Genomic DNA, 44,403 nt, shown 5'->3' on the forward strand with positions numbered 1-44,403 from the left:
TGAAAACAAAATACCGGGTGGTACTGCCGGATTTTCTCATGATGGTGGATTTAAAACGAAAGAATGGGGTGATCCTCCGCCAGGGCCAGGAAATTTCCGTAAGGGTCACAAAGGCGGATCCGTGGGAGGACAGCCTTACGCTTGAATACATTGAAGATGCTTGAAGATTGAAATCGCAGGTTGCCGGATACTGGACGCCTGGCGGCGCTATTCCGAACGGCTCAACAACTCCACAGGTTCACAGCGTACATTCTGCACTCGGCGCTTGCGCCCTCCTCGCCACCCAATCATAGTGTCTCGTCTATGGCGAAGGCCTCGTCCAGGATCAGATTTCCGGTGGTGTCGTACGCCAGGATGCTCAAAAGAGGGGGGGACTCGGTTCCCGAACCAATCAAGAGGCTCCGCTGTATGATCCTGTAGTTCCTTACCTTGAAGGTTTGTCCGAGGGTATGGTCGACCGGGACGCCGTCCTTGAGATCCACCTTGGGGTAGGTCCAGAACCGATGCGGATGAGATGCAGTATTGGCAGCAATGATAAAGAGATGCCCACAGAGTTGACTCCCGTCGGGCGTTGTCCTGGTTAGCCTGAAATTCACAGAAAATCTCTCGCCGTTTCTTTTCACCCTCAGTCGCTGAATACTGACAAGAGGCTCAGGAGATGCTTCTCCTTCGGGGCTGTTCCGGACCTTTTCCTCGGATACGGATACGGTTGAGGCCCCATGTGAGTCTTCTGTGTTTGGGGCGCCAACCTCTTTCTTCTCCTTACCCTGCAGCGTGTAGAGGGTATCTTCCAGAAGCTTCAACCGCTGTCTGGCCTGATAAAGTTCCCGCCGGGTCTCCTCGGTTTCATTCGCCAGTTGCTTTACCCGCTCGGACTGATCCATATCATCTCTGAGGCCACTAAAATAGAGGGAAGTCCCCATGGCCGACCCGATGATGTAAAGGACAAAAATAACGGACCCCCACAACAGAAAACGAGAGGAAAAGCTGAAACTCCGGACCTTTCCCAGACCTCGCGAGATCATCACCGTAAAGACGGACAGCTCGGGACTTTTTTTATTCGGTTGCTGCTTAATCTGCATAGATGGCATCCTGCAATAATAACGTCTCGGAGATCCTATCCCCTTTTGGGGTGATCCGGCATCCCCTTTGTGAACAAAATGCAGCGACTACATCAGGCTCCCTGAATATATCCTCCCAGGATTATGCCGACAGCAAGAAGGAGCCCATGGGCGATCAGGGTCTGAATGGTCAGGGCCTGAGCAGGTATGATCCCTGTATACAGGAGGTATTCACGCCACAGAATCCGCATGGCCTTGAATGCCAGGGGAAACGCAATAAAAGAGATCAGAATCAACCGGGTAACGCCCATCACCGGAATCAGAAACAAGACACAGACAAAACCCATCAGCATAATCGCGCAATATAGATATCTGGAGAGAGCCGGCCCCAATCTCACCACCAGGTTTTTCTTGTTTGTCCTGCGATCCGCCTCGTAGTCGGGGAATTGATTGATCCAGATGACGGCGGTGATGAAGAAGCCCTGAGGCGCGCCGATGAAAAAGGCAGGCCAGCTCAGGGATTCGGTCATGACATAATAGGTCCCCAGGGTGACCAGGGGCCCGAAGGCAAAAAAGATCGCCACCTCCCCCCACCCCCGGGACATGAGCTGCAGGGGAGGCGTGGAATAGGCCCATGCGGCCCCCAGACCCAGAAGCCCGAAGAGAATGACCAGAGGACGCCCCCACCAGACCAGCCAAACGCCCACCCCGAGACCGACGGCAAAACAGAAGAGGGCCATGGCGAGGACGACCCGGGGGGAGAGGTTGTCATCTTGAATCACCCGGCTGCCGCCGCTGAAAGGGGTGATGTGCACATTGACCGGATCGCTCCCCCGGTTGTCAAAATAATCGTTAAGCAGGTTAGCGCCCAGGTGGAGACCGGCAATTCCCGCGGCGCATATGACAAACAGTAGGATAGAAAAGCTGTTTATCGTGAGGGCCAGTGCAGCGCCCAGGATGACCGGAATAATGGAACCTGCAAGAAAGGGCAATCGAAGGGCCTTCAAATATGCATTCATGGTTGCAAAAAGCTCGCTTTTATAGTTTATAGGCACAAGGCGTTAGGCACAAGGCATTAGGCGCAAGGCGTTCAACGCCTAATGGGGAGTCAATATCAAAAAAACCAGAGTGTTTCAAGCGGCTCGTGAGTTGCATTGGCATTTCACTGAAAAAGTGTCAGCCTTGAACCCTGGAACCCCTGGTCCAGACCTGGAGAATCATGGTGCATGCCTCGAATCATACTGCACCGGAACAAACTGGATTACAGGTCCAAATTCGGTCAGTCGCGCCAGGGCGGGTTCTGAACCCGTAAACGGTTACAACATATGTAAACAAAGGCACATTGATCAGATCATGGATCGAACTCGCAAAAATGGTGACAGACCGGCCTCCCGTGGTGACGAGGATGTCCCTTTTGTCTCACAACTGGCCCCCATTCTCTTTCTGACGACCATTTTCTTTTTGAATTTCATCGGAAGGATCGTGTTTGCGCCCCTGTTGTCGAGTATTGAAACCGATCTGGGCCTTGTCCATGCAGAGGCCGCTTCCTTCTTCTTCCTGACTTCCGTCGGATATTTCATCTCACTTCTTTGCTCGGGATTTCTTTCCTCCCGTCTTAATCACCGCAAGACCATCCTCCTGTCCGCCCTCTCGGTCGGAATGGCCCTGCTGGGCCTCTCCATATGCAACAGCTTATGGACCGTCCGCGTCACCCTATTCCTTCTCGGATTGTCGGCAGGGATCTATCTCCCCTCAGGCATCGCCACCCTCACCTCCCTGGTCGGCCCCAGGCACTGGGGCAAGGCAATTGCGGTTCACGAGCTGGCCCCCAATCTCGGGTTCGTTGCGGCCCCGCTCCTGGCCGAAGCCTTCATGTACTGGTTTCCATGGCGGGGCGTGATCGTCTTCCTGGGCATCGGTTCCATTATGGCCGCTGCGGCCTTTTATCTCTTCGGAAAGGGAGGCGAGTTTCCCGGACAGGCGCCGAATTTCGGATCCCTGAAAAACCTCTTCGCAGAACCTTCCTTCTGGATAATGGCGCTCCTTTTCTCTTTCGGCATCTGTGGGACCCTGGGCATTTACACCATGCTGCCCCTCTATCTGGTGGCCGATCAGGGACTTCACCGCAACTGGGCCAACATGCTGGTGGCCCTCTCGCGGATTCCCAGTGTATTTATGGCATTTGTGGCCGGCTGGCTGAGTGACCGCATCGGGCCGAAGTTGACCATCAGCGGCGTATTTCTGATCACAGGCCTGCTGACCATACTCCTTGGCACGGTCTCGGACGCTTGGATCGTGGCCCTCGTTTTTCTCCAGCCGGTTATTGCCGGATGTTTTTTTCCGCCCGGATTTGCCGCCCTCTCCGCCATCGGTCCCCCCGATGCACGGAACGTGGCTGTCTCGCTCACTGTCCCTGCGGCCTTTGTTTTTGGAGGCGGGGCCATCCCCATCGGAATCGGGATGATGGCTGATACCGGGTTTTTTGATTTGGGGATCGCCCTGACCGGCGGGCTCATCCTTACCGGATCCGTCCTTGCCCTCTTTCTGAAATCCCCCCGTCCCTGATAGTCGCTCGGCAATCCTTATTGTGAAGGGGTCTCGACGCAATACCGCTGTGTGAGCGGCATCTTGCCACGACGTTTGCGGCTGGTCGCAGATCCCGTCTTTGGCGGGGAAAGCCGCTCTCACAAAGTCATCTTTGCAAATTGAGAATTGCCGTGTCCGGTTTTTGCGCTTGACCCCGACTCGCTTTTTTTCTATATTTCAAAATCTTGACTTTAACCAATTTGTGCATTTCAGCTCACTTTAGACACTTTAAATTTCAGCTCATTTTAGTCACATTCAACTTATAGTCTGGAGGGTATTATGGCGAAAGTAGGAATTATCGGCGTGGGTCAGTCCGCCTTTGTGCGGGGATATCCCGGCTCTATTCGGGAACTGGCCTTTGAGGGATTCAGGGACGCCATGCAGGATGCGCAGATATCCGCAAAAGATATTGATGCATCCATCATCTGTTCGGCCCCGGAATATGACAAGCAGCGATCGCCGGCCGGGGTCTTTGCCGAGTATTTGGGGCTCGTTCCCCAACCGACCTGTTACCTGGAGAGCCTCTGCTCATCCAGCAGTATGGGGCTGCGGGTGGCTTATTCACTCGTGAAGTCAGGCCTGCACGATGTGGTGGCCGTAATCGGATTTCAGAAGATGTCGGAGATCTCATCCGCGGAATCCCAGGAGAGGATGGGGCGGGGCGCCGACATCCAGTGGGAGAGCCCCTTCGGGACCATGATGCCCGCATATTATGCCATGTATGCCAGGGCCCACATGGAACGCTACGGGACCACTCCCGAGGACCTGGCCCGGATTCGGGTAAAAGCGGCAACTTACGGCCAGATCAATGAAAAGGCCGTCTATCGAAAGCCCGTCACCTTCGAGATGTTTTCAGACCCGGAGAGCCCCATGTCCAACCCGGTGGCCAGCCCGCTCAGGGTCGGGGACTGCTGTGCCAATGCGGATGGCAGCTCCTGCGTGATCGTTGCCAGCGAGGAAAAGGCCAGGGCGTTCTCCAAAAAGCCGGTATGGGTCCTGGGCCTGGGAGCCGCATCCACGGCCGTGAATCTGGCGGGGAGAGATCTCTTTACCGGGTTGACCGTGGCCCAGCAGGCCGGGGAGCAGGCCTACAAGATGGCCGGCATTACGGCCAAGGATATCGATGTGGCCGAGGTCCATGACTGCTTCACCATTGCCGAGATGATGGCCTACGAAAACTTGGGCTTTGCCAAACCCGGAGAAGGTAAGGAGCTGATCAAGGCGAAGGAAACCTACAAAGAAGGGAGCATCCCGGTGAATGTGGACGGGGGGCTTCTTTCAAAGGGCCACCCCATCGGCGCAACCGGTGGGTCCCAGATCCGGACCATTGTGTTACAGCTCCGCGGCGAGGCGGGAGATATGCAGGTGAAGGATCCGGAGATCGGTCTGATTCATAACATCGGCGGCGTGGGCCTTTATGGAAACGTCAGCATTTTGGGGAGGTAAGAGATGGCCAAACAGAAAAAAGAGATAGATGATCGCTTCAAGAGATTCGGAACCGTAAGCTTTACCTCCATCACCAAGGTCAATGACTTTATCGACTATCTGGATCAGGGCAAGGTCATGGGGACGCGGTGCAAGGTGTGCGGCCGGGTCTTTTTCCCACCCAGGGCCGACTGCTATGCCTGCCTCTCCAGCGATATGGAATGGTTCGACGTCTCCGGCAAAGGCAGACTCGTGAGCTACAGCAAACTGGAGTTCGCCCCCATCGGATTCGGCGACGACCTCCCCTATGCCATCGCGCTGTTGGATTACGGAAATTACAAGGTGTTCGGCCGTATCGCCGATGATGTGCCGGAGGACGAGATCCAGGTGGGTATGGAGATGACCACCCGGGTGAACCAGCTCCCCAACGGCCAGTTAAACTATGTATTTCAAAAGGCCTGAGCCTGTTTGGGCCCCTGCCCATCCGGCGGGGGCCTGGACCGGGAAAAAGCCATGGCCCGTTCGAGCAATACCCAACCCACATCATGGCTGGAGATTTCCATTCAGGCAGACCCTGTCCTGCAGGACCCGCTGAGTTCCTTTCTCTTTGATATGGGCTGCACCGGCGTGGTATCGGAAGACTTCCAGGACCGCACATTGAAGGCCTATCTCCCCTTCCAGCCGGACCTGGAGGAGATCAGTGCCCGAATCGGGCTGTACGTCCACGATCTGAAAGAGATACTCCCCGACGTGCCCTCCCCGGTGATCCAACTCAAAGAGGTGCAAAACCAGGACTGGGGCCTCACCTGGCGCCGGTTTTTCCGTCCAACCCGGGTGACGCCCGGGCTCCTCATCCTCCCTGCCTGGGAACCTCTCCCGGAGACGACGGATGTTGTGCATATCATCCGCATGGACCCCGGCCCTGCCTTCGGGACCGGCCAGCACCCCACCACCCGGATGTGCCTCGAGGCCATGGAGCGGGTGCCGCTCAGGAGACCCTGGTCCCTCCTTGACGTGGGCACCGGGAGCGGCATCCTGGCCATATACGGGGTACAGTTGGGCGCAGAAAATGTCCTGGCCCTGGATACGGACCCGGAGGCCATCCGCTGGGCCGGGCGGAATATCCGGCTGAATAAGGCCTCCGAACTCATCGAGCTTTCTCCCCTTCCTGTTGAAGAATTAAAAAAGGAATTCTCTCTTGTCTGCGCCAATCTGATCTTGGGAGAGATCCTGAGGCTGATGCCCTTTTTTCCGGGTCTCATGGGCCCCGGGGGAAGGCTGATCCTTTCCGGGATTCTAAAGGACCAGGTCCGGGAGGTCGTTGTTTCACTCTCAGAAAATAGCCTACAGGCGCACGAGCCGCTGCACCAGGGCGAGTGGGCCTGCATCATCGCTGCAAGAACGGATGAGAAGGACGCATGTTGAGGCGCTTTTTTGTGGAAGCATCCATTGAACCGGACCGACCATGTGTTATCACAGGATCCGAGGCTCGCCACATGGTGAAGGTGCTGAGGATGGCGCCGGGAGATCGATTGATGCTCATGGACGGTGGCGGCGCCCGCTTTGAGGCCGTCATTCAGTCGGCAACTCGAAGAGAGGTGACGGTCAGACCGGAAAAGCCCCTCCCCTCCCTTCCCCCGTCGCCTGTCGAAATCATCCTCTGCCAGGCCCTGCTGAAATCCGACCCGATGGATTATCTGATTCAGAAGACATCCGAACTGGGTGTGGATGCCATCTTTCCATTCTTTTCTCAACGGACCATTGTCCGGCTTGAAGAGGAGAGATTCGCCCACCGGTTAAGGCACTGGAATGAAGTCGGTAGGAGCGCTGCAAAGCAGTCAGGAAGGATAGCCCCGCCCCTGATCGCCGCCCCGTCCGGCCTTGAAGCACTGACAGCAAAATGGCGGACGGAAAGCGGTCTGAAAGCAATTCTGTGGGAAGGCGAAGGAAAACGGGATCTGAAAGCGCTGCTGAGGGATTCTTCCCGAACAGACAGATTCATAGGGATCATCGGACCTGAAGGCGGTTTTGCGAGGGAAGAGGTTATAACGGCTGAGGAGGCCGGCTTTATTTCGGTCTCCCTTGGAAGCAGGATCCTGAGGGCAGAGACCGCTGCCATGGCCATGGTGGCCGTTGTTCAGTATGAATGGGGGGACTTGGCTTTTCAGTAATAGCTTCTGTAGAAGACCCTTGACGAAAATATGATTAAAAGATATATTATTGCTGATTTCATCATCCCAGCGTTGCAAAAGTCGAGGATCCTGCAGACACAAGGCGTCCGTGTAAAGCTGTAGTAACGCACCGCAAAGCTCGAAGACCCGATAGATGCGGTATCCTCGACTTTCCCCTCGGGTAAATAATAATGGCTGCTTTTTCCTAATTATGGGGATGTCACAGTGGTGCTTTTCACGAAAGCATTACGGATGGAGATGTCACCGTTATTTGCAGTTTATTTATGCAACCCAGGGAGTTTACTCAGACACGGAAAGGGGGTGGGTACATATTCCAACGGTTTTGAAGATTCATTCGAACAATTGAACTAATTCCTAAAGGAGGTTTTTTTGATGAAAAGACTAGTTGTACTGGCGCTTGCCATCGTTTTTGTCATCGGTACCGCGGGCTTTGCCCTTTCACAAGATTTGGGTGCTAATGAAAAGGCATTTAACAACGAAATTGGAAGCCTGGTTCCCAAGGATCGCATCGTCAATGCCGAGCAGTTCCATAAGGTCTGGGAAGACGTCATGGCCGGGAAAAGCAATGCCTGGCTCATCGATGTGAGGACCGATACGGAATTTGAGGCCTTTCATATCGAGGGAACGAACCATGTTCAGGCCGGACACTGGTATACGATTCCCAAGAAGATCACCGACCCGAACGCGGAGATATATATCTGGTGCCGCACCAAGCATCGGGCAAAGTATATCGCCGGCTTCCTGACCAAGATCGGCTATAAGAACGTCTACCTGTTTGACGGCGGTGTAGTCGGCTGGGCCGCGGCAGGATATCCCTTTGTCAATGCCGTTACCGGCGAATTCACGATCAACAAATATAGAAAGAGCCCCTCCGACGCGGAAAAATCATTTAAGTGGCGTTTCTGGAACGCTTTTAAATAAAGCCTGATATGCTGCCGCACCCCCCGGACACCCTTTGCTGGTGTCCGGGGGGTGCGTGTTTAGGGCCTATGCATCCAGTTAATACCCGATATTTCTGTATCCCGCACGCCGCCTCCCAAACATCTTGGCCAGCATAGGGAAATTCAGGTCGGCATAGGGCCCGCTTCGGCATCCGGGCGAAGCGGGCATTGACCGGGTCTTTAAGCAAATGGGCGTAAGCTGACCCATATTGAAATGGAGGGATCATGCTCCTGAACGGCTATCGAAAAGAGATTTTTCGACCCAAATGCAATCCGGGATTCGAGTCGGTTCACTGCATCGCCCATCTGGACCAGGATATCGGGGAGGCCTTTCCCTATCAGAACGAGGAACTGGGGGGCTTACAAGGACAAGAAGATGACACTTAGTGTTTCGATATCTGAAACCATTTGTTACTGCTTCGGTTATACCACCGAAGACATCCGGAACGATCTCCTGCAACATGGCCGCTCCACCATCCTGGAGCGGATTGAAAAGGAAAAGAAGGCCAACGGATGCAATTGCGCCGCCAATAACCCCAAGGGGAGGTGATGCCTTCCGGATGTTCACCGGGTGGTGAACGAAATCAGGGGTGACCGACAACCTATTGCCGGGAGGGTGTCGTGAACAGGAAAAACCGATGCCAAAGGGTCGGCAACTCTACGGAGACAGGGTGATGAAGCTTGTACAGTCCTTTTGCATGGCGATGCTTCGCAGCAAGTGCTTCGCAGGGGTGTGTTGCCTCGCATTCTTCGGTATCGTCTTATTGATGAACTCCCCTCTGGGCGCCTCGGATAACCAGGCCCAATCCTTGAAAGAACTGCTTACATGGTACGATACCTCTCGGTGCAAAGAGTGCCACGAAGAAATCTATGCCCAGTGGGAGAAATCCCACCATGCCAGGTCCATCATGGATATTTTTATGGATGGGTATCTCAAGAAAGGGGTCCTTGCCGTCAAGAACCCGAATGAGGCTACGCGAAAGAACTTCCCCTGCTTTAAGTGCCATTTTCCTCATCTCGACCATGCCTCTGACAAAGTGGCCTCCGAAATCGCTGCAGCAATCCTAAACCAGGATCAGGCAACCATGAAGAAGCTGAACATCAACTGTCTGGTCTGTCACCGGGACATGGGTATTGTCCACGGATTTCCGAAAGCGGACGTCCTTTATGGCAAGACGGATGTGGAGGACCATCCTGACGACGGTTTTAAGGAGGTGCACAAGAGCCCTGTCATGACCCAATCGGCCATGTGCGGTCAGTGTCATGGACTGGGCCCGGTTTTCGATTTCGAGTATCCGGTTCAGTGCGCCACGCTGTATGGAAGCTACCTCCACGCCTACGTCCCTGCAGGAGGGACACAGACCTGCCAGGAATGTCACATGGAAAAGGCCGACCATACCTGCCCGCCCAACTTCAAGGATCGCACGGACACGTCCAGACGGCTGGCCGAGGCCCTCCCCATGGACGTGACGGCCATGTTCTACCGGCCCCAGATCGACCCCGGCAAACTGGTTCCCACCGTGCTTGTGGAGACCCGAATTACCAGCAGGGCCGGCCATCGCATTCCGGACGGGTGACCGTCCAAAAACCGCCTGGTCCTGGATGTGACCATCAAAGACGATACAGACCGGACGCTCTATGCAAAGCGCAAGGTCTACATGCCCCAGTCCACCGATTCCCTGAATAACGCCATGGTCTATGGCCCCACGCATAAGCTCGGAATTATTCGAGACACGAGCATCCAGCCCTTTGCCCCGAAGACAGAGACCTTCGAGGCCTCCATACCCGAGGGCATCGGCCAGGTGCGGGTCATTGTGGAGTTGAGTTATCAGCCCCGCCCGGGCGACGTGTATCCCATCCATCACCAAACCATGGAACTTGAGTCAGGCAAGGAGAGCACACCATGAAGACAGAACGACTCGACGGAAACATATGGCGGGCCGTCTGGCAGTCCGGAGCAATGGTTGCCCTGGCCATCTTCATCCCTTTGACCCTGGCCCCGCATCATCGCATCGAATAGTCATTTGGCATCAGCTTTAAAGAAAATGCCTTGGGGTGATGAGGTGGATATTGCACAGTCCAAAATTTTCATAATGTATTGCTTTTCCAGGGCGTGTCAATGCGGGCGCTGCGCGGCGCGGCAAAAGACTTCCGGCCTGAAACCGATGGGCTTAGTGAGAGGCGAGAAAATCGAGGATTTCGGCTGCGAATTTTCTCAGATCATTAACGTCGTGGCCAAGAATGCCAATGACGATTTCCGGGTCAATCCGGGCATAGTCGTGAACCACGATATTCCGGAACTGGGCCATCTTCTTCATAGCCGCCCCCACTGGACCCGAAATGATACGGTTTTCATGCAGGACGCTAAAGAGATCCTTGTTGTCTTTCGGGACTCGCAACGCCTTGCGTGAGACGAGATGGGCAGCGATATCAATGCAACACTCGCAAGCCAGGTGAAGCGTGCGTTCGACGAAGCGCTGGTCTTTCTTGCTGGCCGTGTAGTTCGACAGCGTGATGTCGCGGTATTCGGCAAGATCTTGGAGATACTCCTGAAGATGGCGCAACTTCGATTGGATCACGTCCTTGTCAATCATGGGCGGTTGCTCCGAAATAGCACTTCATCTGATCGAAATCTCTTTCAAGGTAATGCCTAAAATCAAAATATTCTTTCTGTTTCAGCAACTTGAAGTTATCTTCGTCTTCGATGTCCCGGATAAATACGGGTATACCATAGGAAAATATCTGATTAAGCATAATGAGTGCGACATCGTTAATCAAAACAACGTCCACGGCACGATCAACCAGTTTCTCGATTCGGTCAATCAGTTCAAGCCGTATCTGAAAGCGCTTTTCTGCGGAGAGGTCCGGGACAAGCCGCACGGCAATGTCCATGTCGCTCCCCTTACGGGCGTGGCCGGTGACCGTCGAGCCGAACAGGTAGCCCGAGAGGACCTCAGGATAGGACTCGATGACTCGGGCCAGCTTTGAAAGCAGGGGCGCTGTCAGGGTTATGTTTTTGTTATCAAGTGTCATGCTTGTCATCCGACAACATCATGGATGCGTGAACCAACAGGATGTGGTAAGAATACCACGATTTGGGTTTAAGATAAACTTTAAAAATGCTTTGAAAAGGGAGCGGATGAATGGCCATGAAAGATTTCATTAAGGTCATGAAGGCATTGCGGGACCCCAACCGGGTCAAGATCGTCAAGATGCTCCAGCATGGCGAGCTATGCGTCTGTGAGATTCAGGAGGCCCTGGGGGTTGCCCAGCCCACGGTATCCAAGCACCTCAAGATACTGGAGACGGCGGGGCTTTTGAGGTGCCGAAAAGAGGGGCTGTGGGCCTATTATCGGCTGGATGATGGGAATAACAGCCCTTATGCCGCGACAGTGCTGGGAAATCTCAAACACTGGCTGGAAGACACGCCGGAGATCAGGGAAATGGTGGAGAAGCTCCCTGCCATTCAACAGGCGGACCTGTGCAGGACATCTGTGAGAAGATGCTCCTGTACAAGTGAAACAAGCAAATAGGGGGGAAAAATGGAAATCCACGCTGCACAAATCATTGCCCTGCTGATCACAGGGGTGGGCGTAGGATTCGCCTCGGGGATGTTGGGGGTGGGAGGATGTTTTATCATGGTCCCGGTCCAGTTCTGGGCCTTGACATCCATTGGCATTGATCCCACCATTGCCATCCGCATCGCATTCGGCACCAACCTCCTGGTAGTCCTGCCCACGGCCTTCAGCGGCGCCATGACCCACCACAAGAAGGGGGCTGTCCTGTGGAGGGCAGGGGTGACCTTCGGCATGGCCGGGGCCGTCGGCGCCTTTTTCGGGGCACTTATCGCCTCGCACCTTCCGGGGAAGGTCCTGACGGTCGCCTTCGGCGTTGCCGTCATCCTCGGCGCACTGCGGATGCTCACAGCCAAGCCGCCCCAAATCACCGATGAACCATCGAACAGCATTGTCGCATTTATATTGTGGGGGATCCCCCTGGGCATTGTCTCGGGTATTGTCGGGATCGGCGGGGGCGTGCTCATGATCCCCATCATGGTCTATTTCCTCAAATTCAAGATGCACCAGGCAGTGGGCACCTCGACGGCCCTCATGATCTTCACCGCCTTTGGCGGGTCCCTCTCCTTTCTGATCAACGGGCTTGGGGTCGAGGGGCTTCCCCCCTACTCAACGGGGTATCTCAACTGGCTACAGTGGGTCCTCCTGGCAGGGTGCAGTGTCCCCCTGGCCATTGTCGGAGCCAAGGTGGCCCACCTGTTGCCGGCCAAACAGCTCAAGTACATCTTTATTGCAGTGATGTTCTACATGGGCCTCAAGATGATCGGGGTCTTTACTTGGCTTCATCTGCCGATATAGCCTGAAAAGAGGGGCTGAAAGGGGAGGAATCCCGGACGAACAGCATTTGTGTCCGGGAGGTGCCCGTTTAAAATCTACACATCCAGTTCATACCCGATATTCCTGTATCCCACACGCCGGCGCTCATACATCTTGGCCAGCATAGGGATATTCAGGTCGGCATAATCGAAAATAATCACTTCACTCTTGCCTTCGTGGTTCCGGTGGAGACGACCGGCGTACTGGGCCAGTGTCCCCCGCCAGGAAACCGGTAATGCCAGAAAGAGGGTGTCCAGCCGGGCATCGTCGAATCCCTCGCCCAGATACCTGCCGGTGGCGATAATCAGCCTCTCTTCTCCATCCTGAATGCGGGCCAGCTCCTCCGAAGCGACACTCCTCTGCCTGACGCCCATGCCGCCTTTAAGGACGATCATGTTCCTGACAAGAGACCCGAGCCGGCCTGCAAGAAGCTCCAGATGATCCCGTCGTTCCGTCAGCAGGACCGGAGATCGACCCTGAGCAACCGTCCTCACCACGTCCTGAATAATCATGTCGTTCCGGGCCTCGTCTCCGATGAGGGCCTTGTAGAGTTCATGAATAGGCAGGTCTGGTCTCTCCGCCAAGACCTTCGGCAGCATAAATCCGGTCCTCCGGAGGATAACCCTGTGCCCGAAGGGCCGTTTTTCCGCCTGCTTCCGGTCATCCACCCGGAACCTGACAGGTCCGCACTGCATGAAGATAATCGGATGGTGGCCGTCTTTCCGGGTCACCGTGGCCGAGAGCCCGGTGACATACCTGGCCTTGCTCTGTCTGGCCACCAGTTCAAAGCTCCTGGCCGCGATCCCGTGGCACTCGTCAACCATCAGATACCCGTATTCCCCCACAATATCATCCACCACCCCTTTTGTGCCAAGGCTCTGAATGATCCCCACGTCGATGCGGCCCGACGGCTCGCGCCTTCCCCCGCCGATCCGGCCGATCTCTCGAGGTTCGATACCCAGAAACCGGCTCAGCCGATCCACCCACATATCCAGCAAATGCTTGCGGTGCACCAGGACAAGGGTGTTTACCCCTCTCGCCGCCATGAGATAGGCAGCCACAACGGTCTTTCCAAAGGCTGTTGACGCGGAAAGGACCCCGGTGTCGTGGTGCAACAGTGCCTCTGCCGCGGATTGCTGCTCAGGTCTGAGCCTTCCATGAAAAGAAAGATCTACAGGGTTGCCCCCGAAGCGTTTGTCCACGACGGTCGTCTGAATCTTCAGGGAATGGAGCAGATCGAGGACCTCCTCCAGACACCCCCGGGGGATTCCGATATGCCTGGAGAATTCCTCACAGCAACTGATGATATGTGGCTTGTCATAGGTGGGGAAGCGCATGGCCTGGGCCTTGTAAAACTCAGGGTTTTGAAAGGCGGCAAGGCGAATCATCCGATTTCTCAACGGGGCTGTCAGGGCCTCTTTTGCCACGTAGATCTGGTTTTCCAGGACCAGCTCGATCGCTTCCGGCAAAGGGCCGGAAATGGGCGCCCGCTCCCGCCGTCTGGAGGGAGGGAGGGTCCATGGCTCGTCATCCTCCTCATCGGTAACCGCCATCCGCACCCCCACCACGCGGCCTCGCCGCATGGCCTCGTCAACAAGGGCCCGGACCGCATCAAGATCCATCCGCCGGATCGACGACAGAAAGGCCCACTGGTCCGGGTGGGGTTCAAAACGATCATCCACAAAGAGGCTGTTTCCCTGTTCCCGGGCCCTTTTCTGCAGCGGAAGCGCAATGAGATTTCCAAAGCCCCCCTTTGGCAGGGTATCCTGACTGGGGAACAGCCGGTCATAGGAACGAAGGCCCAGTTCCGAACGCCGGTCCATGGTCTCGGTCAGGATAAAAGAGTACATCTTTCGCGCCACAGCAGCAGGCACGGGCCCGGAGAAAAAGGTCCATACATGCCCGCCGTTGCCGGATCGGGAACGCTCCGCAGCGGCCGGCACATCAAACCGCCTGCACGTCTCCACAAACTGGAACACGTCCGCGGTCCAGTCCGCTTGATCGAAGTCCGACGCGATGAACCAGCAGGTCTCATCCGGCAAGAGCGGGTACACCCCGATGGTAAAATCCCGATCACTCTTCTTTTCAGGATCACGGCCCAGGAGGTGGTTCCTGACAACCTCATCCGTAAGCGGAGAGAATTTCTGGTTGGGACAATTGCCGCATCGGACCGCAGGCTTCCGGCATATTCCCCTGATCCATTCATTGCGGCACACCGGCTGGTAGCCGCTCTTCCCTGTCTTTTTGCTCTCGAACCGCCTCGGGTAGACATCCTCCCGGCCCCTGAAAAGCGCCCGGAACAACCGGATCTTGTCCGCCTCCGAAGACTGGTTCGTCACGAATGGCTGGCCCTCCACCGGCGCATATCCGGGAGGGGCCTCTGCCACGCACAACCTGTTCTTTTCCGCCCTCAGGGTCTTGAGCCGCTCCAAGGCCTCGGCCCGGCGCTGATCCAAATCCGCCAGTCCCCTTTCAATGGCCTCAATCTCCCGGTCGATATCTCCAATTTTAGGCACTTCAGCTCACTTTAGGCACTTTAGGCACTTTAGCTCACTTTACTCCCTTATTTCCAATTTTTAGGTCAGAAAAAAAGGGAATTTTGATCGACTCGAAAGCAATAGGCACAAGGCAGAAAGATCAAAGGATAAGTTCAACCCGCTTTCAACTTTCAGCTTTCAGCTTCGAGCCGAGGGACGAGACCGGGCGCCGGCACGTCCCGTCTCAGGCACTCCAGACATCACCCTATCTCCGGCATCAGGGTCCACTTGATGATCCAGCCCTTTCCCTCAGGTCCTTGATCCAGGCAGACGATGCCGCCGTTCTGGAATTTAAAGACCGGACGCTCCATGTCGCCGGTGATGAGAAACGACGTCAGTCTCTCCATGAAGGGGAGATGCCCCACCATCATGAGACGGGTGTGGGCGTTCAGGCCCTCGGCAAAGGAGGCGACATCGTCTAAGGGCTTCAATCCGTCCATTTGTTTCACGCCCCCCGCAGGACTGAGGGCGGCCGCGAAGATCTCTGCGGTCTCACGGGCCCTCTTCTTGCCGCTGTGCACAATGGATCCCACCTGTACGCCGTACCCCCGGGCCGTGGCCGCAATACGCTCTGCATCCTCCCTGCCCTGGGGCGACAGGCCCTGCTCCGGGTCCTGATCCTTGGACAGGCTCTTGCCGTGTTGAACCAGAAAAATCGCCATGATTTTACCTCCTGGAGGGGTTAATGAAGCGGCGCTGAAAATCCTTTTTGAAGAGTGCCCTAGGCCACTATAGATGTAGATCCCCGGTTTCCTTAACATTCCAGCCGCCAAATGTTACTCCTCATATAGTACTTACAATTAGAGGGTCGGGATGTCAATCCGGGAGTTAGTGGAGAAAGGTATGGGCGACTCTTCAGGCATTCGTCAGATTCGTTCTATCCGTGGTCAGAGCGCCTTTGAAATGGGATATCAATTAAATTGACCCTCAGGTAGGAAGCAAGTCGGTCCTTTGAGATTGACCGACAGGATATGGCGGTATAGTCTCCAGTTATTCCGGCAAGGTAGTGCGTAGGGATATCTCTCGCCCGCTTCGCTAGAGCCCGCAGAGATCGCAGAGATGACACATTATTCTTTGCCTGATTTTTTGAGAGGAAAAATCAGGCAAAACAACCAGCTATCGCATTGGGTAATCCAGCATAGGTCCCAACAACACATCAGATGAGTAATTGCCTTTATCAAGGGATGTCAGGGTTTGATCAGAATCCTCCTCTCAAGGATTCTGATCAAGAAACTCTGTGGTCCCTGTGAGCTCTGTGAGAGACACAAAAATCTATGGGAGACCAATAGCGCGTTGTGAAACCGACCCAAGAACAACAGGCCATACTGGATTTGACAGGGAGGGTCCTTCTGCTCAACGCAAGGGCGGGGACCGGGAAGACCACCACCCTTCAAATGATCGCCTCCGCCCATCCGGATCTGAAGATCCTTTACCTGGTCTTCAACCGGAAGGCCAGAGAGGAGGCGCGTGGAAAGTTTCCAAGGAATGTGGAGGTCCGTACGGTCCATTCCCTAGCCTTCTCCAAGAATGTCGGTCAGATTGGCAACTTCACTATCGCCGACATGCTCCAGGCCTTCAAGGGACGACAGAATGCCCAGCAGCTCGCCGCGGTAAGCCATGATCTGGTCGAATTCTTTATGAATTCGCCGTTCCCCAAGATCGAGGAGGCCATGGACCTGTTTCAGGCAGAGCACCTCGGCCATCTCAGCGATGAAATGAAGGCGTCCGTTCAAGACCACCGGGATCGGATCGTTGAGGCAGGCAGGGAGATCTTGGGGCAATGGTACCGGACATCACGGCTTCCCTGTCGAAACCGGAGGCCCTCTTGACCCACGCATTCGGCGACGAGGCCAACATCGCCTATGTGGCCTTCACCCGCGCAATCCAGGACCTCTATCTCCCCCCGGACTTCAAAGACATTCTCACCCCCGCGTGGCAGGCGGCCATGAAGCAATATGAACCATCCCCACCTCCCAAGATCTCCCATGCCCCTCAGCCCAAACGTTCACGGACAGAATTCCGTGCCTTTTCAAGTACCCGATCCGGCCCCTCGACACCCAAGGCCCCCGAGCCCAACGCGCCACGCAAGAAACGCTTCAAGGTCGGGGACAGGCCCGCCCTGGCGCGACTTACCTCACCTTGAATTCAGGATTTCGGCTTGTGTCGCGTATTAGATTGGCCTCTGCAACTGACAAAGGAAATCAGGTCTGGGCCAGGGGTGAAAACGAGTCACGGAACAGGGACCGTCGTAGAGATTGATGGCGAGAAATATCTGGTGGATCTGCATGGGCAGAGAGCTAAGCTTTGGACAAAGGAATGGGCGCTTCGAAAAGCCTGAGGCGGGTATCTCACGGCCGAGGGACATCCGGGATGAGGGGTGCCTGCATCATCAAGCAAGAGGTGGTCGCATTGTCGAGTCCAGAAGAAGCCTCTTCAACGAGGTCCAACCGCTCCGAGACAGGGTTGCACCTTGGGGATGTCCCTTGTTTCTGTCCATCCCGTGTTTCAAATCAATCTCTGATCATTCCAAATTCGCGGATTGTTCACCTTCATGGATCACGTGAGGGAGGATAAACAGATCATATTCATCCTCCACCTTGATACATTCCTTGTGGCACGCCTCAAGAACCTCATCCACAGACAAATTCTTGGGAACTGCCACTTCAAAGGTAAAGTCTTCATCCTCAAAACTGGCAATAGGCCTCACATTGATGCCAGGATAGAGGCGGTGAACCGCATCTACGAACTTGGCAGCCGCCTCAGCCAGGCTCTTATTCCTGGTTTTCAATTCCGGCATTTGCTCACCTCGCTTTTTCCTCAATGGATTGGATAACCTGTTGCACCGTTTCCAGAAGATCGCCCAACTGATTTTCGTCAACAGGCCTTGCTTCATAATCGCTCTTGATACGATACGAATAGAGTCTCCTCAATAACAGCCGTTTCTCTTCCAGTAAGCCAGGTCCTGTACGCCTTGGTGACGGGTCAAACCAATACCCCGCCACGAAGTGCTTGATGATGCCAAGGTGCCGCCAGACTTTTCCCTCTTCCGGTTCTCCGAGGGCCGCCCACATGGCCTGGTAGGATGCATAATAGGCCCTTGACGAAGCGCTGTTGAACCGCTTGTCTTTGAACAGTATCCTCGCATCGTCCAGATAACGCCTTGCAATCTCTAAACGAAATTCGATCACGTTTCACAGTCCCCTTACAAGTATGAAATCGTTCCCCTGGCCTCATAACCCTTCAGGATTGCAAATAAATGTAAAGATGTAACTGGCGTCCTATACCTCTCATCATAGATCATCCCAGACTTCCTTCCAGGGCCTTGTCCTGCCTGCCCCAATATCATCCAACCCTTTTTTGACGAGCTTCTTGAATTCCGAGGATTGAGACAGAATCCTGCTTTCTCTATGATCTTCGACTTCGTCCATGATGGAAAGCATTCTCCGGTATTCCTTTATCGGTAGGATAACCGCAGTCGGGTTTCCCTTTTCGTCGACGATGTACTGTTCACTCACCGAAGGCGCCATGACGAAACTCTCCTCTCTAACGACTATTGGCAGCGAGATTCATTTGGTGGATCTTCTAAAGATACCCTTCACATGATCAAAATGCAATGAGATATCAGCCACCACTCCCTACTTACCCATATTGATTGCCCTGATTTCCAGTGATTACAAGGGGTTTCTAACAGGGTCCGGCGCTAGTGCATTCCTAAACTGGGGCGATCCGATCCGGCAACGGCATACGCCACTGCCCTCGGGTTTTCCATCCGCTTGGATGCGTCCAAGATTTCCATTCCCACGATATTTCCGATTTTGTGAAGTCGAGAATGATGCCCGCTTTCTCCTCATCGCTATCCTCAATCGCTGCATTGCTGAAGAGGCTGCGAAGGACATCCACCTGAGCGTCGCAGATTATCTTCATAATGGTCTGGCCTCCTTGAGTATTCGACGCCGCAGCAGCCAATAGAGTCCATCTTCAGAAACCACATCGACTTTGACACCGAGTAACTCCTGAAGGTCCAAGACCAGGGCGCTCAGATCGAGCAGGCTTCGTCCTTCATCCATTCTTACAAGGAGATCGATGTCGCTTTCCAGACCTGCCTCACCCCTGACCACCGAGCCAAAGACCCTTGGCTCCCGGGCGCCATGCTTTGCAGCCAGGGCGATTACCGCATCACGATGTTCTTTCAAACGTTCTTCGATGTCCATTGCAGTCACCTCAATCAACCCAACGACTGATTCTAAGGTGTATTCATGCCCATGGGCTGGATTAGCGTGACGGAGGCATTAACATCCAGACATAGGCAGGCTGAGCCGCCACGCCGGTCGGCGTTTCAGGGGGCATGCCATCCATCGTGAGCGTCAGGAGTACTCTGCGTGCTTTCGGGAAAAGGCTCCCCGCCTCCACAAGCGAGCGCAGTTCGCGCCGGGTTGTTTCCGGGTCTCCTGCATCGGCGCAGACCTGGATCAGCTCCATCTCGCCAGAAGGATATCGTGCCAGGAAATCCACTTCAAATCCTCCCGGTGTCTTGACATAGGTGATTTCGGCCTTTCGGCGCTCCAATTCCACCAATACAGCCGTCTCCAGCGCGTGCCCCGTGTTGGAACGTCCCGTGCGATCGAAAACCGGAATGAGTCCTGGATCAACCGGGTAAACCTTTCGGGGATTGACCATGCGTTGCCTTTCGGAGGCCGCCTCCATCCACACCGTGCGAATGAGAAAACAGTCGTTCAAATATCCCAGAAACTGGTGCACAGAGTCCTTGGAGATGGCGATCCCCTGAGATTTAAGCGCCCAATAGAATTTCTCCACACTGAAAAGTCCGGCGGCATTGCTCAGCAGGTGCCGCACCAGCCAGCGCAAACCGGTCACATTGCTCACAGCGTGCCGCTCAACCACATCACGAAGCATGGCCACATCCACATAGTCCCGCAGCAGTTGATACCGCGTGGCCGTGTCCAGGCCCTGGATCTCTGGAAAACCTCCCCTGACCAGGTAGTCCAAAAAAGATTTTTCCAAAGACGAACGGGATGGGTTATCCAGGAAATCGGGCTGGGCCGGTATCGGTTCTCCGTTGTGCCGCAATGCCTCTTCCAGGCTGAAAGGGTGCAAGACCACCTCCCATGCCCGGCCACGCAGGGCGGTGGCGATCTCCCGTGAGAGGAGGGCCGCGGAGGATCCGGATACAAACAGTTCGACCCTCTCCGAATCCAGGAGTCGGCGAACGAACCGCTCCCAGCCCGGCACGGTCTGTATCTCGTCAAAGCACCACAACACGGTTTCGCGGTTGCGAAATCCGGGATAGCGGCGATAGTATTCCTCTACCAGCGTATGTAGATGCTCTGCTGTTACACCTGCCAGCCGCTCATCCTCAAAATTGATGTACGGCATGCGTTCCCGGTCCATGCCCTCTGATAGTAGTTCACGCTGCACCTGATGCACAAACATGGTTTTTCCGGCCCTGCGAATCCCTACCACTGCGGAAATCTTCCCGGGAAGAACTATCGCTCCATAGATACGTCTTCGGGTGCCGACTGGAATTGACGAAGTCAGAGATTCAGCCAGTTTTTCTTTGAGCCGATTCTGAAATGGGTTGGGGGAATTTATTTCCATGAGCAAATATTATCCTTTTTAAAAGGATAAATAAAGCCAAAAATCACCTTTAAGGAAGGAGAAATCTTTTTCTTTCTGCGGCCCATTCTTTGAGCCACGTTTCCGGATCAACCTCATCCAAAAGCCTGACAGTTGTCACCCAGCCTCGTCTTGTTTTGGCAGCGTCGTTGCCACTTCGAGAAACAATTGATCTCCCTTATCCTTCATGATCCAATCCGCGACCATCCTCATATTGTGAGGGTACAGTTCCTGCTTTCGGTTCAGCATGAATTCCAGCACTTCCTGAGTGCCGGAGTCCTCCATATCCCCGTTCCAGCAAAGGCCTCCGCGAGTATCCGACCCCGGTCTTCTCCGGTAAGCAAAGACGCATTCCAGCAGATAATGGCCATAGCGATCGCCTTGTGTTGCTGCTCCACATTCTCAGCATGCTCCATCAGCGGTGCAGCGTATTTCAGGATGACTTCCGACATCTTTTTTCTGCCCGGAGGATTCCGAATCAGTTTGCCCGCGAACCGGGGCTTCTCCTTCAGCACTTTTTCCATGAGGTCGCGAGGCTCGATTCTACGGGCCTGGCGGCGCAGTTTCTTTTTGGATGTTGTGGGTTTTTTTTGGATTTCTTTTGCGGCATGCCCTTTCCTCTCAAAATCGGCACCGTTCATCCCTATATATCAGCAAATTCATACCCCATCCCGACCCAATAACGCCAATCTTTGAACGCTTTCCTGGTTTGTTCAGGCGTTGTACTGATCCGCGTCAGCGGGGAGAGCGGCGCAATGAACAGTGAAGAATCATTCGTTATCAGCATTCCGGAAGTCAGGGTAGGAATTAAACAGGAAGTCTTCGTTTACCATTCGCCGGCCAGCCCCAGGATGCGGCGCCGATATCCTCTGAAACCCACATGCCGGTCTTCTCCAGACGATGGATCACCGGCTTGACGCTTTCGATCAAACCGAATGATTTGGCTTCCAGCAGGACCCGCAACGTTCCCCAAACCGTGAGTCCCGCTGCGATGGCCGTTCTTCTGGCAAGCGCATCATCCAGCAAGAGGATGTAATCGGGGTGTTCAAGAGCTAGAGACATGGCGGCAATCTCCCCCGCGCCGAGATCCGTGGCAAACCACTCGGAAGGCGTCGTTTGGGGATCCGTGATTTTCATCCAGGAATAATCTTGGGGATTGGGGACGTCGAATCCCCGGCCGCAGGCTCAGACGGCCCGATATGGCGTTGACGTGTCGGTTCATTCCAGTATCCCCCATTACACGTTGGCGCGATTGATCAGGCTCAGGAACACTTTGTTTTGAACTACCGAGGATTCCTCGGTAGTTCCTTTGCGGAGCAACTCACCTTCGTTATAGATGTTACGAACGTGCAGTCCGATGGTGTCTGTGTCTTTGTCAAAAAGTTCCGCCATTTGACGTTGATTCAACCAGACGGTTTCACGGTCCAACTGAACATCCAACTGCACTGTTCCGTCATCGGAGTGGTAAAGAATAACATCCATCAATCCGGTTCCTCGTCAAACAATCCCATCTGACCCTTGGGCAGCGGCGCCTGGGGCAGGTTTTCCACCCGCAGGCTGTAATCGTCATGCCCCCACTCGCACCGCGCAAGCACGGCCCTGGGGATCTTCTTTACCGTCAAATTGGAATAGCGATCCGCCCGGGCGCGGAATGCGGTGCAGAGCACCAGGAGCGATCGATACGGTCCCACCGACCCTTGTTCGGCGACAGGCTCTGTTTCCGGTCCAGCTCATTAGATTCCTGGGCTATCGGACCAAGGCTGATTTTGAGCGAATTCACGGCTGGGGCGATCCAGTGTTTCATGGCTGTGAAGAAGCAACTATTTGTATTCATTGTTTATAGCCCTTTTCCGTTTTCTAATGAAGTAAAAGGGCGGCATCGATCTGGTGCGGATTCAGATCCACCTGCGCATCCATCAGTGCGGCAGTCAACTTCTCGACACTGTCGGGCGGAAAGCGCCGCGTCAATTCGTAGAAGATATATTTTGCCTGATGGTCGGTTAGGCTCAACTTCTGGATTTTCCTTTTATCCCTTAATTCCTGTATAAAGCAACCGGCATGCCGGAGGCTCCACCACACACTTTTTCCAGAAACCCCGCCTATTTCAGAATGGCCAGACCCCATTAAAAAACAAAACCCCGATTCTCTCGAAAGATGGAGATCGGAGTTTATGGGCGAATATGACCATTTCCATTCCTCTTTCACTTTTGTGGTTGAAAAAGGCCAGTTGGTAACAAATTCTGCTTATTCTCTCATAGTCCGCCATGTTGCAGATGTCAACGGAAACATCTCCGATCCATATCCGGATGTCTTAGAGAAGATGGACGTTCAGCTTGGCCGGCGTCTCCGCCCGCGGCCGATGACGTAAACTTACACATTGGACGACGTCATATTTATGAGCATATGCTCAAAAAAAATCTTGACAGGGATTTAGGAGGAATTATATTATGAACGCACGCTCATAACAGGAGGGAACCATGCCGAGGCCCAGAAAACTCAGATTTGTGCAGGGACATCCCATTGTGGACGCCTTTATTCCGAACAGCGTGCCGCCCTGGGGACGAGAGGAAGTGACCCTTTCCATAGAGGGCCTCGAGGCCATCCGGTTAGTCGATCTTCAAAGGATGGACCAGGAGACGGCAGCGCAAATGATGAATGTCTCGCGTCCGACATTCGGGAGGATCCTGGCCGAGGCGAGGGCCATAGTGGCCGACGCCCTGGTTATGGGAAAAATGCTCAGAATCGAGGGCGGGCATTATGACATGCCGCCCAGGGGAAGAGGACGACACCGCAGGGGAAGAGGCGGTGCATTTTAGAAGAGAGGAGGTGACCACAATGCCAAGATTCAATGGAACAGGCCCGAATGGTATGGGCCCGATGACAGGACGGGGCCGAGGGCCCTGCAATCCTTCCCAGGCCGGTTTGGGTCCGGGCACGTCATCCGGTTTCCAGACTCCGGTAACCGGTTATGGACGGGGACTCGGTAACGGCCGGGGTCAGGGACAGGGCCGAGGCCTTGGAAGAGGCCGCGGCAGAGCCTCCGGCCAGAGAGGAAATTTTCCTATGCGAGGGAACCGCTAAACCGCGCTTGCACCCGATGACCGGTTGGTCTGAGTCATCAACCGGCCTGCGGCGGGATAATAGACACCAAGGACTGCGGTATGAGATGGGGGTGATCACGCCCTGTGTGACTGCCGCCATCTCACCCGCAAAACAGATTAACCCTTTATTTACCAAAGGAGGTGTTCGATATGCCGGGATTCGATGGAACAGGACCCATGGGCGCAGGACCCATGACCGGAGGAGGCTGGGGCAACTGCAATCCTTCCGGAAGGTATTATGGAGCGCCGCGATACGGCCTGGGCCGTGGTTTCAGAGGCGGCTTTGGCCGTGGCAGAGGCGCATGGGGATATGGGAGAGGCTTTGGCCGGCAGGGGGCGTATGCCCCTGCAGCAGGATGGTACGGACCTGCTTATGCTGCGCCTTATGGGAATCCGTATTGCATGACCCCTGATGACGAGATGAACATGCTCAGAGATGAGGCGAACGGCATCAAGAATGAACTGGATGCCATTAATAAGCGAATTGAAGAGCTTGAGTCGAAATCCTCGGCATCATAACAAAACGCAACAAGAGGCTCCCGCGTTTCCGACGCTTCACAGGATTCAATTTTCCCGGAGGCGCGGGGGACATAAGGGTTGAATCTTAGTCATCGAATATTTTGTGTAAGACATGGAACAATGGGAGTTGCGGCCGGATGGATATGCCGGGCCGCGATTCCCATCCTATCGATCGCCATGTCATTTCAGACCGCTTACGGAGGGAGGCTTCCAGTGAATGAACCTGCCAATCAGCTCTTGATCCTCTATGACAACTACACATTGAAAAAATCTCTGACGCCCGCATGGGGCTTTTCCTGTCTCATCACGCTCCCGAAGTATCAAATCCTCTTCGATACGGGCGGAGACCCTTCGATACTCACCCGGAATATGCAGGAACTCGACCTGGATTGCCGAAAGATAGACGCCGTGGCCCTCTCCCATGTCCATGGGGACCATGTGGGGGGACTGTCGGGATTCCTTCAGCAGCGGCAGGACATTACCGTCTATCTCCCAAAATCCTTTCCGGAAGACTTCAAGCAAGCCCTCCGCCGGATGGGGACGTCTGTCGAGGAGATCGCCGGTCCCCGGATGATCCATCCCGGCGTCTACACCACCGGAGAACTCGGCCATGGGCTGAAGGAGCAGTCGCTCGTCCTGAAAACCCGTCGCGGCCTGGTCATTATCACGGGCTGCGCCCATCCCGGCATTGTGGAGATCGTGGAGCATGCCACAGCGGTTTTCAAAGACAAGGTGTACCTCCTTGCCGGGGGCTTTCACCTGATGGGGTATTCTCTGTCTGAGTTGAAGAAAATTGCCAAGCGGCTGGATGCCCTCAAGGTGGAAAAGATCGCCCCCTGTCATTGCAGCGGCGATGAGACCAGGAACTTCTTCAAGGAGTACTACAAAGACAATTATATCACCTGTGCAACGGGGCTCCTCCTGAGCCTGCCGGAGCTTGAACAATGAGCTGATTCGCTCCTGTTTTCACGAGTCGTCCGACCTTCCCTATTCCGTGGAGAGCGTTCTCACCGAATTGGGAAGGCTGACCTCATCCTCCCTTTTGAGCCACGGCCGCTTGTCCGGCCCTACGATCCGCGCAATCCTCTCGACAATCCAGTCAAAGGGAAAGTCGTCTGCAGGGGGGAACTTTTCGATATACTCGATATAAGGCTCTCCTCGAAGGTCCTTTTCAGGCAATATGGCATCGTGTTTTCCATCGAATTCCACCACAGGGAGACCGTTGTTGTCGCACAGGGTTTTGTCGAATGTGGCAGCGGCGTTCACCCATCGGCCATTCAGGAAAAATTGGTTGTATCCGTGCCGGGGAAAGGTATTGACGCCCAGCTTCTCATATATGTGAGGAGGCACCCGGTGGTTGGTGATCTTGGCAAAGGCCATCCGGCTCGGGATGCCGGCAGCCCTTCCAAGCGCTGTCAGGAGAACGGCCTTTTGTACGCAGTAGCCCTTGCCCCATTCCAGCACCCTGGACGCCTTGAAATCCTCCTTGAACACGGAAATCATGAAGACATTATAATGGATCGAATCCCTGACAAAATGAAAGAGCGCGACGGCCTTGTCCGCATTGCCGGAACACCCGCTTGTGACACGCTGTGCCGTTTCCGCAATGCTCCCGTGGTCGGAATCAATGGCATATGTCGGACGCAGATAGATTTTCATTTCACCTTCATTCTCCATTTCCACTCGGGACTTCCTTTCTGTTCGCTTACATGCAGGAAATTGGCATATTATTGGTTAACACATGGTAAATACGGGAAATCTCTTAGTGGATTGCGTAAGACATTCCTGGTTGTGACTATGCCGTGGCGGAAATACTTCCGGCCCGGTTCCTCTTTTTAATGGTGGCACTAACCATAAAGGGCATCATGGTTGCCACACCTTTAAATGAATGTCAAGGGTATCCCAAACCGAAATTCGTGGCCAATTTCATTTTCAAGGCCGAAATCAGGCTAATCTTAGAATTCAAAGCATCCCGTCATAGGTTTCATGCTCATTGTGCTGTCCCGGTCTGCCGGATGAATCGTGCGTCCCCGCCGACCCAGGCCTGCACATCCCAAAGCATCAGGTCTTTTCCTTCTCCGGTCTGGTATTCCAGGCGGTCTGCGCGAAAAACGGCGAAGATCTCGTTGTCGTGAACAGGCTGCACACCGAAGTTTTCCTGGGCCCCTGATTGTGCATCGTCGGCGTATTTTCGAATCGCTTCACCTTTCTCCGGGTGGGTATCCATCTCGTGATAGTCTACTGGAAAGCCCCTGCAAATGCCTTGCTTCCATCGTCAGCGAATTACTCCTTCAGCGGCAGCCGTACCGAAAAGGTGACGCCTGCATCCGGATTCGGACGCAGGGAAATGCTGCCACCATGGGCCTCCACGATTTTTTTCACGATCGGCAGCCCTAGTCCGGTTCCATCTTTTTTGGTGGAAAAAAAAGGTTCAAAAATTTTGTCCAGATCCTTCTCATTGATACCGTATCCGGTGTCGCAGCATTCCAGGACCGCATTATTTGCCGCCTTATGCGTTCGAATCCATACGGCCTGTTGGGGAGCGGATGCCTGGACGGCGTTCGTAATCAGGTTCATCATGACCTGCTCCATTCGGTTCCTGTCCAGCGGCTGCGGAGGCAGATCGGGATCGAATGCAGTCTTTAACTCCACATTGTGTGCCTCTCCGATGGGCCGGCACATTTCGACGCAGTCCTCTGCCAGTCTGTTGAGACTCTCCATGCTGATCTGCAGTTGAACAGCACGGCTGAAATCGAGCATTTCCCTGACCATGGATTCCAGCCGGGAGGTCTCTTTGACCACCAGGTCGAGTTTCTTCCTCTTGGGGTCGTCTGCAGACAGCTTTCTGGAAACCTGGGTCGTGAATCCGCCGATGGCCATAAGCGGTGATTTCATATCGTGGGCAATCTCTGATACGGCTTTCCCGATGGCCGCAAGCCGTTCCGACTCAACCCTTTTCGTGTGTTCCTTACGTTCCCTTTCGGCCAAGAACCCCAGTATAAGGGCGATAAAGATGTAGAGCGATCCTTCCAGAACCTTGTCGAAGTCCTGAGCAAACCCCTGCCACCGAAAGATCGCATAGGGGAGATAAAATACAGCCACGGCCATGGAGATATAGAGCGCTCCCTTAAAGCCGAACCAGAAACTTCCCAGGACCAGGGGCATATAAAACAGCATCCGGTACAGGGCGTGCTGGACGGTCTTCTCGTGGAGCGTAACATAGTGGAGAATCAGAATCCCGGTGACCAGTGCACAGATGAGTGCTATTTTGGCGTTTTTATGCAGGGGCGTCATGTCTGAATCCTTAGGGTCATAAACCCTGCTCGTCTTTCTTAAGCCTGGGCCGTTTCCAGATGTCATATATGACCGGAAGAATGACCAATGTCAGCAGGAGGGCGGAAAACAGTCCGCCGACCATGGGCGCCGCGATCCTTTTCATTACCTGGGAACCGGTAGCAGTGCCCAGCATCACCGGCATCAGTCCCATAATGGTTGTGGATACGGTCATCAGAACCGGTCGTACCCTTTCTGCAGCCCCTTCGACAATGGCTGCATGAAGGTCATCCGGGGTATGCATCCCTTCTTCAGCACTTCGCCTGGAAAATGCTTCATCCAAATAGGTCATCATCACCACCCCTGTTTCCGCAGCAAGGCCGGCGAGGGCAATGAAGCCGACCATCACAGCCACGGAAATATTATACCCCAGAAGGTAGAGAAGCCAGATGCCGCCGACGAGGGAAAAGGGGAGGCCCAGCATCACGATGCAGGACTCACTGACGCTGTTGAAGTGGAGGTAGAGAAGGACGAACACGATGATCAAGGTGAGTGGAAGGATAATCTTCAACCGCTGCCGCGCCTTTTCCATGTATTCATACTGTCCGGACCAGATGATGGAATACCCCGGCGGAAGCTGTATTTCCTGTGAAAGAACACTCTTTGCCCGGTTTACGTAGGAGCCCACATCCACGCCTTTGAGATCCACATAGATCCAGGCATTCATGCGCGCGTTTTCTGTTTTGATGCCGGGCGGTCCCTTGTGAATGGAAATGTCCGCAAGCTGGGCCAGCGGCACGTGGGCGCCAGTAGGCGCGGCGACCAGGACCCGGTTCAGCCGTTCGATGTTGTCGCGAAGCTCGCGGCTGTAACGGACATTCACCGGATACCGTTCGAGCCCTTCCACGGTCGTGGTCACGTTCATCCCTCCGATGGCGGACATGATGACGTCCTGAACATCCCCCACGGTCAGCCCGTAACGGGCAATCTCATAGCGGTTGATATCAAAGTCAAAATAGTTCCCGCCTGCCACCCGTTCCGAGTATACTGAAAGGGTCCCCGGTATGCCGCGTATGACGGATTCAATCCGGGCGCCGATGTCGGAGAGGGTCTCCAGCTCCGGACCGATCACCTTGATGCCCACGGGGGTCTTGATGCCCGTTGAGAGCATGTCGATGCGTGCCTTGATCGGCATGGTCCAGGCATTGGTAACGCCGGGAAATTTGACCGCGGCATCGAGATCTTCGACCAACTCTTCCATGGTGACATATCGTTTTTCAGGCCAGATCCAGGCGAGGGGCTTCTTGAGATATTCAGGCCAGCCGGAAAAGAACCGGTCGACGTCCTTCTTCCGCCATTCCTGCAGGATACGTCCCTTTTTCTCCTCGGGCCAGATCCAGGTAAGCGGTTTCTTCAGCCATCCGCGCCAGGAAGAAAAATACCGTTTCACGGCGATTTTCTCATAATGGACCTGAGGCCGAAGTTCTACGAGGGTCTCGATCATGGAAAGGGGGGCCGGATCCGTGGCCGTCTCGGCCCGTCCGATTTTCCCCAGGGTATGGAGGACTTCAGGAAAGCGCTGGATGATCTTGTCCGTCTGCTGGATCAATTCCCGGGCCTTTGTGATGGAAATCCCCGGGAGGGTCGTGGGCATGTAAAAGATGGTCCCTTCCATTAGAGGCGGCATGAATTCGCTTCCCAGCCGGCTCAAGGGGTAAACGGTTAAACAGAGGATCAGGAGGAACAGGAGTAACGTCATTTTGGGCCATTTCAGGACCCGCCGGATCACCGGTATATAGGTACGAACGAAAAACCGGCCGAGAGGGTTTTTGGCTTCGGGGATCATTTTTTGAGGCAGGAGGCAGAACACAAGGAAAACAGAGACTCCCAGGGCCGCTACAAGGCTCCAGTCGGGAAGATTCATTCCTCCCAGCCCGGCGATGACCACCAGGAGCGGAGGCCCCGCCGTCGCCAGAATCCAGGTTCCGAGGCGCCGGCGACGGCTTGTATGGGAAGAGAACACGTTGTCCATTACAAAAAAACTCATCAAGACCGGAATAAACGTAATCGCAAGGAGGGAAGAGGCCAGCAGGGCAAAAACCCAGGTGTAGGCGAGCGGTTTGAAGAGACGGCCAGACTGGGCCTGGAGTGCGAAGACCGGCAGAAAGGAGACCGTGATGATCAGCAGGCTGCTGAACAGTGCCGGTCCCACTTCTTTCGCGGCTTCCTGGATAACCTCGATATGGGGTTTTTGGCCCTGATTTCGTTCGAGATGTTTGTGGGCGTTTTCCACCATGACCACCGAAGCGTCCACCATCACGCCGATGGCGATGGCAATCCCGCCCAGGCTCATGATGTTGGCGTTGACCTTTATGGCATACATAATCAGAAGTGAGATCAGGATTCCTACCGGCAATGTGATGATGGCTACGAAAGCGGAACGGAAATGGATCAAGAAGACCATGCAGACCACTGCCACGATGATCATTTGGAGGGTCAGAGCCCCAGTCAAGGTATCAATGGATCGCTGGATGAGTGCCGATCGATCGTAGGCCCATTCAATCTCAACGCCTTCGGGCAGGGAGTTTTCGAGCTCCCGGAGCCTCTTTTTCACATTCCTTATGACTTCCATGGCATTTTCACCGAACCGCATGACGATAATGCCGCCGACGGTTTCCCCCTCCCCCTTCCATTCCAGAATGCCCCGGCGAAGCTCCGGCCCCAATTTTACATTAGCGACGTTTTTCAGCAGGATGGGGGTGCCGTAACGGTCCGTACCCAACGTAATGGACTCAAGATCTTCCTTCGACTGAATATAACCGAGCCCCCGGACCATGAATTCGGTTTCCGCCATCTCAATGAGCCTGCCGCCGACATCGTTGTTGGAGCGCTGAATGGCGTGCCGAAGGTTTTGAATGGACAGATCATAGGCCAGCAGCTTGTTGGGATCCACTTCCACCTGGTACTGCTTGACAAAACCGCCGACACTTGCCACCTCGGATATCCCCGGGACAGCGGCTAATTCGTAACGAAGGAACCAGTCCTGGATGCTTCGAAGCTGCTGGAGATCGTGTGTGCCCGTGGGATCCGTTAAAATATACTCGTACACCCACCCTACGCCCGTGGCGTCCGGGCCGAGAGTGGGAGTCACCCCTTTCGGCAGCCGGCCTGCCACGAAGTTCAGATACTCCAGAACGCGCGAACGGGCCCAATACATGTCGGTACCGTCTTCAAAGATAATGTAGACAAATGAAAATCCGAAAAAAGAGTATCCCCGGACCACCTGGGCGTAGGGCACCGCCAGCATGGCCGTGGTCAGGGGATAGGTCACCTGGTCTTCCACCACCTGGGGGGCTTGTCCCGAAAATTCGGTAAAGATAATCACCTGCACATCGGAGAGATCGGGGATCGCATCTATGGGAATATTCAACATGGCCAGTGTGCCGCCGACGGTTGCGAACAGCACAGCCAGCACGACCATAAAGCGGTTTCTGATTGAATATTCTATGATCTTTTCAATCATGGGCCTGTCAATGACCTGGATGGGGGGTCTCTTTGCCTTCTATTGGCGTCTTAGTTTCCCCCTCCATTGATTTTCCATTATTCATATCCGCGCGTTTGGGTTCCATCATCTGCTGCACCGCCTCTGTGAGGTCGGACTCCGAATCGATCAGGAACTGGCCCGAAGTGACAATCACCTCCCCCGGGGCAAGTCCGGATAAAACCTGAAACTCTGTGTTCATCTGAAGGCCCAGGGTCAGGTCCCGGGGTTCGAATTTGTTGTTTTCCCTTACCACAAAGGCGACGTTGCGTTCTCCGGAGCGGATGACCGCCTCCGAAGGAACCACAATCCCTTCTCCTTGATCGCTTTTTATGATGATGTCGCAGTACATGTCGGGTTTGAGTGTAAAATTCGGATTGTCGAATTCCAGCCGCACCACCACATCGCGTGTTTTCTGCTGAAGGTACGGGTAAACAAAAGAAACCTTGCCGGAATAGGTCCTTCCCGGAAAGTAGGGAAGGGTCATTTCCGCTTCCTGGCCCTGTGACACCCACGGCAGTTCGTATTCGTAGATGTGGGCTTCGACCCAGATCCGCGAGAGATCTGCGATCCGATAGACCGTGGTGCCGGTCCTTATATAAGTGCCCGCCTCAGCGTTTTTTTGGATCACCACGCCGTTGAACGGGGAGCGGAGAGTGAGGGTCTTTTTGAGCTTTCCGGATTTCTCCATGGCACGTATTGCGCTTTCCGGTATGTCGAAATACCGGAGCCTCTCGCGGGCGGATTCCAGCAGATCCAGGTTCTTCCTGCCGTGGCGGGTAAAATTTAGATAAGCGGCAAGATACTCCTGTTGGGCGGAGAAAAGCTCCGGCGAATACAGGTCAAAAAGCGGCTGGCTCTTTTCCACAAATTTTCCGGTAAAATCCACATGTATTTTCTCAATCCAGCCGCTGACCTTGGGACTGATCTCGGCGGTTCGCGTTTCATCGTAAGTGATATTCCCGTATGTCCGTATGGTTCGAACCAGCGGCGCCTTCTCCACCCGGGCAGTTCTAATGCCCATATTCTGCTGAACGACCGGGTCGATGCGCACATCAACACCATCCACCAGTTCGTCCTCGTAGACGGGCACCAGATCCATCCCCATGACACTTTTTCCGGGTTGGTCGTAGACCTCCGTGGGATTCATCGGAGAACGCCAGTAGGCCACCTTTCTTTCCTCTTTTTCTGGGATTGTCTTTTCCGCGGTTTCATGAGAAATCTCCAGATATCCCAACAGATAAGCGCCGCCGCCCCCGATCAGAAGGGTAAGCGCTGCGGTGATGAGTACCACCCAAAATGATGGGATGCCTTTTTTATCCGGTGTTTTTGTCGTCAAATTCAAACTCCCAGCAGCTTTCTCATGGTTCCTTCTATCGGAGGGTCGTTCCCACCACCTGCTCCAGATTTGCCCAGGCAATGCCGAAATCGCTACGCTTTCTCTCGAGGGTCAGGGTTGCCTTCAACCACGTGGTATAAGCATCGATCACATCGGCGAACGCAACGTTTCCGGCGACGTAACTGCGTGTGGAGACATCCAATGCCGATCTCGAGAGCTGTACCACGTCGTCGTAATAAAGCGCTCTTTCACGCCGTGCCAGGTCCAGTTGAAACCAGGCGTATCGGACCCTGGTACGGGTCGCCGCTTCGGTTTTCGCCAGATCTTCCCTAAGCGCGTGAAGTTGTTGCCGGGTTTCGCGAATATATGCATCTTCGATCCCGTACCAGGGCATCTTGGGAAGTCCCGCTCCCCTTGAGGCTTCTGTTTTGATCGGGAAGGTATTCTGTTGGGCAAAAGAGCCGACTTGGTTGACCGCCTCGTCCTCATAAAGAGAAGAGTTCAAGGTATAGGGTGGAAGGATCATGGTTTCGGCCATCTCAATCATCAACTCCATCTTGCTGATCCGGTCCCGCAGACGTCGAAGTTCCTGACGGTGCTGTTGAGCGATCCCATAGAGATCCTTGAGCATGGGGATCTCTGCGGAAGGTGTTCGAATTTCCGGGGTCCCGAGTTTGACGCCGGGAGGAAGGTTTAAGATTTCCCGGATCTTCGAATCAAAATTGTGTTGCTGCTCTCCGAGCGTGTTCAGATCCTCATGCAGGGTTTCCCGGTGGATGCGGACCTTGATCACGTCCTGGTAGCTGGTTTTTCCCGCTTCGTATCGACTCTGGACGACCGCATCCAATTGTTCGAGAAGCTCGAGCATCTCGGAGGTGATCCCCATGCCTTTAATGACATATATCAGGTTCCAGTATGCTTTCCGAATCGCCGTGACAGCATCCCTGCGAACCGCTTCCAGGCTCTCCCTTTCGGCTCTGATCTCCCGGTCCACGATTTCACCCTTTAACGCCATCACACCCGGAAAAGGGAATTTAAGTTTCATCGGCTCTTTTCCTCTCATGGGACCGACTCCCGGCATAAGATCTTCCGTAAACGCGGTATACTTGCGAAGGATTTCATCCAGGGCGCCTACCTGGGTAAACGCTTCAATTGCGCCTCGCAGCCGATCCTCTGCCGCTTTCACCCCGGGGTTTCGCAGCACTGTCAGTGTTTCAAGTTGTTTTAACGAATAGGTGCCCTTTATGGCAGCTGCCGCTGCATCTGTGTGGGTTTGAGCCGGTTTAAGAAATTCAACGAGTTTAGGGTCGGGAACCAGAAAACTGCCCTCATCGCTTCCGGTCTTCAGTGCCTTTTCCCATCCGGCTTTCATCTCCTCAAGCCGTTTTTGTTGGGCGTCAAATGCGCTGTCGGTGACCGGATGTTCCGGTTCAGGTCCAGATCCGAATTGATCCACGAAATAGGCAGGGGGCCGATACGATTCATATTCGTTTTTCAGCTCACGGTACCCGGCGCAGACCGGATTTGTCATCGAAAAGGCCAGGCAGAAAATGACAATGCTCTTTCTGTTCATTTCTCCTCCTTTTCCATATCCCGGCCGGGTGGATTTCCGGGCGCCGCAATGCTCTGACCGACGAGCGGTTCAAGCCGGGCAAGATATTTTCCGTAATCGGCCCGGGCCCTGGCCAATGCAAGGTTAAAGTTGTACCACACGGCCTGGGCCTCGATAAAATCCGAGAAGGTGGATTGTTTTTCCCGAAACCACGTTTCGGCGATTTCCATGGCCTTCGCCGCCTGCGGAAGCAGGTCGTTTTGATAGAGCGAAATCAGCCTTTTGGCATTTTCCAGACGGAAAAAGGTCGAGCGAATTCCCTCCCGGGCCCGGTTGACCATGACCTGCCTCTCCTCCCTGGCCATCCCCATTTCCGCAAAGGCGCGTTCCACGCGGCCTCTGTTTTTCCCTAACCAGAGGGGGATAGTCACCCCGAACTGGACACCGAGGGCGTCGCGTCCGGCATCGCTGGGCCGCTGGGGAATATTCGGGTTTCCGATTGACCCGTAAAAGACGCCGACATTGAAATCCGGTCGATTCTCCAGACGGGCCAGATCCACCTTCGCCTCGGCCTTCTCGATCCGGCTCTCGGCCACAAGGATGTCTTCCTGGTTTTTCTCTGCCATCTGGTACAACTGATCGAGATTATAGGGGAGGGGCTGGACAGGGATGGAGCGCAACGGGCCGATCCGGGCGCCTGGAGATCGATTCAGAAGGGAGTTGAGCCGGGTGATTTCAGTCTCCTCGAGATCGCTCAACAGCACCATGTCGTACCGGATCTGGCCCAACTGTGACTGGGCCTTGACCATATCCAGCAGTGCGGTCCGGTCGTTCGCATAGCCGGTTTCTCCTACTTTTCTCAGGTGCTGCAGCAGTCTGAGGTTTTCATCGGCGATCTTCTTAGCCTCGCGTATATACCTCAATTCATAGTAGGATTCCTTGACGGCCTTCACGACCTCCCGCACGGTTTTGTCGAGCTTAAGTTTGACGATATGTGCTTCTGATTCCACCACCTCTCCGGCCTTGGAAAGCTTACCCGGAAAGGGAATTCTTTGAGAAAGGCTAACATTCCAGTCCTGCGGGCCGAGGCGGGTTTCTATGGGGTCCGGGTAATAGGAAACGTTGAGCTGAGGATCGGGGTATCCGGTAACGACCCTGTAATCCTCGAGAGTGGCTCTCCATGTCTGACGCGCCGCCCGAATCGACGGATTGTCTTCGCAGGCATAATGGATGAGATCCTCAAGCTTGACCTTGTGTTCAGACAACTTGTCCGGCGACCCTGCACAAAGAGGGGTCGCTGTGCTGACTCCCCAAATAATTGAAATAGCCATTATTAGCCTCTTACGGCCTTTCATCTTACCTCCACTCAGCGGTGGCGTTTCTGCGGGTCGTCCTTCCGGAATTTGGAGTACTCGCAGATACGGGGCGAACAAGGTGGCTGAGATGCTTCTCGGCGGATAATGCCTTTTTGGAACGTGATGGAAATTCCACGGCTGTCTTTATTTTAAAAAATGATCTCAAGACCTACTCCCAAGACGTGGGCCGTATAGTCATCAGACCCGCCGTTGCTCTCTTCGTCATATTTATAAAAACCATACCCGAATCGTGCTCGAATCGTGTCATTCAATTTATGGGTGCAGGAGAGGGAGAGTCCGTGGCGGGTATTATCAAGACCCAAAGGAAGTCCTACTGCTGAGTTGTCTTGAAAGTTGTCCGACCAGCTTAAAAGGTATTGCAGCGTCAAATCGGTTTTTTTTCCGACGGCCCATCCCGCGGTTCCGATGAAGGTGTAGACATCACCGTCATAGCCGGTGACGGTAGGGCTCCCATTGGCAAAGCTTTCCGAATTCACATCCCTGTAAGAAAATTGACCGGTTAGGTACAGGCTGGCTATCGGGGTGGACGTTACATTGAGGCTGTATATGTCGGCGACGTAATCGCCCGATTCCACATTGCTTGGCGGTGTCGTCTGGGAAAGGGTATCTATCTCTGTTTTAACGCGTTGATACTGAAAGCTCGTTTTGAACGTTCCGGTCAGTCGGGCGGTCACCTTGGCCTGGATTTCCTCGGTATCCAGCTCCTGGCTGTTGATAAAGGCTGAATAGCCCGGATCGGTATCTATCTTGTGATCATAATCGTTGTCGTGACAGCGTCTCCGGTAACGGCCTGATAGGGTCAGCCGGCGAATGGGTGAACTGCTGAAGCCAAAAGTATATCTGCTCCGGTCGACATCGGTATCGGTCAGGCGCTCGAACACCGTGACGGCATCCTCCACCTCTTTTTCATACAGATCGATACCTTGCTGGGTCCATTTTCCCTCCGCGTATAAGGAGGTGTGGGGGATGCCTGAATAACGGACTCCTACGGTTTCCATAAACCCTTTCTTGTCTGTGCGGCTTTGGCTTCGGGCCTCAGGTGAGACAGGGCCTTGACCCGGAAGAGTCTCTGTGAGGATGGCATCGCTATCTCCTTCGGTGTTTGTAATCTCGGCCTGAATTCCGCCGTGAAAACTCAATTGGCGGTATGGACCGAATCGGGCATTCAAATTCAGCACATGGCTTTTCTGATCGAGTATAATTGAGTTTGTGCGCCAGTTCTTGTCAAAAGGGTCGGGACCAAAGGGTGTTGTAAGCATGTTGAACGAGGCATCGCCATCCACATCGTTCAAAAGATACCCAAAGGAAAAGTAGATGGTTTCGCTAATTTGACTGTCCAGGTGGAAGGTATTATAGAGGGCGTCATGATCGTATCTCTCGGAAACATTCACTGTTTCCGAAGTACCCGCATCAAGATTTCGATCCTGCTCGAATCGCGTCGTATCGGTCTTGTATTTTTCATATCGAAACCGGTCTTCCAGGTGCACTTTTCCGATATGGTGGGCCACATCCACCTTGAAAATATCCACTTGCTCGTCTATTTCTTGGAACGAAGGGAATATTTTCCTGGTTACCGCCCCCTCTGTTACACTTCCCCATTCAAGGAGGGATTTCTCCCCTTCCTTGAACTTCCGTTCATATCCTATCACAATTTTCGGCAGGTCCGGGATGGTGATCCCGGCTTCCAGGGAAAAGCTGCCGATATCAAGGTGCATATCTTTGTCCAAATGGAATACCGGGATGGCAAAAGGGCGAAAATAGCCCCCTGTATCGTCAAAATATTTACGATACTGGGTGAAATGCGCATGAAAAAAGCCAAGATCTTTTTTTCCGAGATCCAAAAGGAATCGATAGTCTTCCTCCGGAACGATGGCGCGGCCTTCCATGTGTAACATCCAACCGCCTCTGATCGATTTTTCCAGAAGGAAATTTTCCACGCCTTCCGCCCAACCCTCTTGAATCCACTGATCTTCACGAAACTTGTTTTCATCCCCATCAACACTCCTGTACTGTAAGGTGGGACTCAGTTCAAAAGTCAGGGGAACCGCTTCATCGTTTTCTTGAGGATGGGCGAGGCCGACCGGCAACAAAACCAGTCCGATCGGTACAAAAATGATGACGGTTCTTATCAGGGCCTTCATCTTAATACCTCAGATGCGGATTGATGTCGGAACCATGAACGGCGGTATGGCAGCCCGCGCTCCAGCATGTTCCCTGGGCAAGACGCGTGGTGTGGGAAACAGTGCCGATGGTGATCGAATTGCGCAACCCGATCTGAGCATGGCATTTCAGGCATAGGTTGTTATCATTTTCCACCAGCATTTTGTCGTTGATGGATCCATGAGCCCTATGGCAAATGGTGCAGCCCTCCCGAAGGGCCTCGTGCTCAAACACTCGGGGTCTGGATTTGTCGCGATGGCACTGCACGCAGACGTCATTCTCCCTGCCTGCCCTCATCCCTTTCGCTTTATAGATATCTTCTCCGTGAGGGTCATGGCAGTTTATACAATTCATCCGGCGCTCTCTTACCGGATGGTGATACTGGAGATTAAAGGCCATTTTGACCCCCAGATGACATGGGTAGCAGGCATCCGGATTCCTTCCCGGGTTGATGATATATTGTCCTTTGCCTCCGCCCCCTTCCATATGGAGGCTGCCTTGCCCGTGGCAGGCCTCGCAGCCCAATACTTCCCTGTTATCTGTCGAGATATGGAGGCGCGCATGCGCCGTATATTTGAAACGCTTCACGATATCTTCGTGACATAAAGCGCAGGTTTCAGTACCCACCGGCTCAGCTCCCTTTATGGCAACGGGCCGTTCCAGAAAACGGTTTGAAGGGGTGGCGCAGGAGAAAATGCAGATCACAAATACGTATGCTGACAGAATCACTGAAAATAATGTCCTTTTCATAAGGCACCTTTACCTGCTTGATGATTGCCGTCCACACACAATTCCATATGGGAATGATTTCCCTTTACTCTTCAGCCAGGTAAACAGGTCCGCAGATGTTGCCCCGGGCATGTGTTCGCGTATGGATATTGACATAGACGTTCCCTGCACGTATCTCTGCAATGAGCGCCGGCAGGCGTTTTCCGCGCATGGGTCCAATCAAATTCTTCTGGGTAATGGTTCCCTCGGCCAGGACTCCTTTAAACAGACCGGGGATAAGTTTAGGAGGAGGTGCGTCCGGATAAAGCCACACTACGGGCGTGCCGATTTTCCCGGCCTTTCCAAGGTGTAAATGCGCCATGGTGATATCTTCAACATTATGAACCTCAAGCTTATATTGAAGGGCTGAACCGTCTTCAGAAAGAACCAACTCTCCCCTAGCCATGGCTCGGCCGTCAAGACCCAGAGAACAATGAAAGGCGGTCCGATCTCCCGCCAAGCCTCCCGGTATGAGACCGAAAATTGAGAAGATCCCAGCGACCAGTACGAAAATCGATTTTTTATTCTTGAACATATCCTTTTCCTCTCCTTTCAAAACCGCTCCGAAAATCCACAGGCCGATATACGTCGGCACCTCGTGCTCAAACTGTTGCCATGCCTTTAGATTTTGAGTGCTCCAACTCCTGGATATGTTTTTCGAAAATTCGACCCGCATCACTCCACAACATCGAGTCCTTGGATATCTTCAATGGAATGCGGCATGATGAGGTGTTGCCAATTTCGGGTCGTGTGACAGCGCCAACAGTCTTCTCGGGAGATGTCTTCCAATGTTTCGCCGTGAGTCATTTCGATTTTCTGCCAGAATGCGTTATCCTGGTGGGAATAGGGAGCCTTGTGACAAAGATCGCAGTTCAGCCTATCTTCCGGCGGATGCCGGAAACCCGGCACATCCCAGGTCTTTATCCCATGACATTCCCTGCACTTGCTGCCAAAGAGACCTCCGTGTATGTCCGTATGACATCGGGTGCATTGGAATTCACCGTTGAAAAGCGTGTGATCGACCCTGGATATGTTCCCGCTCGACCCCTGATGTTCCACATGGCACTTCAGGCAATGTTTTTCAGCCTCATGGAAGCGAATCTCCGGGCTCAACAGGGAAACGTCATTGAAGTCATGGCATTCCAGACACACCCGATCCGACACACCCCGCCATGGCAGGTGGCAGAAGTCGCATCGGTCATTCTCTTGGTGGAATATACTCAGGGACCCGGGTTCTGCGGCTCTTTCATTCAGAAAGAGCCATACGCACAGAGTCACAGACACGAGAATTGCTGCGCCGTAAACAATCTTCATGATGGGATCCACCTCAGGCCATAGTAAAGGACTGTGAGGATGTGTAAAAAAACAAATGAAAAAAGAAACAACGTAAGCACATGATGCACAATCATCCACTTGGAAAACAGGGATTTTGTAGAATCGAAGATGGTTGTGGTGTACTCCAGCTCGCTCATGGACTGTGCAATATCCAAAAGCTCTTCGCATTGATCCCTCTGCGCTCCCTCGTATCGTCCGTTTTCCGTCTCAGCCCTATTTTCATTTTCTTCAGCATGATCCAGACCAAAATATGCTTCACATGCAGCAACCATTTTTCTCCGTTTTCGGAACTCCTCTTTAAGCACGGCAAGTTGGCGTTGCTGATCCTTTAATGTTCGGCTGATCCTTCTGAAAAAAAACCTCCCTGTGATGCCGCTCAATACCACGATCAACATGGACAAAAAGACCAGCAAACCGATCAGGCTGTCCAACTTATGAGCGGAGTGGATGACCACCAACGAAGGCCCCATAAGACCATAGAAGATATGCTTACTGAGAGGATTTTGTCTGCCGCGTTGATGGCGTACCCGTTTTCTGTACGGATAGATGAGGGTCAGGAAAATCATCGTCGTGCCCACGATCCCGATGGAATGACCCAACAGGCTTCCGGCAAATGTCTCGCTCTCATGAAACAGTAACCCCGCCACCAGGACAATGAAAAATATGGCGAGGAGCGCGTTAATATTTTTTTCTGTCATGGTCTGTCAGACGTTAATCACAATGTCTGTGGTGGGTCTGGCCACGCACGGGAGGATCATATTTTGTTTCATATCTTCGGCCTCCAGGCCGTCGGTTACTTCCATGTGAACGTCTCCAGAGAGAAGTTCTATCTTGCAAGTGCCGCAGAATCCCTGCTGGCAATCGCTGTCGATTTCTATGCCATGATGTTCGGCAAGCTCCAGGATATTTTCGAACCGATCTTGCCATTCTGCTGTTTTTTGGGATCTTTTGAATTCAACTGTCAGTGCCATGTTCCTTCTCCTGTAATAATTGATTCAAGAGTTGTTTGGTCCGTCTGTGCCGTATGACAAGCGCCGTCACAGCGGCAACAGAGAAAAATACAAGGAACAGCATGGTAAAAAAATGGGTCCATGACATCCCTAAAATCCCTTCGGCTTTGTCCAGGTATTTGGGGCTGATTTTCATTTCGTCGCGAAACCACCGGATGTCCCTTTCCTGGTGATTTTCCGGAGTTTCAGGTTTGTCTTGCCCGAAGCAAATACTGGTGAGACCCTGCTTTTGCGTCTCAGTGCCTCTCGAAGACGTGTACCCCCATACAAGGAAGATCAGCAATATGAAGAATCCCAACTTTGTCCAGAATTTAATCATCCGCGTTCTCCCATTTGCGCTTTAATGCCGGCAATGAACTACCCCGCCGCAAGAAGCGGGGTATCAAAAGCATAAATTCTCTTGAAACGCCCCAAAGGGCGGGGAATTCAACCCCAAGGGATTAAAATGATGGTGAAAATTGAAGCCTGTTTTCCGATATCGAGTTTAGACAGTCGTGCTTCAGTTCCTGAGGATCAGCAGGCGATTGAATAATCTATGTGGATTCAAGTTGGATTCAGAGCATACAAGCTGTATTTGAAAAGAGTTGATGCCCGGCTATGGGATCAATCTGGTATTCCTGATTAACTATGAACAAATCTCAGGGGATGTGAATGGGGTTCATCCTGTATTCCTCTTTGATACTCACAGTACATAATCATAAAACTCTTTGGAGTGTCTTTCCTGTGTAACGAAACATTTCAGGGACATATTGATCTAAGATGAACCTGGGAGACCGTCTGCCAGACCGGTCCACCAGGATTCGGTGAGAAGAAATCCCATTTGAAGGACGTGTCTCTTAAATGCTGGACGGGGTAGCTGGTGCTCTCATGTGTCTTGTGGTTGAGAATGGGGCGAAAGGAGTGGTCGGCGGCGATTTTTCTTTTCTGCCGGATGCAGAGGGTTTGCCCATCAAGGGCGGAGTCATTGGAGGCCGGAATACCTGAAATGACATTCGATACACTGCCGGATCAGAAGTTCATCATTGATGAAATCGCAAGAGTGGCAAACCAGGGGGATTAATTTTTGTATTAGAGCACATGAACCGATATTATTGCGAAGCCATCGGCCGGTTCCGCACTTCCGGTTGGCAGATTCTGAGGATATCGCCCCGGTTCACATCTTTTTCAAGAGCTGGGTTGCGGCCGTGAGCATCGGGTCCCACACCGGACTGAAAGGCGGGGCATAGGCCAGATCGCACTCGCTGAAGGCCTCGACGGTCAGTCTCGCATGAAGGGCCACTGCAGGGGCGTCGATCCGATGGGCAACCCCTTCCCTTCCCACCATCTGCACCCCCAGGAGGAGGCCGGATCGTTTGTCGCCCACCATCTGTACACCGATAGGAGAGGATCCCGGATGGGCATGGGCCCGGGATCTTGCCTGGATCACAATCTCTGCCGGATCAAAACCCGCATCCTCGGCCTCCTTTACGGAAAGGCCTGTCCGGGCCACCTGAAGATCGAAGACCTTGAACACGGCCGTCCCAGCCACGCCCTGAAGAGAGACCGCTTTGCCGGTGACGATATCGGCCACGGCCCACCCGCCCCTGCTGGCCCGAAGGGCCAGCGGGATCCAGGTCTTTTTTCCGGTTACCACATGATAGGCGTCCGCGCAGTCGCCCACAGAGTAGATGTCCTCCACGGACGTTCGCAGGCTCCGGTCAACGGCGATGGACTTCTCAAGACCCAGCGCGATCCCCGCCGCTTCCGCGATCCGGCTGTTGGGCGTCACCCCGATGGCCACCACGACCATCTGGCCATCCAGTTCCAGATCCGAACAGATCACCTTCAGGCCACCCTGCGCCTTTTCAACGGCCTTCACCTCATGACCCGGATACATCTGTGCTCCGTGGCGATCGATCTCCTCCCTGATCATTTCGGAGAGGGTTGGGTTCATCCAGGGAAGGAGAATCGGCCGGGGCTTGACCATCGCCACCTCGATGTCCCTTGCACGGAGGGCCTCGGCCATCTCCAGGGCGATGTATCCCATCCCCATAATGACCACCTTTTTGACCTGATGGTCCGCGATGAACTGCTTGAGTTTCCGCCCGTCCTCCAGGCTCTTGAGGCCGAATACCCCGTCTTGATCGAACCCGGGCAGAGGGGGGATGATGGGGGACGCACCCGTAGCGATCAGGAGTTTGTCATAAGACAGATGAAATGGATCCCCCCCGGATGTCCGGCCGCTCACGGTCTTGGCCGAAGGGTCGATAGCCTCGGCACGATGCCCGGTCCTCAGGTCGATCCCCTGCTTTTCCCTGAACACATGCGCCTGTCTGACCACAAGGTCGTCTATTTTCCGATCCGCTTCAGCAATATTATAGGGCATGCCGCATGCGCTGTAAGAGACGTCGGCCGTCTGCTCTAGGACAATGACCTCCATATCGGGCCGGGTTCTCTTGGCCCGACTGGCCGCGCTCATGCCTGCCGCATCTCCGCCGATGATGACAAATCTCATGATATTTTCCTCCTTAGGTATCTGACGAGAGCGCCCTCCCCGCTCTTGAGCGGAATCAGACCAGGCCAAAACCCTTTCAAGGGACAAACGTCCAACATCGAACGTCCAACACCCAATAAAAACCCGATGCTGAAGATGCCCTCAGTCCGTCTATCCCTCAATTCCAGAATCCTTCAATTCCTGAATTCCCATCATCTCATCAGCGTCAACCGCCGGGTGCCCCGTATCTGTCTGAAATTGGCCCCCTCGCTGACACAGCGCATTGCAAGGAGAGGATCCACCACCCGAGTCCCGGAAACCGCATCCACGCCATAGTCGAAGAAAACAGGACACAAGGGTGCGGTATCGCCGAGCAGGATCACATAGGCGTCCGGCCGGCAGAGTCCGAGCAGATGATCCATAGTATGCGTGGTCAGGGCGGTCCCGGTTATGGCCACCACGTCCGCCTGAGGAATGACGCGATCCGCCTCCTCTTCACCAAGATCACCTGTGCGCGGGTTTCTCTCAACGACCTGAAGTTGCGCTGCGATCTCACGGACCCTGGGGATAAACGGGAAATGTCCCACAATAACGACCTTTCTTCCCCTCCCCTCTTCCATGATCAGTTCTGCGGCGTTCAACTCCACACAGGCATCCGCATCGACTTCGAGGAGGGAGTTGACGGCAGCCATGCCCATTGCCGCCTCCAGAATGCTGGAAGAGTAGGCGAGCCGGGCCAGGTCCTGTGCGCTCTTTTCGATCAGGCTGCCGGGGTCTTTCACCATGGGGGGGGTCTGCTGGAGGGCGTCCTTGGGAAGGGTTGCCGCCAGCCCGCAGTACCGGGTCAGGACCGCGGTGTGAAACACCCCCTGGCGGATATCTTGAACTGCCGCATCAAAATTCAACAGAGACATCACATCATCGAGGATCTTCGTGCAACCTTGGCTCTGCTTCTCATTCACGGTTGTTCCCAAGGCGGCCTAACAGCCGCAACCAAAAGGTTTCACCCAAGTCCCGGAAGCGTTCTGGGCACCCGTGGGGGTCTCTGCTCAAGAGCTGCAATAAAATGCGGTCGTATCGTTCGGCGGCCGCCCCCGGGCTCCGAATAATGTTTACGGAAAGGCAGCAAGGACATACCGTCCCATGAAAGGCTGTACTTGGGGCTGGAACAGACTGTATTGTAAAGCCC

Annotated in this window: 48 protein-coding genes and 2 pseudogenes; 18 read left to right on the plus strand and 32 right to left on the minus strand. The window is 54.0% G+C overall.

The window, feature by feature from the left end; all coding sequences use genetic code 11:
* Positions 1-287 precede the first annotated feature (287 nt).
* Both K9N21_18380 and K9N21_18385 read right to left on the minus strand, forming a co-directional pair.
* A complete protein-coding gene (locus K9N21_18380) occupies positions 288-1,082 on the minus strand; it encodes a hypothetical protein (protein MCF8145880.1) in 795 nt (264 codons plus the stop codon).
* Between the two features lie 92 nt (positions 1,083-1,174).
* Positions 1,175-2,080 carry a prenyltransferase gene (locus K9N21_18385; GenBank protein ID MCF8145881.1) on the minus strand — a complete coding sequence of 302 codons (906 nt, stop codon included), beginning with the start codon at positions 2,078-2,080 and terminating at the stop codon, positions 1,175-1,177.
* A gap of 334 nt (positions 2,081-2,414) precedes the next feature.
* On the opposite strand from K9N21_18385, the gene K9N21_18390 reads away from it, so the two are divergent.
* The 10 genes from K9N21_18390 (at position 2,415) to K9N21_18435 (ending at position 10,112) form a co-directional block, all read left to right on the plus strand.
* The gene (locus K9N21_18390) at positions 2,415-3,626 is read left to right on the plus strand and encodes an MFS transporter (GenBank protein ID MCF8145882.1); all 1,212 of its coding nucleotides are present in this window, start codon (positions 2,415-2,417) and stop codon (positions 3,624-3,626) included.
* 300 nt (positions 3,627-3,926) lie between these two features.
* Complete coding sequence (locus K9N21_18395) at positions 3,927-5,093, plus strand: acetyl-CoA acetyltransferase (GenBank protein MCF8145883.1); 1,167 nt, start codon at positions 3,927-3,929, stop codon at positions 5,091-5,093.
* Positions 5,094-5,096: 3 nt separating this feature from the next.
* Positions 5,097-5,534, plus strand: coding sequence for a Zn-ribbon domain-containing OB-fold protein (locus tag K9N21_18400; protein MCF8145884.1), 438 nt, complete (start codon positions 5,097-5,099; stop codon positions 5,532-5,534).
* A gap of 51 nt (positions 5,535-5,585) precedes the next feature.
* Positions 5,586-6,497 carry a 50S ribosomal protein L11 methyltransferase gene (prmA, locus tag K9N21_18405; protein ID MCF8145885.1) on the plus strand — a complete coding sequence of 304 codons (912 nt, stop codon included), beginning with the start codon at positions 5,586-5,588 and terminating at the stop codon, positions 6,495-6,497.
* The gene (locus K9N21_18410; protein ID MCF8145886.1) at positions 6,491-7,243 is read left to right on the plus strand and encodes a 16S rRNA (uracil(1498)-N(3))-methyltransferase; all 753 of its coding nucleotides are present in this window, start codon (positions 6,491-6,493) and stop codon (positions 7,241-7,243) included. The genes prmA and K9N21_18410 overlap by 7 nt, the downstream gene beginning before the upstream one ends.
* 393 nt (positions 7,244-7,636) lie before the next feature.
* Complete coding sequence (locus K9N21_18415) at positions 7,637-8,185, plus strand: hypothetical protein (protein ID MCF8145887.1); 549 nt, start codon at positions 7,637-7,639, stop codon at positions 8,183-8,185.
* A gap of 245 nt (positions 8,186-8,430) precedes the next feature.
* Positions 8,431-8,592 (plus strand): hypothetical protein, encoded by a 162-nt coding sequence (locus K9N21_18420; protein ID MCF8145888.1) that lies wholly within the window; start codon positions 8,431-8,433, stop codon positions 8,590-8,592.
* A complete protein-coding gene (locus K9N21_18425) occupies positions 8,582-8,755 on the plus strand; it encodes a hypothetical protein (protein ID MCF8145889.1) in 174 nt (57 codons plus the stop codon). The genes K9N21_18420 and K9N21_18425 overlap by 11 nt, the downstream gene beginning before the upstream one ends.
* 148 nt (positions 8,756-8,903) lie before the next feature.
* Positions 8,904-9,782: a cytochrome c family protein gene (locus K9N21_18430; GenBank protein ID MCF8145890.1), complete on the plus strand. Its 879-nt coding sequence runs from the start codon at positions 8,904-8,906 to the stop codon at positions 9,780-9,782.
* Positions 9,783-9,809: 27 nt separating this feature from the next.
* Positions 9,810-10,112, plus strand: coding sequence for a hypothetical protein (locus K9N21_18435; protein ID MCF8145891.1), 303 nt, complete (start codon positions 9,810-9,812; stop codon positions 10,110-10,112).
* Between the two features lie 264 nt (positions 10,113-10,376).
* On the opposite strand, the gene K9N21_18440 is transcribed toward K9N21_18435, so the two are convergent.
* Complete coding sequence (locus K9N21_18440) at positions 10,377-10,799, minus strand: DUF86 domain-containing protein (GenBank protein ID MCF8145892.1); 423 nt, start codon at positions 10,797-10,799, stop codon at positions 10,377-10,379.
* Positions 10,792-11,238: a nucleotidyltransferase domain-containing protein gene (locus tag K9N21_18445; GenBank protein MCF8145893.1), complete on the minus strand. Its 447-nt coding sequence runs from the start codon at positions 11,236-11,238 to the stop codon at positions 10,792-10,794. Before K9N21_18445 ends, K9N21_18440 begins: the two co-directional genes overlap by 8 nt.
* A gap of 116 nt (positions 11,239-11,354) precedes the next feature.
* Here K9N21_18445 and K9N21_18450 point away from each other — a divergent pair, with 116 nt between their 5' ends.
* Together K9N21_18450 and K9N21_18455 are read left to right on the plus strand one after the other, a co-directional pair.
* Positions 11,355-11,738, plus strand: coding sequence for a metalloregulator ArsR/SmtB family transcription factor (locus tag K9N21_18450; GenBank protein MCF8145894.1), 384 nt, complete (start codon positions 11,355-11,357; stop codon positions 11,736-11,738).
* A 9-nt stretch (positions 11,739-11,747) separates the two neighbouring features.
* Positions 11,748-12,578 (plus strand): sulfite exporter TauE/SafE family protein, encoded by an 831-nt coding sequence (locus K9N21_18455; protein ID MCF8145895.1) that lies wholly within the window; start codon positions 11,748-11,750, stop codon positions 12,576-12,578.
* Between the two features lie 74 nt (positions 12,579-12,652).
* Here the strand turns inward: K9N21_18455 and K9N21_18460 are convergent, their stop codons facing one another.
* Both K9N21_18460 and sixA read right to left on the minus strand, forming a co-directional pair.
* Positions 12,653-15,061: a DEAD/DEAH box helicase gene (locus tag K9N21_18460; protein ID MCF8145896.1), complete on the minus strand. Its 2,409-nt coding sequence runs from the start codon at positions 15,059-15,061 to the stop codon at positions 12,653-12,655.
* A gap of 272 nt (positions 15,062-15,333) precedes the next feature.
* Entirely contained in the window at positions 15,334-15,795 is a 462-nt protein-coding gene (gene sixA, locus K9N21_18465) for a phosphohistidine phosphatase SixA (protein MCF8145897.1), read from the minus strand.
* A gap of 633 nt (positions 15,796-16,428) precedes the next feature.
* On the opposite strand from sixA, the gene K9N21_18470 reads away from it, so the two are divergent.
* A complete protein-coding gene (locus tag K9N21_18470) occupies positions 16,429-16,962 on the plus strand; it encodes an AAA family ATPase (protein MCF8145898.1) in 534 nt (177 codons plus the stop codon).
* Positions 16,959-17,276 (plus strand): hypothetical protein, encoded by a 318-nt coding sequence (locus tag K9N21_18475; GenBank protein MCF8145899.1) that lies wholly within the window; start codon positions 16,959-16,961, stop codon positions 17,274-17,276. The genes K9N21_18470 and K9N21_18475 overlap by 4 nt, the downstream gene beginning before the upstream one ends.
* 378 nt (positions 17,277-17,654) lie before the next feature.
* On the opposite strand, the gene K9N21_18480 is transcribed toward K9N21_18475, so the two are convergent.
* From K9N21_18480 to K9N21_18530, 11 genes and pseudogenes are all read right to left on the minus strand, one after another.
* Positions 17,655-17,930 carry a hypothetical protein gene (locus K9N21_18480; protein ID MCF8145900.1) on the minus strand — a complete coding sequence of 92 codons (276 nt, stop codon included), beginning with the start codon at positions 17,928-17,930 and terminating at the stop codon, positions 17,655-17,657.
* 4 nt (positions 17,931-17,934) lie between these two features.
* The gene (locus tag K9N21_18485; GenBank protein MCF8145901.1) at positions 17,935-18,321 is read right to left on the minus strand and encodes a HEPN domain-containing protein; all 387 of its coding nucleotides are present in this window, start codon (positions 18,319-18,321) and stop codon (positions 17,935-17,937) included.
* A gap of 102 nt (positions 18,322-18,423) precedes the next feature.
* Positions 18,424-18,660 (minus strand): hypothetical protein, encoded by a 237-nt coding sequence (locus K9N21_18490; protein ID MCF8145902.1) that lies wholly within the window; start codon positions 18,658-18,660, stop codon positions 18,424-18,426.
* 173 nt (positions 18,661-18,833) lie between these two features.
* Positions 18,834-19,057: pseudogene (locus K9N21_18495) on the minus strand (DUF2283 domain-containing protein).
* Positions 19,054-19,344 (minus strand): nucleotidyltransferase family protein, encoded by a 291-nt coding sequence (locus K9N21_18500; protein MCF8145903.1) that lies wholly within the window; start codon positions 19,342-19,344, stop codon positions 19,054-19,056. Before K9N21_18500 ends, K9N21_18495 begins: the two are co-directional and overlap by 4 nt.
* Before the next feature lie 61 nt (positions 19,345-19,405).
* Positions 19,406-20,749: an ATP-binding protein gene (locus tag K9N21_18505; GenBank protein ID MCF8145904.1), complete on the minus strand. Its 1,344-nt coding sequence runs from the start codon at positions 20,747-20,749 to the stop codon at positions 19,406-19,408.
* 260 nt (positions 20,750-21,009) lie between these two features.
* Positions 21,010-21,408, minus strand: a complete 399-nt coding sequence (locus K9N21_18510; protein ID MCF8145905.1) for a hypothetical protein — start codon at positions 21,406-21,408, stop codon at positions 21,010-21,012.
* Between the two features lie 185 nt (positions 21,409-21,593).
* Positions 21,594-21,904 (minus strand): annotated as a pseudogene (locus tag K9N21_18515) (DUF3368 domain-containing protein).
* Positions 21,905-22,003: 99 nt separating this feature from the next.
* Positions 22,004-22,249, minus strand: a complete 246-nt coding sequence (locus K9N21_18520; protein MCF8145906.1) for a hypothetical protein — start codon at positions 22,247-22,249, stop codon at positions 22,004-22,006.
* Positions 22,249-22,458 (minus strand): hypothetical protein, encoded by a 210-nt coding sequence (locus K9N21_18525; protein ID MCF8145907.1) that lies wholly within the window; start codon positions 22,456-22,458, stop codon positions 22,249-22,251. The genes K9N21_18520 and K9N21_18525 overlap by 1 nt, the downstream gene beginning before the upstream one ends.
* Positions 22,459-22,624: 166 nt before the next feature.
* On the minus strand, positions 22,625-22,777 hold the full coding sequence (locus tag K9N21_18530; protein MCF8145908.1) for a hypothetical protein: 153 nt from the start codon (positions 22,775-22,777) through the stop codon (positions 22,625-22,627).
* Between the two features lie 467 nt (positions 22,778-23,244).
* Between K9N21_18530 and K9N21_18535 the strand changes: the two genes are divergently transcribed.
* From K9N21_18535 to K9N21_18550, 4 genes are all read left to right on the plus strand, one after another.
* Positions 23,245-23,583: a DUF134 domain-containing protein gene (locus K9N21_18535; GenBank protein MCF8145909.1), complete on the plus strand. Its 339-nt coding sequence runs from the start codon at positions 23,245-23,247 to the stop codon at positions 23,581-23,583.
* 19 nt (positions 23,584-23,602) lie between these two features.
* Positions 23,603-23,848, plus strand: coding sequence for a DUF5320 domain-containing protein (locus K9N21_18540; protein ID MCF8145910.1), 246 nt, complete (start codon positions 23,603-23,605; stop codon positions 23,846-23,848).
* Between the two features lie 170 nt (positions 23,849-24,018).
* Complete coding sequence (locus K9N21_18545) at positions 24,019-24,387, plus strand: DUF5320 domain-containing protein (GenBank protein ID MCF8145911.1); 369 nt, start codon at positions 24,019-24,021, stop codon at positions 24,385-24,387.
* Positions 24,388-24,507: 120 nt separating this feature from the next.
* Positions 24,508-25,335, plus strand: a complete 828-nt coding sequence (locus K9N21_18550; protein ID MCF8145912.1) for an MBL fold metallo-hydrolase — start codon at positions 24,508-24,510, stop codon at positions 25,333-25,335.
* A 39-nt stretch (positions 25,336-25,374) separates the two neighbouring features.
* Here the strand turns inward: K9N21_18550 and K9N21_18555 are convergent, their stop codons facing one another.
* From K9N21_18555 to K9N21_18625, 15 genes are all read right to left on the minus strand, one after another.
* The gene (locus tag K9N21_18555; GenBank protein MCF8145913.1) at positions 25,375-26,046 is read right to left on the minus strand and encodes a transglutaminase family protein; all 672 of its coding nucleotides are present in this window, start codon (positions 26,044-26,046) and stop codon (positions 25,375-25,377) included.
* A 331-nt stretch (positions 26,047-26,377) separates the two neighbouring features.
* Complete coding sequence (locus K9N21_18560) at positions 26,378-26,614, minus strand: copper resistance protein B (protein MCF8145914.1); 237 nt, start codon at positions 26,612-26,614, stop codon at positions 26,378-26,380.
* A gap of 56 nt (positions 26,615-26,670) precedes the next feature.
* The gene (locus tag K9N21_18565; GenBank protein MCF8145915.1) at positions 26,671-27,681 is read right to left on the minus strand and encodes a hypothetical protein; all 1,011 of its coding nucleotides are present in this window, start codon (positions 27,679-27,681) and stop codon (positions 26,671-26,673) included.
* Positions 27,682-27,697: 16 nt separating this feature from the next.
* A complete protein-coding gene (locus K9N21_18570) occupies positions 27,698-31,183 on the minus strand; it encodes an efflux RND transporter permease subunit (protein MCF8145916.1) in 3,486 nt (1,161 codons plus the stop codon).
* Between the two features lie 7 nt (positions 31,184-31,190).
* The gene (locus K9N21_18575) at positions 31,191-32,351 is read right to left on the minus strand and encodes an efflux RND transporter periplasmic adaptor subunit (protein ID MCF8145917.1); all 1,161 of its coding nucleotides are present in this window, start codon (positions 32,349-32,351) and stop codon (positions 31,191-31,193) included.
* 223 nt (positions 32,352-32,574) lie between these two features.
* Complete coding sequence (locus tag K9N21_18580; protein ID MCF8145918.1) at positions 32,575-34,113, minus strand: TolC family protein; 1,539 nt, start codon at positions 34,111-34,113, stop codon at positions 32,575-32,577.
* Positions 34,110-35,423, minus strand: coding sequence for a TolC family protein (locus tag K9N21_18585; GenBank protein ID MCF8145919.1), 1,314 nt, complete (start codon positions 35,421-35,423; stop codon positions 34,110-34,112). Before K9N21_18585 ends, K9N21_18580 begins: the two co-directional genes overlap by 4 nt.
* A 173-nt stretch (positions 35,424-35,596) precedes the next feature.
* Positions 35,597-37,609, minus strand: a complete 2,013-nt coding sequence (locus tag K9N21_18590) for a hypothetical protein (GenBank protein MCF8145920.1) — start codon at positions 37,607-37,609, stop codon at positions 35,597-35,599.
* A 1-nt stretch (position 37,610) separates the two neighbouring features.
* The gene (locus K9N21_18595) at positions 37,611-38,114 is read right to left on the minus strand and encodes a cytochrome c3 family protein (GenBank protein MCF8145921.1); all 504 of its coding nucleotides are present in this window, start codon (positions 38,112-38,114) and stop codon (positions 37,611-37,613) included.
* A 328-nt stretch (positions 38,115-38,442) separates the two neighbouring features.
* Positions 38,443-38,931 carry a CHRD domain-containing protein gene (locus K9N21_18600; protein MCF8145922.1) on the minus strand — a complete coding sequence of 163 codons (489 nt, stop codon included), beginning with the start codon at positions 38,929-38,931 and terminating at the stop codon, positions 38,443-38,445.
* A gap of 140 nt (positions 38,932-39,071) precedes the next feature.
* Entirely contained in the window at positions 39,072-39,710 is a 639-nt protein-coding gene (locus K9N21_18605; protein ID MCF8145923.1) for a hypothetical protein, read from the minus strand.
* Complete coding sequence (locus K9N21_18610; protein ID MCF8145924.1) at positions 39,707-40,429, minus strand: hypothetical protein; 723 nt, start codon at positions 40,427-40,429, stop codon at positions 39,707-39,709. Before K9N21_18610 ends, K9N21_18605 begins: the two co-directional genes overlap by 4 nt.
* Before the next feature lie 6 nt (positions 40,430-40,435).
* Entirely contained in the window at positions 40,436-40,702 is a 267-nt protein-coding gene (locus K9N21_18615) for a 2Fe-2S iron-sulfur cluster binding domain-containing protein (protein MCF8145925.1), read from the minus strand.
* Positions 40,703-41,894: 1,192 nt separating this feature from the next.
* Complete coding sequence (locus K9N21_18620) at positions 41,895-43,235, minus strand: FAD-dependent oxidoreductase (GenBank protein MCF8145926.1); 1,341 nt, start codon at positions 43,233-43,235, stop codon at positions 41,895-41,897.
* 191 nt (positions 43,236-43,426) lie between these two features.
* Positions 43,427-44,128 carry a DUF364 domain-containing protein gene (locus tag K9N21_18625; GenBank protein ID MCF8145927.1) on the minus strand — a complete coding sequence of 234 codons (702 nt, stop codon included), beginning with the start codon at positions 44,126-44,128 and terminating at the stop codon, positions 43,427-43,429.
* Positions 44,129-44,403: the final 275 nt, after the last annotated feature.

This window comes from Deltaproteobacteria bacterium (genome assembly GCA_021737785.1).
Lineage (GTDB): Bacteria > Desulfobacterota > DSM-4660 > Desulfatiglandales > Desulfatiglandaceae > AUK324.

Bases quoted from the DNA above. Each gene is read 5' to 3' on its own strand.
- K9N21_18380 (MCF8145880.1), bottom strand. From the start codon at position 1,082: ATGCAGATTAAGCAGCAACCGAATAAAAAAAGTCCCGAGCTGTCCGTC.
- K9N21_18385 (MCF8145881.1), bottom strand. From the start codon at position 2,080: ATGAATGCATATTTGAAGGCCCTTCGATTGCCCTTTCTTGCAGGTTCC.
- K9N21_18390 (MCF8145882.1), top strand. From the start codon at position 2,415: ATGGATCGAACTCGCAAAAATGGTGACAGACCGGCCTCCCGTGGTGAC.
- K9N21_18395 (MCF8145883.1), top strand. From the start codon at position 3,927: ATGGCGAAAGTAGGAATTATCGGCGTGGGTCAGTCCGCCTTTGTGCGG.
- K9N21_18400 (MCF8145884.1), top strand. From the start codon at position 5,097: ATGGCCAAACAGAAAAAAGAGATAGATGATCGCTTCAAGAGATTCGGA.
- prmA (MCF8145885.1), top strand. From the start codon at position 5,586: ATGGCCCGTTCGAGCAATACCCAACCCACATCATGGCTGGAGATTTCC.
- K9N21_18410 (MCF8145886.1), top strand. From the start codon at position 6,491: ATGTTGAGGCGCTTTTTTGTGGAAGCATCCATTGAACCGGACCGACCA.
- K9N21_18415 (MCF8145887.1), top strand. From the start codon at position 7,637: ATGAAAAGACTAGTTGTACTGGCGCTTGCCATCGTTTTTGTCATCGGT.
- K9N21_18420 (MCF8145888.1), top strand. From the start codon at position 8,431: ATGCTCCTGAACGGCTATCGAAAAGAGATTTTTCGACCCAAATGCAAT.
- K9N21_18425 (MCF8145889.1), top strand. From the start codon at position 8,582: ATGACACTTAGTGTTTCGATATCTGAAACCATTTGTTACTGCTTCGGT.
- K9N21_18430 (MCF8145890.1), top strand. From the start codon at position 8,904: ATGGCGATGCTTCGCAGCAAGTGCTTCGCAGGGGTGTGTTGCCTCGCA.
- K9N21_18440 (MCF8145892.1), bottom strand. From the start codon at position 10,799: ATGATTGACAAGGACGTGATCCAATCGAAGTTGCGCCATCTTCAGGAG.
- K9N21_18445 (MCF8145893.1), bottom strand. From the start codon at position 11,238: ATGACACTTGATAACAAAAACATAACCCTGACAGCGCCCCTGCTTTCA.
- K9N21_18450 (MCF8145894.1), top strand. From the start codon at position 11,355: ATGAAAGATTTCATTAAGGTCATGAAGGCATTGCGGGACCCCAACCGG.
- K9N21_18455 (MCF8145895.1), top strand. From the start codon at position 11,748: ATGGAAATCCACGCTGCACAAATCATTGCCCTGCTGATCACAGGGGTG.
- sixA (MCF8145897.1), bottom strand. From the start codon at position 15,795: ATGGCGATTTTTCTGGTTCAACACGGCAAGAGCCTGTCCAAGGATCAG.
- K9N21_18480 (MCF8145900.1), bottom strand. From the start codon at position 17,930: ATGCCGGAATTGAAAACCAGGAATAAGAGCCTGGCTGAGGCGGCTGCC.
- K9N21_18490 (MCF8145902.1), bottom strand. From the start codon at position 18,660: ATGGCGCCTTCGGTGAGTGAACAGTACATCGTCGACGAAAAGGGAAAC.
- K9N21_18500 (MCF8145903.1), bottom strand. From the start codon at position 19,344: ATGGACATCGAAGAACGTTTGAAAGAACATCGTGATGCGGTAATCGCC.
- K9N21_18505 (MCF8145904.1), bottom strand. From the start codon at position 20,749: ATGGAAATAAATTCCCCCAACCCATTTCAGAATCGGCTCAAAGAAAAA.
- K9N21_18510 (MCF8145905.1), bottom strand. From the start codon at position 21,408: ATGAACGGTGCCGATTTTGAGAGGAAAGGGCATGCCGCAAAAGAAATC.
- K9N21_18520 (MCF8145906.1), bottom strand. From the start codon at position 22,249: ATGGATGTTATTCTTTACCACTCCGATGACGGAACAGTGCAGTTGGAT.
- K9N21_18535 (MCF8145909.1), top strand. From the start codon at position 23,245: ATGCCGAGGCCCAGAAAACTCAGATTTGTGCAGGGACATCCCATTGTG.
- K9N21_18540 (MCF8145910.1), top strand. From the start codon at position 23,603: ATGCCAAGATTCAATGGAACAGGCCCGAATGGTATGGGCCCGATGACA.
- K9N21_18545 (MCF8145911.1), top strand. From the start codon at position 24,019: ATGCCGGGATTCGATGGAACAGGACCCATGGGCGCAGGACCCATGACC.
- K9N21_18550 (MCF8145912.1), top strand. From the start codon at position 24,508: ATGGGAGTTGCGGCCGGATGGATATGCCGGGCCGCGATTCCCATCCTA.
- K9N21_18555 (MCF8145913.1), bottom strand. From the start codon at position 26,046: ATGAAAATCTATCTGCGTCCGACATATGCCATTGATTCCGACCACGGG.
- K9N21_18560 (MCF8145914.1), bottom strand. From the start codon at position 26,614: ATGGATACCCACCCGGAGAAAGGTGAAGCGATTCGAAAATACGCCGAC.
- K9N21_18565 (MCF8145915.1), bottom strand. From the start codon at position 27,681: ATGACGCCCCTGCATAAAAACGCCAAAATAGCACTCATCTGTGCACTG.
- K9N21_18570 (MCF8145916.1), bottom strand. From the start codon at position 31,183: ATGATTGAAAAGATCATAGAATATTCAATCAGAAACCGCTTTATGGTC.
- K9N21_18575 (MCF8145917.1), bottom strand. From the start codon at position 32,351: ATGAATCCCACGGAGGTCTACGACCAACCCGGAAAAAGTGTCATGGGG.
- K9N21_18580 (MCF8145918.1), bottom strand. From the start codon at position 34,113: ATGAACAGAAAGAGCATTGTCATTTTCTGCCTGGCCTTTTCGATGACA.
- K9N21_18585 (MCF8145919.1), bottom strand. From the start codon at position 35,423: ATGGCTATTTCAATTATTTGGGGAGTCAGCACAGCGACCCCTCTTTGT.
- K9N21_18590 (MCF8145920.1), bottom strand. From the start codon at position 37,609: ATGAAGGCCCTGATAAGAACCGTCATCATTTTTGTACCGATCGGACTG.
- K9N21_18595 (MCF8145921.1), bottom strand. From the start codon at position 38,114: ATGGAAGGGGGCGGAGGCAAAGGACAATATATCATCAACCCGGGAAGG.
- K9N21_18600 (MCF8145922.1), bottom strand. From the start codon at position 38,931: ATGTTCAAGAATAAAAAATCGATTTTCGTACTGGTCGCTGGGATCTTC.
- K9N21_18605 (MCF8145923.1), bottom strand. From the start codon at position 39,710: ATGAAGATTGTTTACGGCGCAGCAATTCTCGTGTCTGTGACTCTGTGC.
- K9N21_18610 (MCF8145924.1), bottom strand. From the start codon at position 40,429: ATGACAGAAAAAAATATTAACGCGCTCCTCGCCATATTTTTCATTGTC.
- K9N21_18615 (MCF8145925.1), bottom strand. From the start codon at position 40,702: ATGGCACTGACAGTTGAATTCAAAAGATCCCAAAAAACAGCAGAATGG.
- K9N21_18620 (MCF8145926.1), bottom strand. From the start codon at position 43,235: ATGAGATTTGTCATCATCGGCGGAGATGCGGCAGGCATGAGCGCGGCC.
- K9N21_18625 (MCF8145927.1), bottom strand. From the start codon at position 44,128: ATGTCTCTGTTGAATTTTGATGCGGCAGTTCAAGATATCCGCCAGGGG.